We start from the raw sequence: 57,671 nt of genomic DNA, 5'->3' as shown, positions 1-57,671 counted from the left end.
AAAAGATGGGACAAAAGAGGATTTCAATGTACAGAAAGTGGTAGTGGCGGTGAATAAGTCCGCCTACCGTGCTTTGATAAAGTTTACGGATGAGGAGCTGGACTATATCTGCCAGTTCGTGGAAGATAAAGTGGGCTCTATGCATATCAATGATATCCCAATCGCTGAAATGCACAATGTCGTGGAGGGCGCCCTCGAGAAGGTGAACCCGATCGTCGCAAAAAGTTATCGGGACTACCGGAACTATAAGCAGGACTTCGTCCAGATGCTCGATGAAGTATATAAGAAGAGCCAGTCCATCATGTACATCGGGGACAAGGAAAACAGCAATACCGACAGTGCTCTTGTGTCCACGAAGCGAAGTCTGATTTTTAATGAACTCAACAAAGAATTATATAAGAAATTTTTCCTGACAGTGGAGGAGATTCAGGCAATCCGCGAAGGCTACATCTATATTCATGACATGTCAGCAAGAAGGGATACGATGAACTGCTGTCTGTTCGATGTAAAGAGCGTTCTGAACGGCGGCTTCGAGATGGGGAACCTCTGGTATAACGAACCGAAGACGCTGGATACTGCGTTTGATGTAATTGGTGATATAGTGCTGAGTGCGGCAAGCCAGCAGTATGGCGGGTTCACGGTTCCGAGTGTGGATGAGATTCTGGAACCTTATGCAGAAAAGTCCCACAAGAATCTGATAGAAAAATACAGGGGCTTAGGACTTCCTGAGGAAACGGTACAAAAGGTTGCATGGTCGGATCTGGAAAAAGAGATGGAGCAGGGCTTCCAGGGATGGGAGTATAAGTTCAACTCCGTATCTTCCAGCCGTGGCGACTATCCGTTTATCACAGTTTCTGCCGGAACACGTACAAGCATTTACGGCAAGCTTGCTACAATCAAGATGCTGGAAGTACGCAGGAAAGGACAGGGCAGGGAAGGCCATAAGAAGCCGGTCCTGTTCCCGAAGATTGTTTTCTTATATGATGAAAACCTGCACGGACCGGGCAAGCCGCTCGAGGACGTATTTGAAGCAGGAGTAGAATGCTCCAGAAAAACAATGTATCCTGACTGGCTCAGCCTGACAGGGGAGGGGTATGTACCAAGTATTTACAAGAAATATGGCAAAATCATAAGCCCGATGGGATGCCGTGCATTCCTTTCACCGTGGTATGAGAGGGGCGGTATGGAGCCGGCAGACGAAAAGGACACACCTGTCTTCGTGGGACGATTTAATATCGGTGCAATCAGCCTGCACCTTCCAATGATCTATGCGAAGGCACAGCAGGAGAGCAGGCCGTTCCATGATGTGCTGGACTACTACATGAATCTGATCAGGAGGCTTCACCAGAGAACCTATGACTATCTCGGGGAGATGAAGGCATCCACAAATCCGCTTGCATACTGTGAAGGCGGGTTCTACGGCGGCCATCTCGGCTTATATGATAAGATTAAGCCACTGCTGAAGTCTGCAACCGCTTCTTTCGGGATCACGGCACTGAATGAACTGCAGCAGCTTCATAACAAGAAGTCTCTGGCAGAAGACGGGGCTTTCGCAGTGGAGACTTTGAATTATATTAATGAAAAAGTGAATGAGTTTAAGAACGAGGACGGGCACCTGTATGCAATCTACGGAACGCCGGCAGAGAATCTGTGCGGCGTCCAGGTACAGCAGTTCCGGAAAAAGTACGGAATCATAGAGAATGTATCTGACAGAGAGTATGTCAGCAACAGTTTCCACTGCCATGTCAGCGAGGATATTACCCCGATCGAGAAACAGGATCTGGAAGGACGTTTCTGGAATCTGAGCAACGGTGGAAAGATCCAGTATGTAAAGTATCCGATCAGCTACAATACAGATGCCATAAAGTCTCTGGTCAGAAGGGCGATGGCAAAAGGATATTATGAGGGCGTGAACCTGTCACTGTCCTACTGTGACGACTGCGGACACGAGGAACTGGATATGGATGTCTGCCCGGTATGCAATAGCACGAACCTGACGAAGATAGACCGGATGAACGGCTATCTGTCTTATTCCAGAGTAAAAGGCGATACAAGACTCAACGATGCTAAAATGGCGGAAATTGCAGAAAGGAAAAGTATGTAACATGCAGTACCATAATATAACAAAAGACGATATGCTCAACGGGGATGGACTGCGCGTAGTCCTCTGGGTGGCAGGATGCTCCCACGGATGTACAAAATGCCATAACCCTGTGACATGGGACCCTGAAGGGGGAATCCCATTTGACGGGGAGGCTAAAAAGGAATTATTTGAACAGCTTGAAAAGGATTATATCAGCGGAATCACATACAGCGGCGGAGACCCTTTATTTATTAATAACAGAGAGAGCATTACTGCGCTTGCAAGAGAAGTCCGGGAGAGATTCCCACAGAAAACACAGTGGCTTTATACGGGTTATGAGTGGGATGAAATCAAAGATCTTCCAGTCATCCCATATCTGGATGTACTTGTTGACGGAAAGTTTGATGTCACGAAGAAGAACACCCAGCTTCATTGGAAAGGAAGCGAGAACCAGAAAGTAATTGACGTACAGAACAGTCTGAAGAAAGGGCTGATCGTCCTGCACGAATCATGATAGAGGAGAAAGACACATGCAGAGAATAGCAAAATTTCATAAAGTAAGCTTAGAACAGTTTACAAAAGACTGGATTGATACCTTCGGACTTGAGGACGAGGCAGATCTGGAGGAAATATACGAGGGAATAAAGCTTCCGAAGAGGGCGACCGCAGGTTCTGCAGGCTATGATTTTTATGCCCCGGTACGGCTCGTTGTGGAGCCGGGACAGACTGTGAAGGTGCCTACCGGTATCCGTGCAGAGATGGAACCTGACTGGGTCCTCAAATGTTATCCGAGGAGCGGGCTTGGATTTAAGTACAGATTACAGCTGAATAATACAGTCGGAATCATCGACAGCGACTATTTTTATTCGGACAATGAAGGGCATATATTTTCAAAAATCACGAATGACACGAACGAAGAGAAGACCGTAGATATCGGCAGGGGCGAAGGCTTCATGCAGGGAATCTTTTCAGAATACGGCATCACAGTAGACGATGATGCCACAGAAACCAGAAACGGCGGTTTTGGCAGCACGACCGTAAAAGGACAGGCTTAGCAGCCATATTGCTATTTGGTTAAAGGTATAAAAACAGGGTTTCGGGAGCGGACCCCTGTTTTTTTGTCCCCTGTTTTTTGTATAATTCAGGAACAACTGGGGATTCTACCCATAGATGTTTTGCTTAGCAGGGTACAAAACCTGTAAAGGGCAGAGATTAGACAAGAAGGGGTAGACATACTATGATAGAAAAAGATACGAAAAAGGTCAGCAGTTCTTTTCAGGAAAACATTGATTACATGAATCAGGTACTGCCGGTACAGGAGAGTTTCGATATCCTTCAGAGGGACATGCTCATCGGCGGGAAGAGGGCTTCTTTCTATTTTATAGACGGATTCACAAAGGATGAGACAATGCTTAAGATCATGACTTCTTTCTTCGGGGTGACGGCCGAGGCAATGCCGGAAGATGCGACAGCCTTTGCCCGGCAGTGCATACCTTATGTGGAAGTGGATATCATAGCAGATTTTGACCAGGTCATCCGGAACATCCTGTCAGGCGTTACCTGTCTGTTTATCGAAGGGTATAAGGTCTGTATTGCGATAGACTGCCGCACTTATCCTGCAAGAGGCGTGGAGGAACCGGACAAGGATAAATCGCTGCGCGGTTCCAGAGATGGATTCGTCGAAACGATTGTATTCAACACGGCCCTGATGCGCAGGCGTATCCGTGACCCACACCTGATCATGGAAATGATGGAGGCAGGACAGACAAGCAGAACCGATATCGCCCTCTGCTACATGTCCGACCGTGTAGACAAGGAACTCCTTAAAAATGTGCAGAACCGGATCAGTCAGCTTCAGATCGATGATCTCAGGATGAATCAGCAAAGTCTTGCAGAAGCCATGTTTAAGAGAAAATGGTTCAATCCGTTTCCAAAATTCAAATTTACGGAACGCCCGGATACAGCCGCTGCGTGCCTGCTGGAGGGGAAGATCGTAATCATGGTGGACAATTCCCCATCGGCAATGATTCTTCCAACCTCCATTCTGGATATGATCGAGGAGGCGAATGATTATTATTTCCCGACACTGACAGGTATATACCTGAAGGTATCGAGGGCACTGATTACAATACTGACCGTATTCTTAACACCGGTATTCCTGCTTTTTATGCAGAATACAAAATGGATTCCTGATGTTTTTGCATTTGTAGCAGTAAAGGATACCGTGAATATCCCCCTGATCTTCCAGCTGCTGATTCTGGAGCTTGCAATTGACGGACTCAGGCTTGCCGCCCTCAACACACCGAGTATGCTCAGTACACCACTCAGTGTAATTGCCGGCCTTGTCATGGGAGAATTCTCGGTGAAGTCGGGCTGGTTTAACTCAGAGGTCATGCTGTATATGGCATTTGTCGCGGTTGCCAACTATACTCAGCCTAATTTTGAGCTTGGATATGCACTAAAATTTATGAGGCTGATGCTTCTTGTCCTGACGGCATGCTTTAACCTCGTTGGTTTCATAGCAGGATGCATATTCATTGTATGTTTTCTTGTATTTAATAAAACATTGTCAGGACGGAATTATCTGAATGTAAAACTGCAGTAGGAAGTTATAAGTATAAAAAAGGATGCTCAGGCATCCTTTTTTGCTATAGTGTAAGTTTTGCATCTGCAGTACAAGATAACTTGTTCCTTGCCGCGGCACTTCTCTTATAGAGCAGTAATCCACCTGCGGTCAGTAAAATGGTGACAGCAAATATCACCATATTGCCGAAGGAACTGCTGCTGCCTACAATGAGGAAAACTAAGAACGTTCCCCAGAAATTGAACAGCATATGGAATCCAATCGAGAGATAAATGCTCTTCCCGTAATGGAAGATCAGGCCGCAGAAAATGCCTACGAGGAATGCATAAATCCCCTGCACGATGTTCATATGATACACACCGAACAGAAGCGCCTGAAAAAGATTGGCAGCCCAGAACGGCAAAGCTTTTTGTGCATAATGCAGCATAACACCGCGGAAGATGAGTTCCTCACAAACCGGCCCGATAATGACCGAATAAAGGACGAGCAGCAGTGTGATATCATTCATTCCGGCTGTCTCAAGCAGGTCGGTATAGGCTTTAAGCCAGTCCGGCTTTAGATACGCAGTAAAATTAATCAAAAAAGAGGACAAGTATTGAAGCGATGCAGCCAGGATAACGAGGGCCGCCAGCATACCCGGCCGTACAACCTGTGAAATCCTGCGTCTCGGAACGCGGCGTGGTGTGGATGCAACCTTATACCATGTTCCAAGCAAAAGGACAGTAATCATCGAGTAAATTACCATGACGGCTGAATTAAACTGCGTACCAAGCAGCGCATTATAAAAAAGCTCTGAATTGAAGCTGAGCGGCGACTTCAGATACACAGAAAGGAACAGAAAGAACATCCCTATAAGCGAGGCGGCGACCTGAATTACTAAGGCGGCAATAAAGGGAAGAAATGCGATGAGTATGAATCCTATTTTTTTAAGTGTTTCCCGTGTTTTCATGGGACCTCCTGATTCCGGAAAAGAAAATATCCTGTTATTCATAATACCCAGTATACCACAAGTTAAAAATACGTTCTATATAGAATCCTTATTTAAGTTGTGATATACTGTTACTGTTGCTGCGCTATATTTTACAGCTGAATAAAAAGGGGAGAAGTATGACAGAAAGACTAGGACATGGAATAAAGACTTTTACCGGTACACAATTAAAATGGATTGCAATGATTTTGATGCTGATTGACCATACGGCCGCGGTCGTATTGGCCAGCTGTATGGCATCATCAGCTTCGCCGGGAACGGCAGCTATCGTGATTTATTATATCATGCGGATACTGGGGCGCCCGGCATTTCCTATTTTCTGTTTCTTACTTGTTGAAGGATTTCATTATTCGCATGACAGGCGGAGATATTTGTTAAATCTCACAATATTTGCACTGGTTTCAGAAATTCCTTTTGATCTGGCAATGGAAGGTACAATACTTGAATTTGGGGGACAGAATGTATTTTTTACGCTTTCCATCGGTCTGGCGGCAATCTGGCTGATCGAGCATTTCGAAGGAAAGAAAATTCTGCAGTTCCTAAGCGTTTTTGTATGTGCTGTGCTGGCGGAACTCTTATCTACGGATTATGCTTCGCTTGGAGTTCTTTTGATAGTCATTTTTTATGAATTCCGGAATCAAAGGTGGAAACTATTTGCAGTGGGTACGGCATGGCTGTGGCTGGGGGCCTGCCTGAATAATCTGATAAATATCCATATTGGACTGTATCCGGAAGAAATGTGGGGGACTGTACTGACTGCAGTGATGAAAAATGGTGTTCTGGAGTTGTTCGGGGCACTGGCATTTTTATTTATCAGCCAGTATAATGGCAAAAGGGGAAAGTCACTCCCCAAATATTTCTTTTACGCATTCTATCCCGGGCACCTTCTGATCCTGTATGGTATAGCAAGGCTGGTTACGGGTACGGGGATGTGAGTGCAGGCTTGGACCGGCATTGTTAAAAATGAACAGAAAAGAGGTAATTTTACTTGGAAGAGAATCAGAAAAATGGAAATGAAAAAGATGTGAAAAACATGAAGCAGGATGAAAAGCTTGGAACTGCACATCTGGGAAAATTGATTGCAGAGATGGCCCTTCCGGCCGTTGCCGCCCAGATCATCAATGTTTTGTATAATATTGTAGACAGAATCTATATCGGGCATATTCACGGATACGGGGATATGGCGCTGACGGGGGTGGGCGTGACATTCCCTATTCTGATGGTAATCTCGGCGTTCAGTGCATTCGCAGGTATGGGAGGGGCCCCTCTGGCATCGATCCAGCTCGGAAAGAAAAACTATAAAGAGGCGGAGAAGATTCTGGGGAACAGTGTCGGCCTGCTGCTGATCTTCTCGGTACTATTAACTGTCCTGTTTTCCGTCTTTAAAACACCTGTTTTATATGCATTCGGAGCCAGTGACCAGACAATCATCTATGCCAGAGAATACATAAGCATCTATCTGCTGGGAACCGTATTTGTACAATTTGCCGTGGGCCTGAATACTTATATCAGCGGGCAGGGAAACGCAAGGACGGCGATGATGTCTGTCCTGATCGGGGCAGTGACCAACATTATACTCGATCCGGTCCTGATCTTTGTATTTGGAATGGGTGTGCGCGGGGCCGCTCTGGCTACAATCATTTCGCAGGCAATCAGTGCGGCATGGGTGATCCGGTTCCTGACCTCTAAAAAGAGTGTGATCAGGATCCGCAGAAAATACATCCGGCTGAATGCAAAGACGGTGGGCAGCATAGCGGCTCTCGGGGTTTCGCCGTTTATCATGCAGAGTACGGAGAGCCTTGTCATGATCACACTAAATTCAGGTCTGCAGAAATACGGCGGGGACCTCTATGTGGGAACCATGTCCATCATGAGCAGTATCATGCAGCTGATTGTTGTTCCCGTACAGGGAGTGTCACAGGGAGTGCAGCCGATCATGAGTTATAACTATGGCGCCGGAAAACTGGACCGTGTAAAGGGGGCCTTTATCAGGATGGTGTCCGTCTGTCTGGCAGCGACAGTTATACTTGCCGGAATTGCAATTGCCAGACCAGAGATTTATGCCAGAGTATTTACGGGAAATAAAGAACTGATTTCTCTGACCTGCTCCGTCATGCCGGTTTATTTTCTGGGAATTACGATTTTCGGTATCCAGATGGCGTGCCAGTCCACGTTTCTTGCACTTGGTCAGGCGAAGGTATCTCTTGTCATTGCACTGCTGCGTAAAGTGATCCTGCTGATCCCGCTCGCAATTACATTACCGAAATTTATGGGAGTCATGGGAATTTACAGGGCGGAACCGATTGCAGACTTCACTTCTGTGGCCGTCACAGTGATACTCTTTATCATTACTGCAAAAAAAATTTTGCGTAAGGATGAAAAAGATGATATGATAGGAGAAGCTTAAAACACAGGAGGGAAGATATGAGAGAATTTGTAGTAACAGTGAACAGTACCGTAGATTTGCCGAGAGAGTGGGTGGAGGAAAGAAATGTTCCGGTCATCCCTTTAAAATATACAATTGACGGTGAGACATATACGGATATGTATGGTCTTACGGGCAAGGAATTTTTTGCAAAATTGCGGGAGGGCAAGATGTCAGTGACGTCACAAGTGAACCCGGATGAGGCAAAAGAGGCCCTTGAACCAATCCTCAGGGAAGGAAAAGATATTCTCCACCTTGGGTTTTCTTCGGGGCTTAGCGGCACATATAACAGTATGAGGATCGCAGGCGAAGAACTGGCAGAGGAATATCCGGATGCGAAGATTATCATCATTGATACACTCTGTGCGTGTATGGGAGAAGGGCTGCTGCTTTACAAGGTCCTTCAGATGAAGGATGCAGGAAAAGGAATTGATGAGATCGCACAGTGGGTGGAAGAGAATAAACTCCATGTCTGCCACAATGTTACGGTAGATGACCTGAACCACCTGCACCGTGGCGGCCGTGTTTCAAAGGCATCGGCGATCGTGGGCACTATGGTACAGATCAAGCCGATCATCCACGTGGATAATGAAGGAAAGCTGCAGGTTATCGCAAAAGAGCGCGGAAGAAAGAAATCACTGAACAAGATTGTAGATATGGCTGCGGAACAGTCTAAGGGCTGGGATAACGATATCGTTATGATTACACACGGAGACTGTATTGAGGAAGCAGAATATGTTGCAGGGCTCGTAAGAGAGAAGATGGGTGTGAAAGAGGTTATGATCAATAACATCGGAACCGTAATCGGAAGCCATACAGGCCCCGGCGTTCTCGCAGTATTCTGCATGGGAAATAAAAGATAATCATGCTGCATGGCCCGCTGTCTGCGGGAATTAAAAATGGATGGACATACCTTAGGGGTGTGCCATCCATTTTTTTGCCGTCTGTATTATGATTAAAGCTTGAAAAATTCAAATCCCATTGTGCCTGCCACAGACGTAATCAGAATCGCAATCAGGAAGATAGGGGCGATCCAGCGGATCATAATGGTGAAAAGCCTTTTGCTTTTGAACTTTGCGCCGCCTATAGATGCCTCCTCAATTATTGTCTTCGGCTTGATGACAAATCCCACGAAGATACAGGTAAATAACGCAACGATCGGCATGAGCACACTATTGCTGATAAAGTCCATAAAATCAAGAACGGACATTCCGAGCGGCTGGATGAAGTCCCAGATACCGAATCCAAGTGAAGACGGGATTCCCATCAGCAGTACATAGGCTGTCACAAGAATACAGGTAAACTTTCTGGTCCATTTGAACTTATCCATAAAAATTGATACGATTGTCTCCATCAAAGAGATCGCAGATGTCAGGGCCGCAAAGAATACGAGAACGAAGAATACCGTACCGATAAACCCACCCATCGGCATGCTCGCAAATACTTTCGGGAGTGTGATAAACATAAGTCCCGGACCGGCGCTGAGCGCTGTCTGGTCCCCGCCTGAGAATGTAAATACAGCCGGTACGATCATAAGCCCTGCAAAAAATGCAATACCCGTGTCAAAAATCTCAATCTGTCTGACAGAACTTTCCAGATTGGTTGTTTTTTTCATATAGGAACCGTAGGTGATCATGATTCCCATCGCCAGTGACATAGAGTAGAAGAGCTGTCCCATCGCGGCGAGCAGCGTCTTGACAGAGAAATTGGACATGTCAGGCATGATATAGTACTTCAGGCCTTCCATAGCTCCGTCCATTGTCATGACATAGATAGAAATTCCAACCGTCAGGACAACGAGGACCGGCATCAGGAATTTGCTGACATTCTCGATTCCTTTTTCAACACCAAAAATAACAACTACAGCCGTTAAGATAACAAACAGTACAAACCAGATGATCGGACTCTTTACACCGCTGATAAAATCGGTGAAATAAGTATCGCCTGCGGCTGCTTTCGTACCTCCCGTGATGAATGTGCCGAAATACTTGATTACCCATCCGCCGATAACGGAGTAATAAGGAAGAATAATGATTGGCACAATAGATGCCAGAATTCCCAGAAAGCCAAAACGCTTATCCAGTTTCTTGAATGCGCCTATGGCGCTCAGGCCCGTCTTGCGGCCAAGTGCAATCTCGGCTGTCATAAGGGTAAATCCAAAGGTGACGGCAAGAATAATATAACATAGTAAGAATGTTCCCCCGCCATATTTGGCAACAAGGTATGGAAAACGCCATATATTCCCCAAACCTACGGCAGAGCCGGCAGCAGCCAGTATGAAGCCGATTTTGCCAGTAAAATTACTTCTGCTTTCGTTCATGTAGTAAAACCTCCTCAATTTCTGTTCCTTAATAATAGACATTAATAGCTACATTATGACATGAAGAAGCATGAAATACAAGCAAAATCGTTTTTGCGGGGCTCAAATTTCCGACACTTAAAACATAAACCTATCATTCTATCCTTGACACACTTTTATAAGTGGTATAAAATGACAGAAGTGCAAAAAGTCAAGAAAAAAGGTGATAAGAAATATCTTGACAAAATGCAGATGGTATGTTAATCTAATATCTGCGTGAGGCAAAAAACAAAGCAGAGTATCCACTCTCACCGTAGCACAATTGGGTGACTACCGGTTTGATATTGAAGCTATCACATGCCTTTAAGAGAAGTATGTGTGTGCAGAGAGTCGGGTGGATGATGTTCACTCGTTTTTTTGTGCTCAATCGCGGAAGAAACCTAAAGGAAATTCAATCAACGGAGGTATACGACAATTAGCGATTTAATGATTAACGAGCAGATCAGAGACAAAGAAGTTCGTCTGGTTAGTGAGGATGGGGAACAATTAGGAATCATGTCATCCCGGGACGCCTTGAAGATGGCGATGGATGCAGAACTTGACTTGGTGAAGATTGCACCAATGGCAAAACCACCGGTCTGCAAAATTATTGATTATGGCAAATTCAAATACGAGCAGACACGCAAAGACAAAGAAGCCAAGAAAAAGCAAAAAACTGTCGAATTGAAGGAAGTACGTCTTTCGCCGAATATTGATACCAATGACTTGAACACTAAGGTTAATAACGCGAAGAAGTTCATTACAAAGGGCAACAAGGTAAAAGTGACATTGCGTTTCCGCGGGAGAGAGATGGCGCACGTACAGCAGAGCAGACATATCTTAGATGATTTTGCGGCTTTACTGGAAGATATTGCAGTCATCGAAAAACCGGCTAAAATGGAAGGCAGAAACATGAGCATGGTTTTAACTGAAAAACGTTAAAAATAAATAATTACGGGTGTTATCACTTACGTAAGCACACAATGAAGGAGGAAATCATCATGCCAAAAATCAAAACTAATAGAGCGGCAGCAAAACGCTTCAAAGTAACAGGTACAGGAAAATTAAAAAGAAACAAAGCATATAAGAGCCATATCTTAACAAAGAAGTCTACAAAGAGAAAAAGAAATCTTAGACACCCGGCTATCACAGATGCTACAAATGTAAAAAACATGAAGAAAGTATTACCATATCTGTAAGATTTGGAAGTTGATGAAGGAGGAATAAGAAATGGCAAGAATTAAAGGCGGAATGAACGCTAAGAAGAGACATAACAGAACATTAAAGTTAGCTAAAGGATACAGAGGAGCACGCTCCAAACAGTACAGAGTTGCAAAACAGTCTGTCATGAGAGCACTTACATCATCTTACGCAGGAAGAAAACAGCGTAAACGTCAGATGAGACAGTTATGGATTGCACGTATCAACGCTGCAGCAAGAATGAACGGACTGTCTTACAGCAAGTTCATGCATGGCCTGAAACTGGCTAATGTTGATATGAACAGAAAGATGCTGGCTGAACTGGCAGTAAGCGATAAAGAAGGATTCGCTACACTGGCAGAGGTTGCAAAAGCTCAGACCGCGTAGTAAAATATAAGTATGAAGCCCAGTCCCCCCGGGGATTCGGGCTTTTTTCCATTATGAAGGAAATACAGTGAGGAGATGTTTATATGAGGAATCATGAGGTTACTTCTAAACAGCCCCTGTTGAAGGCAGACGGAAGCCTTCGCGAACCGGGATGGTCCAGATCACTTTTGCAGGAGTATGACAGAAACAGAATCAGTGCGTCGAAATTCCGCATAAAAGAGTGGGATTACTATCTGGTCCTGAACGAAGACTATGCGGGTGCGTTTACACTATCAGATGACGGTTATATCGGCCTGCAGTCGGTTTCACTTCTGAACTTTAAAGAAGGGTGGGAACACACAGAAACCATTTTAAACCCGTTTCCAATGGGAAGGATGAAGATGCCTGCCACATCGGAGACGGGAGATATCAAGTACAAAGACAAGCGCCTTAGTATGGAGTTTAAAGTGACTGCTGGAAAAAGGACGATCGTCTGTGACTTTAAAAATTTCTGGGAGGGAAAACCATTTCACTGTGAAATCACTTTGTCCCAGCCCCCAATGGATACGATGGTGATCGCCACTCCGTGGAAAGGGAAGAAGTCAGCGTTCTACTATAATCAGAAAATTAACTGCATGCGTGCAGAGGGGTATATGACCTTTGACAATGTGACCTACTGGTTCCGGCCTGAGACAGATTACGGGACACTGGACTGGGGCCGTGGTGTCTGGACCTATGATAACAGATGGTTCTGGGGATCAGGCAACGGGACTATAGGAGGAAAACCTTTTGGTTTTAACATAGGATACGGGTTCGGGGATACCTCGGCAGCTACTGAGAATATACTGTTTTACGACGGGAAATGTCATAAATTGGATGATGTCACATTTCATATTCCGAAGGATGATTATATGAAGCCGTGGAAGTTTACTTCCAGTGACGGCAGATTTGAAATGGATTTTGAGCCGGTACTGGACCGGGCTGCGAAAATATCCGCGCTGGTCATAGCCTCTGACCAGCATCAGGTATTTGGGAAGATGAGCGGCAGGGCAGTGCTGGACAATGGAATGTTCATCGAGTTGAAAGATTTCATGTGTTTTGCGGAAGATGTACACAACCGCTATTAAAAATTGACAAAGTAAAAAACTGTTGACATTTGAATTCCAAAGTGGTAAAGTTTTTGTAAACCGTTGAAGAAGAGCAAGTACTTTCTGTACTTACCACACAGAGAGCCGCAGATGGTGGGATTGCGGCAGGAAAAGACAGTCAGGAATGGGCTTCTGAGGGCGAACTGAAAGCATAGTAGGTAAGCCGGAGAGAATACTCCGTTAAAAAATTCGGCATATGTCAGTATGCAAGAGAGGATGCACTATTTGCATCAAGCTGGGTGGCACCGCAGGAGTTTGAACTTATATACTCTTGTCCCTGCAATAATTTTATTGTGAGGGATAAGAGTTTTTTTGTATTTAAATATCAAAGCTTATCCCGGAAAAAAGAAAGGAGATTAAACGATGAGTGAGAAAAAGATTCCCTACAAAATTTATCTGGAAGAAAGTGAGATGCCGAAGGAATGGTATAATGTGCGCGCCGATATGAAGAATAAACCGGCACCGCTTTTAAATCCCGGAACACTGAAACCAATGACAGAAGAGGAACTTGGAGTTGTATTTTGTGAAGAACTGGTAAAACAGGAGCTGGACAATGACAACAGATTTATTGAGATTCCTGAGAAAATCAGGGATTTCTATAAGATGTACCGTCCGGCACCGCTTGTAAGGGCATATTGTCTGGAGGAGAAGCTGCAGACGCCTGCGAAAATCTACTATAAATTCGAAGGAAATAACACAAGCGGAAGCCACAAACTAAATTCAGCAATTGCACAGGCATATTACGCAAAGGATCAGGGACTGAAAGGTGTAACAACTGAGACAGGGGCCGGACAGTGGGGAACTGCTTTATCTATGGCATGTTCTTATCTGGATCTGGATTGTCAGGTTTATATGGTAAAATGCTCCTATGAGCAGAAACCTTTCAGAAGAGAAGTGATGAGAACTTATGGGGCAAGTGTGACTCCTTCACCGTCCGAGACAACCGAGATCGGAAAGAAGATACTGGCAGAACATCCGGGAACATCAGGAAGCCTTGGCTGTGCTATTTCAGAAGCTGTTGAAGTGGCTACCCATACAGAGGGCTACAGATATGTTCTTGGAAGTGTATTGAACCAGGTTCTTCTCCACCAGTCAGTGATTGGTGTGGAGACAAAGATCGCGATGGATAAGTACGGGATCAAACCGGATATTATTATCGGCTGTGCGGGCGGCGGTTCCAATCTGGGCGGACTAATTTCTCCGTTTATGGGAGAACAGTTAAGGGGAGAGGCAGAGTATCAGTTTATTGCCGTAGAACCTGCATCCTGCCCGAGCCTGACACGCGGTGTGTTTGCATATGACTTCTGTGATACCGGGATGGTATGCCCTCTGGCGAAGATGTATACGCTTGGAAGCGGATTTATTCCGTCAGCCAACCATGCAGGCGGCTTAAGATATCACGGAATGAGTTCGACATTATCACAGCTCTACCATGATGGTTACATGGAGGCACGTTCCGTAGAACAGACATCCGTATTTGAAGCAGCAGAACAGTTTGCAAGAGTGGAAGGTATCCTTCCGGCACCTGAGAGCAGCCATGCAATCAAGGTTGCAATCGACGAGGCTATGAAATGCAAGGAGACAGGAGAAGAGAAAACAATTCTTTTCGGCCTGACAGGAACCGGATATTTTGATATGTATGCGTATGAGAAGTTCCACGACGGCAAGATGACAGACTACATCCCGACAGATGAGGACCTGAAAGCCGGATTTGACGGAATCCCGAGATTCCCAGGAAATATGGAATAAAAGGGCAGTGTAACATTTAACAGAATACGTTTGATAGTACGGGCAGGAAACCCGGGGTACAAAAATCTTTCTTCGGAAAGTGTACTCCGGGTTCCTTTTTAAATCTCTGATAAGGGGAGCATTGATAATTTACATCAAAGACAATGTCTTCAGAGGCCTGAAAAGACGCCGAAAAGAAGAATTTTTCAAATTAAATAAAAAATATACAAAATTCTGTTGACATTTGAGGAAAAAGATAGTATTATACTTCTTGTAGCGCGGGAACAACAAGCGATACAAAATGCGGAAGTGTCGGAACTGGCAGACGAGCAAGACTAAGGATCTTGTGAGCAATGCGCTCGTGTGGGTTCAAGTCCCATCTTCCGCAGTAAATGGAAAGCCTTGCAGATGCAGGGCTTTTTTGTTATTTCTACTTTTGATCCAGTGCTATTGAAGTGTCGAAAATATAAGGTATTATTTGGACAGGATATCTGATATAATTATGAAGAGATCCTGTCCATAGTTTTAGCAGGATCAGAGGAACCCGCTTTTTCTATTATTATGAGATACAAGGCGGCAAAGGAAAAGGGTGGTGAATAAGATGGGATTTTATTTTCCATCAAGATTTTGTAACAAACGAGGATAGAAAAAAATACTTGTCATTTTTACGGGATTTGCTAAAGGATATGCCTTATGTTATGTTTGTTTATATGACAGGCATCCTTCCGATCGCAAAATATTCAAGCGGCTCGGAATTGAATATGTTCGTAGAGTTTACTATGGCAAAATCCCCCGCGTTTTCCGATTATTTTGGTTTTACGGAAGATGAGGTGACAGAGTTATATAACCGGTATCTGACAAGATGTACAAAACCACATATTACTCGGGATGGTCTGAGGCTCTGGTATAATGGTTATCATACAGCAGCGGGAGAACGGGTCTATAATCCCCGCTCTGTAGTGTTTGCATTGCTTTATGATAATCTGGCTAATTATTGGACCAGTGCGGGTCCGTATGATGAAATATACTATTATATTGAGCATAACATTAATGACGTCAAAGATGATTTGGCACTCATGGTATCGGGGGCATCCGTACCCGCGAAAATTCAGGAATATGCGGCAACATCCATGAATCTTCAGACAAAAGATGAAATTTTTTCCGCTATGGTGGTTTATGGCTTTTTGAGCTATGAAGACGGCAGAATTAGTATACCGAATCAGGAATTGATGGAGCAGTTTGTAAATATGCTCCAGAAGGAACCTTCTTTAGGCTATATATATCGTCTGGCAAAAGAATCAGACCGTATGCTTCAGGCAACTTTGGCAGAAGATACGGATACAATGGCAGAAATTCTGGAATTGGCCCATGATACAGAGGTCCCGCTTCTAAGCTATAATAATGACAAACAAATTAAAGATAAAAAATATGCCCTGAAGTTTCTGGGAAAGATAGGAGAGAATCAAAGATATACAGGCAGGGTGCTTGCAGTAGGTATCAGTTATAACAGGATAGAAAAAAAGCATCACTGTAAAATAGAGGTTTTGACAGATGCGAAGAAGGTGTAAGATTATTTCTTAATATATACAGATAGAATCAGGAGGTACAAAATGCCGGGGTTCAATAAAAACATTCTAAAACACAGCCGTATTTATTTTTTTTCAGTAATGCTGCTCTTTTTGCTGTTTACCAATTCTAAGAACGTATTGGCCGAAGAGGATGCTGATGAGAAGGTGCTGCGTGTGCCTTATCCGAAAACGGCTGGTTTTACTGAGACTGATGAGTATGGAAGACGGCACGGCCTTATAGTTGATTATCTGAATGAAATTGCGAAATATACCGGATGGAAATATGAGTACATTGACGTGACTGATGCGGTTGAAATGCTGGAGAGATTTAATGCCGGAGAATTTGACCTGATAAGCGGCCAGTATTATGTGGAGGGTATGGAAGAGTATTATGCTTACCCGGATTATAATATTGGTTTTAGTAAATCTGTTCTTCAGGCTCGCAGAGATGATGAAAGTATCAGGAACTTTGACTGGAACAGCATCAATGGGAAAACGATCGGGGTATATAAAAATGCAAAAGAGAACATCCGGCGTCTTGAAATTATGCTGGAAAGCAATCAGGTGGAGTATACGTTGAAGTATTATGATTACAGTGAACTGAGGGATGGCAGCCTGTTTCCCTATCTGGAAGAAGGAGATATAGATCTGGTGTTGGCAAATAATACAGAGTATGTAGAAGGGTTCCGTGTTGTTCAGGAGTTTGACTCCCAGCCGATTTATATCGTGACATCCCCGGATAAACAGGAGATACTGGACGGGTTGAATATGGCGCTGGGAAAAATTGCGGAATCTAACCCTAATTTTGCCTCGGAGCGGTATAAGGTAAACTTTGAAAATAGCAGAATATCAAGTATTTATCTGACAAAAGAAGAGAAGCAGTATGTAGAAGAAAAAGGAGTGGTTTCCGTAGCCGTGGTCAGGAACTGGCATCCACTATTTTGCATGGAATCTAAGTCTGGTACACATGACGGTGTGATTCCTGATATTTTGAAAAAAGTGGAAGAGTTCTCAGGACTTCAGTTTGAATATATATATGCAGGCAGTTATGCAGAGGCTTTAGACCTTGTGAACCAGGGAAAAGCAGATATGCTTGGCGCATTTCTTGGACAAGACGAGGAAGGGGCCGGGCAGAATCTGGCATTGTCAACACCGTATACGGCACTGAACGACATCATAGCCAGAAATAAAAAAACCAGTTTCCCCTCGAAAGGATTAACAGGTGCCGTCATCAAAGGACGGTCCCTTCCGGCAGAAATAGAGGCCGATGAAGTGAAGTATTTTGATAACGCACTGGACGCACTAAAAGCCGTGAACAGCGGGGATGTAGATTTCTTTTACGGGGTTTCCTATTATATAGAGCAGGCGATACAGAGGCAGTATCTGGCAAATGTGATCCCTAATACCCTTATTAATGACCAGAACAATATCTGCTTTGCGGTAAAAAGCCCGGCCAGGACAGATCTGCTTCTTATTATGAATAAGGCTATCAGCAGTCTCAGTACAGAGGAAAAAGACATTCTCCTGAGCCAGAATCTGATTACATCGGGGGAGACTTCCTTCTCACTCAAAGCGATGATCTATGCGGATCCGTTTACATTTGTAATTATTATCGGGGGAATCGCGGTTCTATTTATCGTTCTGGCCGGTATGATTGCGATGTCACGTGTGCGGGCCGCACGGATGCAGAGCAGTCTGGAACGCGCAGAAGCGGAAAATCATGCGAAAGGGGAATTTCTCTCTCGCATGAGCCACGAGATCCGTACTCCGATGAATGCGATTGTGGGATTAAGCGATTTGACGTATATGATGGACGGAGTGCCCGTGAAGGCAAGGGAGAATCTCCAGAAGATCCGCTCCTCGTGCCACTATCTGCTCAGACTGATCAGCGATATTCTGGATATGAGCAGGATAGAAAGCGGGATGATGACAATCACAAAGGATCCATTTTCCATTGGACGTGTTTTGAATGAGATTGAAAGTATGATGACGGCAGATGCCGGAAGACGGCAGATTCACTTCAGCATGGAAATGCAGCTGGAGGAGGAATATCTGATCGGGGATGCGGTCCGGCTGAAACAGGTTCTGACCAATCTGATTTCGAATGCTTTCAAGTTTACACCTGAGGGGGGCACTGTCCGGGTATGTGTGAATAAGACAGGGGGCGACGCATCACATGTGTCGTACTGTTTCCGCGTGATCGACAGCGGAGTAGGGATTTCCAGGGAAAACCAGCAGCGTATTTTTGAGGCATTCGAACAGGTGGGGACGAATTATTCCAAGAGTCAGGGGACGGGACTGGGACTTGCTATCAGTAAGACAATTGTAGAACTGATGGGTGGTGAACTGAAGCTGTCAAGTGAAAAGGGAAAAGGCAGTGAATTCTATTTTACAGCGGAATTTCCTGTCAGTGCAGGCAGGGGGGAAACAGAGGAGACTGCTGAAGTATATGATTTTTCAGGCAGCAAGATCCTTCTGGCAGAGGATAACGACCTGAATGCAGAGATTTCCAAAGAGCTGCTGAAGATGCAGGGCGCAAAAGTGCAGCGTGCGGTAAATGGTGAAGAAGCCGCTGAGATGTTTCAAAACAGCGGGGCGGGAGAATTCCAGATGATTCTGATGGATATCCAGATGCCTGTCATGGATGGACTGGAAGCATGCCGGCGGATCAGGAACATGGAACATGCCGATGCCAAAACAATACCGGTCATTGCAATGACTGCCAATTCCTTTAAGGAGGATGAGGATGCAGCACTTGAGGCGGGGATGAATGATTTTCTTACCAAGCCTGTCGATGTTGCCCGGCTTTATCAGGTTATGAATAAAGCTATAAAGAAATCATAGAAAGATAATAAATTGACAGAAGGCGGTGAAGCTGGTCGTATGGCTTCCCGCCTATTTTATTTCATAGGAAAGTACGTCCTATGAAATAAAAGGCCCTCTGGGGGATGCGCACTGCGGTGTATAAGGAAGATGTCGCGATGCGACCGCCGCAGGCGCGAGTTTCGCAAGCGAAACTCTATTTTGTACTCCGCAATTCTATTTTAAGTATTTAAGGATTTTTTCATAATTGAAGCATTATACTCTCCTTAACACACAGGAAAGGAAAATTTATCATGATACAACGGATACTAAAAAAAGATATGAAGCGGAGAAAGAGTGTAAATATCATTCTGTTCCTGTTCATAACAATCGCATCCATCTTTCTGTCAAGCAGCATTAATAATATCCTCGTGGTTACTTCGGCAGTGGAATATTACATGGACTATGCGAAGGTTCCTGACATTAATTTTATTGTTTCAGGGACACAGGAAAAAGAGGTGATTGATGACTGGATTGAACACGAATCACCGAACCTGAAATCATGGGGATATAATACGGTAATGTCTGTGAATGAAAAGGATATTAAGATTCACAGGGAGAAGAAAGATTCCGCATTCAAATCAAACGGTGTAACCACATATATTGGAACGATGAATGCCGAATATTGTAAGGTGTATGACATGGATGGCAGGGACTTTACACTCAAACAGGGAGAGGCAGCCATCGGCTACGGCATTGCAGAAGACAATAAACTGTCAGAGGGAGACCAAATCAGGATCAGTGCAGCCGGCGGTGTAAATAAGATTTTTACAATCAAATATCTGGTCAAGGATGCAGCATTTGGAAGTGAAATGGCCGGTATGAGCCGTATTATGTTATCAGAGGAAGATTATAAAGACTATTCTGAGAAAAATGAATCAAATCTGCAGGGACTATATTATGTCAATACGGGCGATCAGAATACTTTTATAAGAGAATACAACGATCAGGAGTTTACCTCAGCATTGAATATGATTACGAGGCAGACTTATACGATGGCTTATTCGTTTGATATGATCATGGCGGCACTCCTGATACTGATCGGCATCTGCCTGATACTGATTGCCCTGCTTGTACTAAGGTTTACACTGGTATTTACGCTTGAGGAGGAATACCGGGAGATTGGTATTATGAAAGCAGTCGGGCTCAAAGAATTTGCGATAAAGAAAATCTATCTGGTGAAGTATTTCTTTATTGTTACTGCAGGTTCAGCCGTCGGTCTTGCGGCAAGTATCCCTGTCAGTCAGATGATGGTAAAGGGTGTCAGCAGAAATATGATTATGGAGGATACCAGCGCTAATTTCTGGGTTAACATTATCTGTACGTTTCTGATCATCGCTCTGGTTATGCTTTTCTGCTACGGGTGTACGAGAAAACTGAATAAAATCTCTGCAATCAGCGCGATCCGAGGGGGACAGAGCGGGGAACGGTTCCACAGACGATCGGTTCTTAAGATGCACAAGTGCAAGAGAATGCCGGTAGCTGTGTTTCTGGGGCTGAATGACATGGCAAGCCATTTGAAGCGCTATCTTGTTCTGATGGTCACCTTCTGCCTGAGTTTTATACTGATTACGATTCCCCTGAATACCCTGAATACCATGCAGAGCGAGGAAATGGCAGAGAAATTCTGCATGAACCCTGACAGCTCGGTTTATATAGAAACAATCGAAAAGCCCGGCGAGGAGCCCTATAAGACAATCAAAGACCTAAAGGCCGGAATGAACAGAGTGGAAAAGGAACTTAAAGAGAAGGGATATGATGCAAAGCTTACGGCAGTCCCGATATATTTTCTGCGCTTTTATGAAGAAGAACAGGGCGGAAAAAATCATATCATGACAGTACAGATTTTAGGAGAAAATAACGACTTTCTAACATATCTGGAGGGGGAGGCTCCCACGTTGGAAAATGAGATTGCAATTTCCAGAGCGATTCTGGAACAGAATGACTGGCAGATCGGGGATACCGTAGAAGTCGGTCTGACAAACGGGACAAAGAAGATGCTGATTACGGGAACTTATTCGGACTATATGCAGCTTGGAAAGAGTGCCAGAATGAACCCCGAAATAGACTTAAGCAGTGAGATAATGTTCCAGTACTGGAATATTATGGCGGACGTGAAGACAGACCTGACACAGCAGGAGCTGGCAGACAAAATGGAAAAATTATTCCCGGATTATAAATGGACGACGGCACAGGAAGTGGTCGACAGAAATGTAGGCGGCATTCAGGAAAATCTGAAGTCTATGCTGGTCCCAATGACAGGGATGCTCTGTGCCGTGATCATGCTGATTACGCTTCTGATGGAACGCCTTTTCATTGCAAGGGAAAAAGGTGAGATTGCGATGATGAAGAGCATGGGGTATAAAAACAGGACGATCTGCCTGTGGCAGGTCCTGAGAATGGTATGGGTGGCACTTGTATCTATGATTGCGGCGGTTCCGCTGTCTTTCGTGTCAAACCAGTTTATCCTGAAGCCGATCTTTGCGATCATGGGGGCAGAGGTGGAGATCCAGGTTGTTCCCTGGCAGGTCTACGGGCTGTACCCGGGCGTGCTGCTTGTGGGGATCATACTGGCAACGGTAATTGCGGCTGTAAAAGTGAAACAGATTAATATCCGGGAACTCAATAACCTGGAATAGGAGGATAGAAGATGGGGACTTTAAAAGTATCGAATTTATGTAAGACTTACATTATCAATAAACGCCAGAATAATGTGCTGCGCAATGTAAACCTGACAATCAAAGAAGGCGAAATGGTCGGCGTCATGGGGCCGTCCGGATCCGGCAAGACAACACTGCTTTATACTGTCAGCGGCATGGACAGTGCCACTGCAGGCAGGGTGGAGTTTTATGGAAAGGACCTGACCGGTATGAAGGCAAACGAGATGAGTGATATCCGTCTCAATGAGATGGGATTTGTATTTCAGCAGATGTATATGCTGAAAAATCTGACCGTTTATGATAACATTATCCTGCCGGGATACCAGACACCGGAGGGAAAGACGAAAGAAGGCAGAAGGAAGATCAATGACAGGGCCAAAGTGCTGATGCAGACGCTCGGAATCAGCGAGATCGCAGAAAATGATATCAATGAGGTATCCGGCGGACAGCTACAGAGGGCATGTATCTGCCGCAGCATGATTAACAATCCGAAGATCATCTTTGCCGATGAACCTACGGGAGCGCTGAATAAACAGAACTCAATAGAAGTCATGGAAGAACTGAACCGCATCAATCAGGCAGGAACGGCAGTGCTTCTCGTAACCCATGACATGAAAGTCGCTTCGAAATGTGAAAGAGTGCTCTATATTGAAGACGGTGATATCCGTGATGAGATAACACTTGGACGGCGTTTGGGCAGGGCAGAGGACAGAACAAGGGAAAGAACACTGAATGACTGGCTGATCGGACTGGGCTGGTAGATTCTCAAAAATGAGGTAGTAAAGCATGAAGGATATTTTACTTGTGGAAGACCAGGAAGAACTGGCAGAACTGATACAGATTTTCCTTGAAAAAGAGGGATTTACGGTACTCCTTGCAGGCACAGGGGAACAGGCGGTGGAATATCTGAAGGAGCAGCAGGTGAAACTGCTTCTTCTGGATATTATGCTTCCTGAGATGGACGGCTTTGCCGTGTGCAGGGCCGTGCGGGAAAAAGGAAATATGCCGGTCCTGATCATGAGTGCCAGAGCGGGCAGGGATGACAAGTTAACCGGTTATGAACTGGGCGCGGATGATTACATGGAGAAACCCGTTGACCCCGAAATCCTGACCGCCAAAGTAAGGGCACTGATGCAGCGTGCTTATGGAACGTTTGCAGAGTCCGATATCCTCTCCTCCGGGGGGATTACTATTGATACTGTCTCCAGAAAGGGATATTTAAATGGCAAAGAACTGGATTTGAACGGCAAGGAGTATGAACTTCTGCTTTTGTTCCTAAAGAATCCGGGGAAGACACTTTTAAAGGACTATATTTTTGCACAGATATGGGGAATGGACAGCTTAAGTGAGAATCAGACACTCACAGTGCATATAAAAATGCTGCGTAAAAAGATAGAAGAAAACCCAAGGGAGCCGAAGCGGATTGTGACGGTATGGGGAGTGGGGTACAGATATGAAGAAGTATGACAGGCTGATTCTCTTTTCCCTGGTCCTCTATATACTGACAGCCATAGGGACCGGTTACGGAGTTTATGGTGTGACGGCAGAGAGTGGAAAAGAATATAAAATAGAAATTAACCGCCTGTATAACAGCTTATCCGGGGATGAAGACCCGGATAGGCTGAATCTGCGTTCATGCAAATACGTGAAGAACGTGGCCTGGCTGCCGGCCGGGGTGCTGTCGGAGGCATCACGGTCTGCCAGAGAAAAGATTGATGAATTTTATGAGCAGGGCAACCTCCTGAAAACAGAAATACGCCCCTGGTATGAAGAAGGTGATTTCAAAGGGTTTGTGCGGTTCGATTATGTGGAACCGGATGTTAATTACCGGCGGATCATCTGGATTACACAGATCTGCCTTGCCCTGATGGAAGGATTTCTGCTTGCTGTATTGTTCTATCTGAGAAGCCAGCTGGTCCGCCCGTTCCAGCGAATGTCGGGCCTGCCCCATGAACTGGCGATGGGGCATTTGAAGGGGACGGTAACAGAAGAAAAAAGCAGATTCTTTGGTAACTTTCTATGGGGGATCGGCCAGCTGAAAGACACGCTCGACACTTCGAAAAAGAGAGAACTGAAGCTGCAGAAAGAAAAGAAGCTGCTCCTTCTGTCTCTGTCACATGATATTAAGACCCCTCTGAATACAATCAAGCTTTATGGAAGGGCGCTTGAGGAGGAGCTGTATCCGACTGGGGAACAAAAGAAGCATGCTGCCCGCCAGATTGAAAAGAAGGCAGATGAAATCGAACGGTATGTGGAAGAAATCATGAAAAATGCAAGAGAGGATATTCTGGATATTCAGGTGAGGAAGGAAGAATTCTATCTTACAGACCTGATGGATAAAGTGCTGGATACTTATCGGGAAAAATGCAGCATACGCATGACTGACCTGACAGTGGGGAAATTTGAAAACCGGCTGATTATCGGGGATCCTGAGCGTACGATGGAAGTCTTCGAAAACCTTTTTGAAAATGCCTTTAAGTATGGTGACGGACGGCGGATTGAGATCACCTTCTATGAGGAAGATTACCGGCAGCTCATCCGTATCTTTAATACCGGTTCCCCTGTGACGGATACGGAGTTCAACCATGTTTTTGAGAGCTTTTTCCGTGCAGGCAACAGCGAAGGAAAGCAGGGGAACGGGCTGGGGCTTTACATCTGCCGGGAAATCATGCGTAAAATGGACGGCGAAATTTTCGCGGAAAAGTCAGTGGACGGGATGGCGTTTGTGCTTGTATTCCGCTGATATTTCTGTTATGTCCCGGCAAATGGAGTCCTGTTCTTATGTATCCTGATGGTTTTTACGGTATGCCGCGGGGGTAAGTCCCGTGTAGCGCTTAAACGACTGTGAAAAGTAATTGGCAGATGAGAATCCGGTCGTATGTGCGATCTGCGTAATACTGAAATCCGCTGACTTTAATAGTTCCTTGCTGTGCAGGATACGGCGCTCCAGCAGATAGGTAATAGGTGAAATTCCAAATGCGCGGTTAAAAATGTGTGACAGGTAGAATTTATTCAGGTGGGATACTTCAGCCAGCTTATCCAGCGTTATATTTTCCTGATAATGTGTGTCAATATAGTACTTGATTGTCTCACATTCCCCCGGAATATTCTTGGAGGAATAAGGCGTGAACTGGTCACCGCTTATGCGCAGAATCTTTAAGAGCAGGATACTCAGAAAATGATGGCAGATGAGCTCTGAGGATGCGCGCCGCCCTCTGGCCTCGTCCAGCATCATCTGCATAATCGGAAGACAGGCATCCCTGTGCTTGTAAAAATCATGGACACGGTATGCACTGTATTCATCGCCTGAAAATTGAAAATGGAGATTATCTATACCCAGCACGATATAAGTAAGCGGATGCGTGACAGAGGACTTTTCCGTGTGCCGGATATTCGGGTTAATCAGAATCAGGGAGTCCCTTTCAATGGGGACTTCTTCTGATTCTGTGCAAAAATGCCCCTGTCCGTCCAGAACATAGAAAAGTTCTGCAAAACTATGGGAATGAAACATGCTGATCCAGTCATTCCCATAAGTAGCCGAAGAGATATACAGAAGCCTTTCAATCGGCTCCTGGCTGTAAAGGTCTGTGATCGAATATTGAATATGTGCCATAATGAATGCTCCTTTCTGATATCATCATACCATCCCACATAAATAAAGACAAGATATATAACTTTTAGAGCAATAAATAAGTTGATTAAGGCTGTTTTAATCCGTATACTTGAATCAAAGAATTGTGCAAATGCTATAAAAATCAACAAGATAATAAATATAATTTGTATAAAGTGAAACTCTTTAGAGCACACATGCACAGTCTCGAATAGCAAAAGGAGACAAATTATGGAAAGCAATTTATCTTTTGGACGGGTGACAATCCCGACAGATGTTGACGTAGTGAATGAGACAAAAGAGATCCTGAAGCGATGGGGCGCAGATGCAATAAGGGACTGTGACGGTACGGATTTCCCAGAAGAATTACGCAATGTAAATGCGAAGGTATATTCTACATATTATACAACGAGAAAAGACAACGAATGGGCAAAGGCAAACATGGATGAAGTGCAACAGATGTACATTATGACGGATTTCCATAATGCTTCTGAAGAGACTCTGCGTATTCACCTGATGGACCATCTCTATCCGGACATGCTGGCGGTAAATACGCGTGACGATATCAGCCGCTGGTGGGAAGTGATTGATCGCACGACGGGGGAAGTCATCCCATACGGCACCTGGAGTTATGATGAAGAATCCGGTGACGTGGTGATCAGTCCCGCGCGGCTGTATCATGATTACACCGTGAGCTTTCTGACTTATATCATGTGGGACCCGGTGCATATGTACAATGCAGTGACAAACGGGTGGAAGGATGTAGAAAAACAGATTACCTTTGATGTCAGGCAGCCAAAGACAAGGGCATATTCAATGCAGCGCCTGCGCCGCTATCTGGAGAGCAGCCCGCATGTCGATGTTATCCGGTACACGACCTTTTTCCATCAGTTCACATTGATTTTCGACGAACTGGCAAGAGAAAAATACGTGGACTGGTACGGGTATTCCGCCTCGGTCAGTCCATATATTCTGGAACAGTTTGAACGGGAGGCGGGATACAGGTTCCGTCCAGAGTTTATTATCGACCAGGGATACATGAACAATACATACAGGATACCTTCCAAAGAATTTCAGGATTTTCAGAAGTTCCAGAGAAGAGAAGTTGCAAAGCTTGCAAAGGAAATGGTAGATATTACCCACGAGTATGGCAAAGAGGCCATGATGTTCTTAGGGGACCACTGGATTGGCATGGAACCGTTTATGGATGAGTTCCGGACAATCGGTCTGGATGCAGTTGTAGGAAGTGTGGGGAATGGTTCCACACTGCGGCTGATCAGTGATATCAAAGGTGTTGATTATACAGAAGGGCGTTTCCTGCCTTACTTTTTCCCGGATGTGTTCCACGAGGGCGGCGATCCGGTAAAAGAGGCAAAATATAACTGGGTGACTGCAAGGCGTGCAATCTTGAGAAGCCCGATCGACAGGATCGGTTATGGCGGTTACCTGAAACTTGCACTGGAGTTCCCGGAATTTATTGATTATGTGGAAACAGTCTGTAATGAATTCCGGATCTTATATGAAAACATCAGAGGCACCACACCTTACTGTGTGAAACGTGTGGCCGTACTGAACTGCTGGGGAAAGATGCGGGCATGGGGAAACCATATGGTGCACCATGCGATCTACCATAAACAGAATTACTCTTATGCGGGGATCATCGAGTCACTGAGCGGTGCGCCGTTTGATGTGAAGTTCATCAGTTTTGATGACATCAGGGAGAATCCCGATATTTTAAAAGACATCGATGTAATCCTCAATATCGGGGATGCCGATACCGCTTATACCGGCGGGGAAAACTGGATTGACGAGCAGATTGTGACAGCAGTGAAGCGTTTCATATATGAAGGCGGCGGATTCATCGGCGTCGGTGAACCGACGGCACACCAGTGGCAGGGCAGGTTCTTTCAGTTAGCAGGTGTGATGGGAGTAGAGAAGGAAAATGGCATGACGCTGAACAGGGATAAGTATAACTGGGAAGAATATGCACACTTCATAACTGCGGACTGTAAGGATGAGATCGATTTCGGTGAGGGCAAGAAAAGCATTTATGCCCTGGACAAAGCAACCATTCTCTGCCAGAGAGAAAAAGAGGTTCAGCTGGCCGTCAATACATTCGGCATGGGCAGAAGCGTCTATATCAGCGGGCTCCCATACAGCTTCGAGAACAGCAGGCTTCTTTACAGGGCCGTAATCTGGTCTGCATCAGACGAAGAGAATCTGGAAAGATGGTTCAGCAGTAATTATAATGTAGAAGTTCATGCATATGTGGCTAATGGCAAGTACTGTGTCGTTAATAATACATATGAGGAACAGGACACCATCGTCTATAAAGGTGACGGAAGCAGTTTCCCGCTCCATCTGGAGGCGAATGAGATTATCTGGTATGAAATTTAAGAACAGCTATACCGTTCTTAAAATATATCTGCCGGTGGATTCCCGGCAGAAAAACTTTATTAATAACAGGGAGGAAAGAAGTATGAAAAGAAAACTGGTGAGTATTTTATTGTGCGTAACAATGATCGGTACACTGGCAGTTGGATGCGGAAGCAAAGACAAAGGCTCTGATTCCGGTGACGCCAAGGATTCCGGCTCAGGAGATGGGCAGGTATTGAAAGTGGCTGCATTTGAGGGCGGTTACGGCGCTGAGATGTGGGATGAGGTTGCTAAAGCATTCGAAGAGACACACGAAGGCGTAACGGTGGAACTGACAGTTGACAAGAAAATCGAGGATGTGATCAGCCCAAGCATGAAGGCAGGCGACTATCCGGATGTTGTACACTGCGCAACAGGACGTGAAGCAGCACTTACAGAGACTCTGACGAAGGAAAAAGGTCTTCTTGAACTGACAGATGTTCTGGACATGACAGTTCCGGGCGAGGATGTGACTGTAAAGGATAAGATCCTTCCGGGATTCCTTGATACATTGGGAACGATGCCTTACGCTGACGGCGTGACATACTATGCACCAATGTTCTACAGCCCGTGCGGCCTGTTCTACAATGCAGGACTGCTCAAGGAAAAAGGCTGGGAAGTTCCGACAACATGGGATGAGATGTGGGAATTAGGCGATAAGGCGAAAGCTGAGGGCATCTCCTTATTTACATATCCGACACCTGGATATTTTGATGCATTTACATATGCACTTCTGGAATCATCAGGCGGGGCTGACTTCTACAATGAAGCAATGACATACAAAGACGGCATCTGGGAGTCTCCTGAAGCAACAGCAGTATTTGAACTGGTTGGAAAGCTTGCTGATTATACAGAGCCGACAACAGTTGCCAATGCAAATGATGATAACTTTACAAAGAACCAGCAGCTGATTCTTGACAACAAAGCAATCTTCTGCCCGAACGGAACATGGCTTCCGGGAGAAATGGCAGACGCTCCGAAGGCAGACGGATTCGAATGGGGCTTCACAGCAGTTCCGGCAGTAGCAAAAGATGCGAAACCATCATCCTTTACATTCTTCGAGCAGATGTGGATTCCGGCAGAAGCTGAGAACCAGGACCTTGCAAAAGAATTTGTGGCATTTATGTATTCTGACAAAGCCGCTGATATCTTTGCAAAATCAGGCGCTGTACAGCCGATCGACGGCATGGCAGACAAACTGGATGCAGACAGCCAGTTATACTACCACATTTATGACAATGACGCTGCAGTTGCAGTTATGGGCGGATTCGCAGCAACGGAACCTGTAGAGGGAGTTTCAATGGCAGATTCTCTGTTCAAGGCAGTAAACAGCGTTATGAGCGGCGACAAGACTGTCAAAGACTGGCAGGCAGATGTCGAGGCTACAAGCGACAAATTAAGAGATGCTATGGACTAAATAATTAGGAAACAATGTAAGATATAAGCGGCAGGGGACAAAGAAGGAAGTATTCCGGGCGTGTTCCCTGTGCTTTATCATCAGGTGGCGAAACAGTCACACACGGGGACAGGAGGTATATATATGCGGCACAAAAAGGGCAGAAGCGGATTTATCGCGGCCTGCGTATTACCATCCGTGATTTTATTCGTTATTTTCATGGTGATACCGACTATCAATGTATTTAAGATGTCACTCTATAAATGGGGCGGCTTCTCAAACAACAAAAAGTTTGTCGGTTTCAATAATTTTAAAATTTTATTCGAGGACCAGAAGTTTTTCAGGTCTTTCCAGAACTCGATCCTTCTGATTGTACTTGTTACAATCATTACTCTTTTCTTTGCACTTGTATTTGCGGCGATCCTATCACGCGAGAATTTGAAGGGTCAGAATTTTTTCAGAGTTATTTTCTACATTCCGAATATTTTGTCAGTAGTAGTAATTTCTGCGATATTCTCTGCTATTTACGATCCGACCAATGGCCTTTTAAACAGCATCCTGGGGATCTTCCGGGGGAAAGACGCCACGCCGGTCCTCTGGCTCGGCGACCAGAGCATCGTCATCTACAGTCTGGTGATTGCAATGGTGTGGCAGGCAATTGGTTATTACATGGTTATGTATATGGCAAGTATGACCAGCGTTCCTGAGAGTCTTTATGAATCGGCGGACCTGGAAGGGGCGGGAAAGGTGAGACAGTTTTTCAGTATCACACTTCCTCTGATCTGGACGAATATCCGTACAACGCTTACATTCTTTATCATCAGTTCCATCAACTTAAGCTTCCTGTTTGTAAAGGCTCTTACAAACGGCGGGCCTGATGGTTCAACGGAAGTATTCTTAAGCTATATGTACGGTCAGGCATACACCAACTCCTCTTATGGATATGGTATGGCAATCGGCGTTGTAGTATTCTTATTCTCATTCGGTCTGTCCGCAGTAGTCAACTTTGCTACGAAGCGGGAACCGCTTGAATTTTAGGAGGTGCGGATCATGAAAAAAAGTAAATTTAAAGCCTCCAGAGTTGTTGTCTACATCCTGCTGATTGTTCTGGCAATCAGTATTATCGTTCCGGTAGGCTGGGTATTTCTGGCATCCATCAAGGAAAACTCAGAGTTCTACGGCAACCCGTGGACACTGCCGAAGGGATTTTATTTCCAGAACTTCGTAGATGCTTTTTCAAAAGCGAAGATGGGGGACTACTTCCTGAATTCGATCATTGTAACAGTTCTTGCACTGCTTCTTCTGCTGGTTGTGGCGCTGCCTTCTGCATATGTGCTGGCACGCTATAAATTCAGGGGCAGTAAGTTCCTGAATGTGATGTTCATGGGCGGTCTGTTTATCAATGTGAACTACATTGTTGTTCCGATCTTCCTGATGCTGGTAGACGGGGATAAGATGCTAAAACAGTTGTTTGGCTCCGGATTCCTGATCAACAACCGGTTTATGGTAGCGCTGATCTATGCGGCAACGGCACTGCCTTTTACAATCTACCTTCTGTCCGGTTTCTTTGTTTCCATTCCGAAGGACTATGAGGAGGCGGCTTTTGTAGACGGGAGCGGGTATTTTCACACAATGGTGAAGATTATGATGCCGATGGCAAGACCGAGTATCATCACAATCATACTGTTTAACTTCCTGTCATTCTGGAATGAATATATCATTTCCATGACACTGCTGACAGAAAAGGAACTGAAGACACTGCCGGTCGGACTGATGCAGCTGATGCAGGCGCAGAAGTCAGCAGCTAACTACGGGCGGCTCTATGCCGGGCTGATTATTGTCATGCTGCCGACGCTGATTTTGTATATCCTTGTACAGAAGAAGCTGACACAGGGCATGAGCCTTGGCGGATTGAAAGGATAGGGGGCGTTGTTTATGAATAAATGGGTTGAAATGATACTGTGCATCCTGGTATTTTGTATCTGCATCGCTTTGGTTATCATAGGGCAGAAGACAGTCGGGATCAAACACCTCCTGCTCCAGCTTGTCGGACTTGCAGGAATCCTGGCACTGCTGTACGGCTATAACAAGAAATATCAGTAACGGGTTAAGGAGACACTATGACAAATATTACAGAAACAGAACTGGAAGAGGTGCTGGATGCATACCGGCATATAGGAACGCTGAAATCAAAGATACCTTACGGAAACGGACATATCAACAATACATTCCTTCTGACATATGAAATTCCGGACGGGCAGGAGAAAAGGATCATCCTGCAGGAAATGAACCGTGAAGTATTTAAACAGCCGAAGGAACTGATGGAAAATATCATCGGGGTTACATCCTATCTTCGCGGGAAAATTATCGAAAACGGCGGGGATCCGGAACGAGAGACGCTGAATGTTGTCCCTGCGGATGACGGGGAAAATTATTATGTGGATTCCAGAGGGGAATATTGGAGGGCCTACCTGTTTATAGAGGATGCGACCTGCTACGAACAGGTAGAGACAAAAGAAGATTTCTATCAGAGTGCCCTTGCATTTGGTAACTTCCAGCATCTTCTTGCGGGGTATCCGGCAGAAACACTTCATGAGACGATTCCGCAGTTCCATGATACAAGAAAGCGTTTCAACGATTTTTTAAGGGCTGTGGATGAAGATAAGCTGGGAAGGGTGGTTCATGTCCGGGATGAAATTGATTTCGTGATGAAAAGAGAAGGAGATGCAGATGTTTTCGGCGATATGCTTAAGAGAAAGGAACTGCCTCTTCGCGTGACCCACAATGATACGAAATTAAATAACATTATGATCGATAATGCGACAAGAAAGGGAATCTGTGTGATTGATCTGGATACGGTAATGCCGGGACTTGCCATGAACGATTTCGGTGATTCTATACGGTTCGGGGCCAATACGGCTGCCGAGGATGAAACAGATCTGTCAAAAGTCTCCTCTAATCTGGAACTGTTTGAGGTCTACGTGGAAGGATTCCTGAAAGGGTGTCAGGGAAGCCTGACCCAGACAGAAATACGCCTGCTTCCAATGGGGGCAAAGGTCATGACATATGAATGCGGAATAAGATTCCTGACGGATTACCTCGAGGGTGACCATTACTTCAGAATACACCGTGAAAACCATAATCTCGACAGGGCGAGAACACAGTTTAAGCTCATAGAGGATATGGAGGCAAAATGGGGTGAGATGGAAGCCATCGTGAGAAAAGCCGCAAACAAGTAAAAAAATGCTCCTGTGCAGTTTTATCCAGCTGCACAGGAGCATTTCGTTTGCCTGAATTATCAGATCATATGTGTTTCCCGATACGACAACGGCGTCATGCCGGTATATCTTTTAAAAGATTGGGAAAAGTAATTGGCAGAGGAGAACCCGACAATACGGGAAATCTGGGTAATGCTGAAGTCCGTTGTCTTAAGCAGGACCTCACTGTGCAGGATCCGGCATTCCAACAGGTAATTGATTGGCGCAATCCCGTAGGCTCTGGAGAACATGCGGGACAGATAATACTTATTAAAACCGGAATACGCGGCAAGCGTATCCAGTGTGATATCATCTGCAAAATGCTCCTTTATGTATTCCCTGACTGACGTACATTCATCAGGGCAGCTGTCTGCAGAGCAGAGGCCGAGGCGGTTACCAAGAATCCGGTGGACCTTAAGGAAAAAGACGGACATGTAGTAATGGCAGATCCGGTAAGAATCCTGATGCCTGCCCTGAACCTCATCCAGCATCAGATCCAGGTCCGGGAGAATCTCATCCTTGTGTTCTTTCAGGTCATAAGTATGGAAACAGTACTCCTCATGATCACGGAAATAGAAATACAGATCCTCAATTCCGAGTATCATATAGGTCAGGGGAGTATCTCCTAAGGAGCGTTCCGTGTGTGGTGTATTAGGATTAATCAGTACAAGCGTGTTTGTCTGTATCGGTACTTCAGCGTCACCTGTACAGAAATATCCTTCCCCGGATGTCACAAAAAATACTTCTGCAAAACTATGGGAATGGAGTGTGTATTCCCAGTCCTCGCCAAACGTTGCGGACGTGATATAGACCAGCCGTTCACAAGGGGGATCACACGGAGATAAAAAATTTGCGTCAGTGTGCTTAACTTTTGTCATAACCACACCTCCTTTAGCGTTATATATATGTTACTGTTCACGCCCTGCGGACGTGCACAGTAACATATATTTCTTAACTGTAATACGGTTATTTCTGTTTTCCTTGACAAAGTATAGCATTTTCCGGCAAAGATGACAAGCCGGATGTTTTTCATGGTATATTCGTGATATAATAATATAATAATGTTGGGGTCAAAAGGCATTTTGCCCCCTGATGCCTACGGATTTCTCCGCACTTCGTGCTCCCGAAATCCTAAAAACATTCGAAATCCGCCCTGATCGGGCTACTTTCTCATGTTTTACGGGTCCCAAAGTCATCCAATTGCATGCGAGCATGCATTGTATGACCTTTTGACCCTGGCATCATATAATCAAACAAAGCCGGGAGGAAAAATTATGTTAGAAAAAGTTGATCTTACCAAATCCATGACAAAAGAAGAATACAAGGCAAAGATGCCCCTGCTGGAAGCAAGGCTGGGCGAGCTGCAGAGACAGTGCAAGACTTTGGATATCCCCGTGATGATTGTGTTTGAAGGCTTTGGGGCATCCGGGAAGGGGCTGCAGATAGGAGAACTGATCCAGAGTCTGGACCCGCGTGGTTTCAAAGTATTTGCGATTAAGGAAGAGAGTGAGGAAGAACGGATGCATCCGTTTTTATGGCGCTTCTGGACGAAAACACCGGAAAAAGGAAGAATCGCCATTTTCGATGGAAGCTGGTACCGCAAGGTATTGATTGAACGTTTTGACAAAAGCACGAAGAAGAAGGACATCCCGGATATTTACCAGTCGATCTGCTCATTTGAAAAGCAGCTGACGGACGACGGCTATGTCATGATTAAACTTCTGCTTGATATTGATAAAAAGGAACAGAAAAAGCGTTTCCAGAAGTTAAGGGCATCGAAAGAAACTGCCTGGCGGGTAAGCCAGGGAGATCTGGAACGCAATGTGAAGTATCAGGAATATGTACAGATGATGGAAGAAATGCTGCATATTACAGATACCGATTATGCCCCCTGGACGATCATTGAGGCGATGGACAGAAGATTTGCCACGGTTAAGATCTACACAGTTGTAATTAAGGCTTTGGAAGAGCAGATTGAGAATGTGAAGAAGGCGAAAGCAAAAGAAAAGGCTGCCGAGGCGATCGCGGAGATGGACGAGGAAGGGAAGACCACTGCTGAAACTGCCGTACCAGGGATTGACCAGAAGGAGCTTACCGAATCCGTTCTTGCAAAAGCGGATTTGAGCCTGAGCCTTACAAAGAAGGAATACAAGGAAAAACTGAAAAAACTGGAGAAGAAGATGAGCCTTCTGCATGGGGAACTCTACCGCAGGAGGATTCCGGTCGTGCTTGGATTCGAGGGATGGGATGCAGGAGGTAAAGGCGGCGCCATCAAGCGCCTGACCGCGAAGATGGACCCGAGGGGATTTGTCGTGAACCCGACCGCATCCCCGAACGATATTGAAAAGGCACATCATTATCTATGGCGTTTCTGGAGGGCGATGCCAAAAGCCGGGCATATTTCAATCTTTGACAGAACATGGTATGGACGCGTCATGGTAGAGCGCATCGAAGGATTCTGTACGAAGCAGGAGTGGCAGAGGGCCTATAAGGAAATGAATGACATGGAGAAAGACCTTGTGGATGCAGGGGCAATCGTCCTGAAATTCTGGATGCAGATTGATAAAGACGAGCAGGAGCGCAGGTTCAGGGCACGTCAGGAGAATCCGGAAAAGCAGTGGAAGATTACGGATGAGGACTGGCGCAACAGGGAAAAGTGGGACCTGTATGAGGAAGCAGTCAACGAAATGCTGATCAGGACATCAACAGAGTATGCACCGTGGATTGTGGTCGAGGGCAATGACAAGTATTATGCACGCATCAAGGTGCTTGAAACCGTGGTAAAGGCGATTGAAAAACGACTGAAAGAGGATTAGGTATTAAGGAAAAAGGAAATAAACCCGAAACGCAGAATATATTATATATAGAGGAAGTGGCCTATGACAATCAGAGAGCAGCTAGAAGAACGTGAAATGGAGTATTTAAGTCCCTATGCGGCATTCAGCAGGAATTCGAAAGGGAGGGTGCGCCCGGAGACAGAGTGTGATATCCGCCCTGTATTCCAGCGGGACCGGGACAGGATCCTGCACTGCAAGTCGTTTCGGCGTCTGAAGCAGAAGACACAGGTGTTTCTGCTGCCCAAAGGTGATCATTACAGGACGAGGCTGACGCATACGCTCGAGGTGTCACAGAATGCCAGAACGATTGCAAAGGCACTCAGACTGAATGAAGACCTTGTAGAAGCGATCGCACTCGGCCACGACCTCGGCCACACACCGTTCGGCCATGCGGGTGAACGGGCACTGAACCATGTCTATCATTTTTCCCACAATGAACAGAGTGTCAGGGTAGTGGAATGTGTAGAAAAGCAGGGAAGGGGACTGAACCTTACGTGGGAAGTGCGTGACGGGATTCTGAACCATCCGACATCGGGGCATCCGCATACACTGGAAGGTCAGGTACTCAGACTGTCGGATAAAATCGCCTATATCAACCATGATATTGACGATGCGATCCGGGGAGGTATTCTCGTAGAGGAAGATATACCATCCAGATACCGGAAAGTACTGGGGGCTACCAGCAAGGAACGCCTCAATGCAATGGTGCATGACGTGATCATCAACAGCATGGATAAACCGGCCATTATCATGTCGGAAGAAGTAGAAGAGGCTATGATCGGCCTGCGCAGATTCATGTTCGAGAACGTCTATATGAATCCAAAGGCGAAGGGCGAGGAAGACAAGGCGGTCCGTCTGATTGAACAGCTGTATGATTATTATATCCGCCACCTTGAACAAATGCCAGAGCAGTATCTGGAGGCGATCGGGAGGCCGGGCAATTGTAAGGAACAGGTAGTCTGCGATTACATAGCAGGGATGACCGATAATTATGCGGTAAAAAAATACGAAGAATTTTTTGTGCCGGAAGCCTGGAAAAATTAAAAAAAATAAAGGAAATCATAAAGTTTTGTCGAATATATATAAAGTAGGGGATAAATGGAAACATCCATGTCACTAAGGTTCGAGAGAACCGAACCTAAGTCGACAGGATGTACTTTACAACTAAGGCCCGAAAGGACCGGACCTAAGTTGTATAAGCAGGAGGGGAATGCATGTATTATCCGGAGGAATTGGTTGAAGAAGTGAGGATGAAGAATGACATCGTGGATGTGATATCCGGGTATGTAAGGCTGCAGAAAAAAGGCAGCTCTTATTTTGGACTCTGCCCGTTCCACAATGAAAAGTCGCCCTCCTTTTCTGTCAGCAGGGGGAAACAGATGTATTACTGCTTCGGCTGCGGAGCCGGAGGCAATGTTTTTACATTTTTGATGGAATATGAGAACTTCTCTTTTGTGGAGGCTCTGAAGGTCCTTGCCGACAGGGCGGGAGTCGAACTCCCCGAGATGGAGTACTCGAAAGAAGCGAAGGAAAAAGCCGACCTGCGTGCGACACTTCTGGAAATCAATAAGATTGCCGCCCAGTATTTCTATGTGCAGCTGAAATCAGAACAGGGGAAGATTGGATATACATATTTGAAAAACAGAGAGCTGTCAGATGAAACAATCAAAGCTTTCGGGCTTGGTTATTCCAACAAATATAGCAATGACCTGTTCAAATACCTTCAGGGGAAGGGCTACAGTGAGGATCTGATCCGGCAGGCAGGCCTGATCAACACGGATGAAAGGAACGGCGTATATGATAAGTTCTGGAACCGTGTTATGTTTCCGATCATGGATGTGAATAACCGGGTGATCGGATTCGGCGGCCGGGTGATGGGTGATGGAAAACCAAAGTACCTGAATTCACCGGAGACAGTTATCTTCGATAAGAGCCGCAATCTTTACGGACTGAACCGTGCAAGAACCTCGCGCAAACCGTATTTCCTCATGTGCGAAGGGTATATGGATGTAATTTCCCTTCATCAGGCAGGATTTACGAATGCAGTCGCATCGCTGGGAACCGCTCTGACGACGGGACATGCTTCACTGATTAAGAGGTATGTGCAGGAAGTCTATCTGACATATGACAGCGATGAAGCGGGAACGAAGGCCGCACTCCGCGCAGTACCGATCCTGAAACAGGCGGGCATTTCTGCCAAAGTCATCAGGATGGACCCTTATAAGGACCCCGACGAATTCATTAAGAATTTGGGAGCCGAAGAATTTGAGAAGAGAATCGGCGGGGCAAGGAATGGATTCCTGTTCAGTCTGGAGATTCTTTCCAAAGATTATGATATGGAATCCCCGGAAGGGAAGACAGCCTTTTTTAAAGAAACGGTGAAGCGCCTGATCGGATTTGAAGATGAACTCGAGCGCAACAATTATGTGGAGGCTGTAGCAAAGGCATACAAGGTAAGCCCGGAAAGCCTTCAAAAACTTGTGACGAAGACCGCTGTTACAGAAGGCATGGCCAAACCAGCCGTGCGTCCAAAGTCAGCTCCGTCCGGACAGAAGCCGAAGGAAAGTGGAATCCTTGTATCCCAGAAGCTACTTCTGACATGGATGATCGAGGATGCCGGGATTTTCAGCCTGATAAAAAAATACATAAGCCCGGAAGACTTCACGGAACCATTGTATCGGACTGTAGCAGAACTGCTTTATCAGCAGTTTGATACAGGGGAACTGAATCCGGCAAAGATACTGAATCACTTTACCGAGGAGGAAGATCATCGGGAAGCGGCTTCCTTGTTCCATACAAAGATCAGAGAGCTTTCCACGAAGGAAGAACAGGAACAGGCGTTAAAGGAGACAATCCTCCGTGTCAAGGCGAACAGCATAGATTACCGCACGATGCATCTGGAACCGACAGATATGGCGGGCCTGCAGAGGCTGATGGAAGAGAAGAGAAAACTCGATGATATAAAGAAACTGCATATTTCTATTGAATAAGGATAAAATAAAACAAGATAGCCCTATACCGTGTGTATAGGGGAAGGAAGGATGGACACATGGAAGAAAACACACAGAAATTTGACGAGAGGCTAAAAGAACTTGTTGCGTTAGGTAAGAAAAAGAAAAGCATTCTCGAGCTTCAGGAGATCAATGACTTTTTCAATGATATGGAATTAGACGCAGAGCAGATGGAAAAGGTATTTGAACATCTTGAGTCAAATAATATTGATGTGCTGCGTATCAGCGGAGATGATGACGATGTAGATGATGAGCTCATCATTGTTGAAGAAGATGAAGTTGATATGGAGAGCATTGATTTATCTGTGCCGGACGGGGTCAGCATTGAAGATCCTGTGCGCATGTATCTGAAGGAGATCGGTAAAGTACCGCTGCTGAGTGCGGAGAGGGAAATCGAACTGGCACAGCGAATGGAAGACGGTGATGAGGATGCCAAAAAGGAACTGGCAGAGGCGAACCTTCGTCTTGTAGTCAGCATCGCAAAACGCTATGTTGGTAGAGGAATGTTATTTCTGGACCTGATTCAGGAGGGTAACTTGGGTCTGATCAAAGCTGTTGAAAAGTTTGATTATCATAAAGGATATAAGTTCAGTACTTATGCAACATGGTGGATTCGTCAGGCAATCACAAGGGCAATTGCAGACCAGGCAAGGACGATCCGTATCCCGGTGCATATGGTAGAGACAATTAACAAACTAATCCGTGTGTCCAGACAGTTACTCCAGGAGTTAGGACGTGAACCCACGCCGGAAGAGATTGCAAAGGAACTGGACATGCCTGTGGACCGTGTACGTGAGATCCTGAAGATTTCTCAGGAGCCGGTATCTTTAGAAACCCCGATCGGTGAGGAGGAAGACAGCCATCTGGGAGACTTTATCCAGGATGACAATGTACCTGTCCCGGCAGAGGCAGCCGCACAGACACTGCTCAAAGAGCAGCTGGATGAAGTTCTGGATACTCTGACAGACAGAGAGCAGAAGGTCCTGCGCCTCCGTTTTGGAATGAATGACGGAAGGGCAAGAACACTGGAGGAAGTCGGCAAAGAGTTTGATGTCACCCGTGAACGTATCCGCCAGATTGAGGCGAAAGCACTCAGAAAGCTGCGCCATCCAAGCCGCAGCCGTAAGCTGAGAGACTATTTGGATTAAGCATATGGAATTATCAAAGAGATTACAGGCAGTTGCCGGTCTGGTGACTGCCGGATATGAAATGGCGGATATAGGCACGGACCATGCTTATATCCCCATTTATCTTATAGAGAATGGTATGGTTCCTTCGGCTGTTGCAATGGACATTAACGAGGGGCCGCTGGAGCGGGCAAAGGAGCATGTGACGGAATGTGGTCTTTCCGGCAGAATCGAGCTGAGGCTCTCAGACGGACTGGCCGGACTCGCACCCGGAGAAGCAAAGACGGCTGTCATTGCCGGGATGGGGGGAGGACTGGTCATGAAGATCCTAAAGGCGCATCCTGACATAACAGGGAGCCTGAAAGAGTGCATCCTGCAGCCTCAGTCGGAAATCGCAAAAGTCAGAGCCTTTCTTTTAGAGGAAGGTTTTTTGTTTATCAAAGAAGATATGGTGTTTGAGGACGGTAAATACTATCCGATGATGAAGGTACAGCCATCTGCGGGCAGCACCCTCCGCCAAAAGAGGGAAACGCCTCCCGTCTGGACGGAGACCGAGATCCGCTACGGGAAGCTTCTGCTTCAGGACAGGCATCCTGTGCTGAAACAGTTTCTGGAAAGGGAGATTACATTAAAAAGCAGGATTATCAGGGATCTGGAAAATCTGGACAGTCCACATTCAAAAGAGCGCAGAAGAGAACTGGAAAAGGATCTGGAGTATGCGCGGAAAGGGATGGAATTTTATGCAATGTAAAGAAATCATACAGGTAATTGAGGCCGCGTACCCAAAGAGTGCGGCATTGGATTTTGACAACGTAGGCCTGCAGGCAGGAAGGAGCACAAAGGAAGTAAACAGAGTGTATCTGGCACTGGATGCCACGGACCGGGTAATAGAGGCGGCGAAAGAAGCCGGGGCAGATATGCTGGTTACACACCACCCGCTGATCTTTTCACCCTTAAAAAGCATAACGGATGAAGACTTTATCAGCAGGAGAATCCTGAAGCTGATCCAGTATGATATTCCCTATTATGCAATGCACACGAATTATGATGTCCTTGGCATGGCAGAGCTTGCGAAAGACATCTTAAAGCTGGAAGATACAGAAGTACTGGATATCACTTCCGGAACAGAGGATAAACCGGAGGGGATCGGGAGGCTTGGAAAGCTTCAGAAGCCGATGACACTAAAGGAGTGCTGCCTGTACGTAAAGCATCATCTTAACCTTGGGTCTGTCAAGGTCTTTGGAGATATGGAGAAAGAGGTCTCACGGCTGGCCGTTTCCCCCGGCTCAGGGAAGAGTGCTGTCAGACCGGCTGTTGAAAAGGGGGCCGATGTACTTGTAACAGGGGATATTGGACACCACGATGGATTGGATGCAGTGGAGCAGGGACTTGCAGTAATCGATGCCGGACATTACGGGACGGAATATATTTTCCTCGATGATATGAAGCATTTCCTTGAGAGAAAGCTGCCGTGTCTGGACGTAATAGCGGCACCTGTTATTCATCCGTTTCAGGTTATCTGAAACTGCATATACTATATAGATGTTAAGTAAATGTACGGTACCTCGCTGTACATTTACTGCAAATTCCGTGCGGGAAACTTATAAGGGCAGAAGATTCTGCGGAAAGGAATGATTATGGGCAAAAAGCTGTGTACAGTACGGGTAGGGAATGAGACAAAAGAATATGAGGCAGGGGTTACTTACCAGCAGATCGCTGAGGATTTTCAGGAGAGATATGCACATCAGATCGTGCTTGTCTTTGTGAACCAGTTCCGGCTTCAGGAACTGGATAAGACACTAAAGAAAGACTGTGAGATTCAATTTCTGACAACAGGGGATCCAATCGGGCACGAGACATATAAGAGGAGTCTCTGCTTTATGCTTGTGAAAGCTGTACATGATGTTGGCGGCCACGACAAGGTGAAGAGTGTCAGGATTCACTTTTCTGTCAGCAAAGGATATTACTGTACCCTGGAAGGCGATGTTAATCTGACGCAGGAGTTTTTAGAAAAGGTTGACAAGAGGATGAAAGAGCTCGTAAAAGGGCGTATCCCAATAGAAAAGCGGACCATCCATACAACCGAGGCTATTGATCTTTTCAGGAAACATGGCATGTATGATAAAGAGCGGCTGTTCGAGTACAGACGTGTTTCCAAGGTAAATATTTACAGCATGAACGAATTTGAAGACTATTATTACGGGTATATGGTGCCTGATGCCGGTTATCTGAAGTATTATTCGTTACATCTTTATGACGATGGCTTTATCATCCAGATGCCGACAAGGGAGGAACCGGAGAAAGTTGAACCGTTTGTGCCAAGGCCAAAACTTTTTGAAGTGCTGAAAAAATCAATCCAATGGGGAGACCTCCAGAGTATCGATACGGTTGGTGCCCTGAATGATATGGTGACCAAGCATGATATGAGAGAAGTGGTTCTCGTACAGGAGGCCTATCAGGAACGCCAGATCGGGGAGATCGCAAAGCAGATTGCCGATAAGCCGGATGTGAAGTTCGTGCTGATTGCAGGCCCCTCGTCATCCGGTAAGACGACATTTTCACACCGCCTGTCCATTCAGCTGATGGTGAACGGGATGAGGCCCCACCCCATAGCCGTGGACAATTATTTCGTGGACCGTGAAATGACCCCGAAAGACGAGAACGGTAATTATAATTTCGAATGTATCGAAGCAATAGATGTGAAGCAGTTTAACGAAGACATGCAGGCCCTGCTTAAGGGTGAGGAGGTCTATCTTCCCATCTTTGACTTCAAGGCAGGAAAGCGCACATATGATATAAAGCCGAAAAAGCTGGATGAACAGGATATTCTGGTCATTGAAGGAATTCACTGCCTGAATCCAAAGCTGACAGAGAAACTGAACAATGATAACAAATTCAGGATCTATATAAGCGCACTGACCCAGCTTAATATTGACGAACACAACCGGATCCCATCAACAGACGGACGGCTGATTCGCCGCATCGTAAGAGATGCCAGGACGCGCGGCACATCCGCGCGCAATACCATTGCCATGTGGCCGTCTGTCAGGAGAGGAGAGGAGGAAAATATCTTCCCGTATCAGGAAGAGGCGGATGTTATGTTTAATTCGTCCCTTCTGTATGAGCTGGCCGTACTAAAGCAGTATGTGGAACCGCTGCTGTTCGGGATGGGAAAAGACTGTCCCGAATATGTGGAGGCCAAGAGGCTTCTGAAATTCTTCGATTATTTCGTCGGAATCGGCAGCGAACCAGTGCCGACCAACTCCCTTCTGAGGGAATTCATAGGCGGTGGCTGCTTTAATGTGTAACGGTCAATAAGAGGAGGCTGTAAATCAGGTTTTCACTTGATTTACAGCCTCCTCCTGTTTTATCCGAAGAAACTATTTAGACTTTACTTCACGCCAGAGCTGATTATAGACGGCGTCATTATCATCCCCAAGGAACTTGAAAGTCTCGCAGTTTGCCAGATCCTCCGGATCGGGGAAGGCAACCTTGCTTTCCCTCATCCAGTCTTCCTCGATCAGTTTGCGTCCCTCTGAATTCGGGATAGAATAGGTGATGTAATCAAAGTTCATCTTAGCAATCTCGGGACGGCAGAGGTAATCAATAAATTTCTCTGCATTTTCCTTATGCTTGGCATTCTTTGGAATAACCCAGGAGTCAATCCAGAGGTTTGACCCTTCCTTTGGAATTACATATTCCAGATTCGGGTTTTCCTGCTTCGTATAAAGCGCTTCTCCGGAATAGATTACACCGATGGCGGCCTCGTTTCCGATCATTTTGTCACGCACCTGGTCGACAACATAGGCCTGCACGAGCGGCTTCTGTTTAATCAGCAGATTTTTCGCCTCATTAAGCTCATCCAAATCTGTGGAGTTCAGTGAGTAGCCCAGGTATTTCAAGGTCACTCCGAATGCGTCGCGGACGCTGTCCTGCATCAGGATGCTGTCTTTATATTTTGGATCCCAGAGTACACTCCAGCTGTCGATCGGCTCATCAACCATCGTCTTATTATACAGGATCCCAACGGTGCCAAACAGATATGGGACAGAGTACTTATTTTCCGGATCAAACTGGCGCGATTGTTCCATATAAGTACTGTCGATGTACTTCAGGTTCGGTATATTATTAAAATCGATCTCTGCGAGCAGGTCATTTTCTATCATACGCTGCACCATATAATCTGACGGGCAGACAACATCATAAGCGATCGCTCCCGACTGGATCTTCGGGTACATAATCTCGTTTGTCTCAAACTCTTCATAGACAACATCGATTCCGGTTTCTTCCTCGAACATAGTCAGAACTTCCGGATCAATATATTCACCCCAGTTATATACGATCACCTGGTTATTGCCTGCGTCACTGTTCTGTGAACCGTAGAAGAAGCCGCCAGCTATGATTACAATGACGATTGCTGTCGGAACCACCTTCCGGAAAATAAACCGGGAGATGCGGTGTTTCTTTTTGATTTCCTGTTTCTGACCGGAGGAAGATGCTTTTTTTTCTGGTGTGACATTTACCAGAATCAAAAGAATCAGGACAGTCACAAACATGATCGTGGAGAGGGCATACATCTCCGGTTTGATTCCTTTTCTTACCTCACTGTAAATTTTCGTTGACAGCGTGTCCACCCCGGGCCCCTTTGTGAAATGGGTGATAACAAAATCGTCCAGTGACATCGTGAATGCAAGCAGAAATCCGGAAAATACACCTGGCATGATGTCCGGAAATACAACCTTGAAAAAGGCATATACCGGTGAGGCCCCCAGATCCATTGCAGCCTCATAAGTATGCTTGCTTGTCTGCTTGAGCTTTGGCATGACACTCAGTATGACATAAGGGATATTAAAGGTAATATGTGCCAGTAAAATCGTCATGAATCCCAGTGAAAACCTGAATGCAATAAACAGCAGCATCAGAGAGATACCTGTTACGATATCCGCATTCAGCATGGGAATATTAGTTACACCCATCATAAATGTACGGAATTTAGGCTTCATCGCCTGAATCCCGATGGCCGCCGCCGTCCCGATGATCGTTGCAACCAGCGCGGATACAAGGGCAATGATCAATGTCGTGTACAGGGCATTCATAATATCCTGATTCTGGAACAGAGCAACATACCACTTTCCTGTAAAACCGCCCCATTTGGAACGGGACTTTGAGCTGTTAAAGGACAGTACCATCAAAGTGACGATGGGAGCGTAAAGCAGGATGAAAATCAAGATTAAGTAAAAGCGTTTCAGTCCGTTTTTAATCAAAATGCAGTTCCCTCCCCGTCTTTATCATATTTAGCAATGAGCGCCATACTTGCGATGATAAATATCATCAATACAAGGGAGAGGCCGGAACCTACATTCCAGTTGCTCCCCTGCTTGAATTCCTGTTCGATGACATTACCGATCAGGAGTATCTTGCTTCCACCGAGCAGGTCGGAGATGACGAACGTCGTCAGGGAAGGTACGAATACCATTGTGATTCCGCTGATGATCCCCGGTATGCTTAATGGGAAGATGATCTTGGAAAAAGTCTGGAAATTATTAGCCCCCAGGTCACGTGCAGCAGAAATAACATCCTTGTCTATCTTTGCGAGGACGTTGTATATGGGAAGTACCATAAACGGCAGGAAGTTATATACCATGCCGAGCACGATTGCATAAGGCGTGTTGATCAGCGTCTGGTCCGGCAGGTGGAAAAATTCCAGAATCATATTGATGATTCCGTTCTTTTCCAGCAGATTCTGCCAGGCAAGTGTCCTTAAAAGGAAATTCATCCACATAGGCAGGATGAAGATCAGCACAATAAAGCTTGTCTGATTTACATTCTTCTCGGAAAGGATCATAGCCAGAGGGTAAGCCAGCACAAGGCAGATCAGGGTGCTGATAAAGGACAGAAGAAGAGCGAGTCCAAGTGCTTTTAAGTTCTCAGGTGTTGTGATCCTGGCAAGGTTCATCAGTGTAAATGAGCCCTCTTTATTTGTCAGTCCGTAATAAACGATCATCAGAAGAGGGATGATGATAAATGATGCAGCCCAGAAAAGATAAGGGCCGGTCAGTAATTTTCTATTCTTCAATTCCAACAGCCTCCGCGTCTTCAGATTCTGGTTTTTTCATAATCTGAATATCAAATGGGTCTACTTTGATACCAACTTCTGTCCCGACAGGGAACATGTCCGTGCTGTGAACAAGAAGTTCATAATTGTTGGCAAGGACCTCCATCTCATAGTGGACACCTTTAAAGATCAGGTGGGTGACTACACCCTCGATGATGCCTTCTTCCGGCTTCACGAGATCGATATCTTCCGGGCGGATCACCGCATCAACCGGTTTGTTGCGTCCAAAGCCCACGTCCACACACTGCCAGACGGCTCCCAGCATCTTCACAACTTTATCCTCCACCATGGTGGCAGGGAGAATGTTGCTGTCCCCAATAAAATCTGCAACAAAGGCATTCTGAGGTTCATTGTAAATATCTTCGGGAGTTCCGATCTGCTGGATATACCCCTGATTCATGACAACAATCGTATCGGACATGGTAAGAGCCTCTTCCTGATCGTGGGTAACATAGACGAAAGTAATCCCCAGCTCGTTCTTCAGGCGGATCAGTTCGTACTGCATATCCTGACGCAGCTTTAAATCCAGAGCACCGAGCGGTTCATCAAGCAGGAGTACTTTTGGCTCATTCACGATGGCCCTCGCAATGGCGATACGCTGCTGCTGGCCGCCGCTTAAGGAGTCCGGTGTCCTGTCTTCATAGCCTTCCAGATTGACGAGCTTTAAGGCATACCGGATCTTATCCTGAATATATCCCTTTGACTTTCCTTTGATCTTCAGGCCGAAAGCGATGTTTTCTGCAATGGACATATGGGAGAACAGGGCGTATTTTTGGAACACAGTGTTTAGCTGCCTTTTGTTCGGCGGCAGATTATTGATGTTCTTGCCGTCGAAAATAATATCTCCGGAATCCGGTGTCTCAAAACCGCCGAGAATCCGCAGAAGAGTGGTCTTTCCGCAGCCGCTTGGCCCCAGAAGTGTAAGAAATTCGTTCTCACGAATATACAGATTCAGCTGGTCCAGAACCACATTCTCATCGAATGATTTTGTAATATTTACAATATCAATTAATTTGTTAGACATTCTAATCCTCCGTATAATAGGCTTTTACTTTATCCAGGCGGCTGCTCATGTTTTCCAGAAGCAGGTCCGCGATTGTAAGGGCTGTCATAGCTTCCACTACCACGACCGCGCGCGGTACGATGATCGGGTCATGCCGTCCGTGGATGGAAAGCTCTGTTTCTTCTTTTTCCTCTGTTACTGTATGCTGAATCTGTGAAATGGACGGTGTCGGCTTAAAGGACGCCCGTACCAGGAGTGTGGAACCGTCGCTCATGCCGCCCAGAGTACCGCCGGAATGGTTCGTTTCCTTTATTATCCTGTCATCCCTGACAGCAAACGCATCGTTATTCCTGCTTCCGGATGAAGCCGCGGCAGAAATACCGTCACCGATCTCCACCGCTTTCACCGCACCGATGGACATAAGCGCTTTTGCAAGAGACGCATCCAGTTTGTCGAATACCGGTTCGCCAAGTCCCACCGGAAGTCCGTCCACCATACATTCAACCGTGCCTCCGCATGAATCCTGATTCTTCATCAGGAGGTCCAGATGTCCGGCGGCTTCTTTGGCAGCCTGATTGTTCGGCATATAAAGAGTATTCTCTGTAATCTCATCGAAATGATACGCATCAGATGGAACTGTAACAGGACCGACTGATTTCGTATAGGCAGTCAGGCTGATCCCCATCTCTTTTAATAATAAGGAAGCAACAGCGCCTGCGGCAACCCGTCCGATTGTCTCCCTGCCGGAAGACCGGCCGCCGCCCCGGTAATCACGGAATCCGTACTTTTGGGTAAAAGTATAGTCCGCATGCCCAGGACGATAGGTATACGCGATATTCCCGTAATCACGGGATCGCTGGTCCTGGTTGCGGACTATAATAGAGATGGGAGTGCCTGTTGTCTTTCCTTCAAAAACCCCGGAAAGTATCTCTGCCTGGTCCGTTTCCTGTCTTTTTGTTGTATATCTACTCTGTCCCGGCTTTCGTCGGTTTAAATATTCCTGTATATCAGCTTCACATAAGGAGAGCCCTGCAGGACATCCATCCACAACCGCACCTATAGCGGCACCGTGTGATTCACCCCAGGTTGTTACGCGAAACAATTTGCCAAATGTTGATCCACTCATGGTAGTACTCCTTTCTTTTTGCACATAGACTTATTATATAAGAAGTTATATAAACGTGCAATCCTTAATTTATCTTTAAGTTCATACTTTTTTACTGTACATTTACCAGGATTCGTAATATAATGTGGACTAGATATTGATAAAAAAGAGGGAGTAATACTAGATGAGCGAACGCGACATGAAAAAATCAGATGGTTACAACTCAGAAGATAAAGATTTTGACGAAGATTACTACTTTGATGAAATAGACGAGTCAGATGATGATTATTATCTGGATGATGAACCCGGCGAAGATGATGAAGATTACTTCTTTGACGAGGAAGAGGATGCCGCGGATGAACTTAAAGAACAGGACGGTTCATCAGATGATATGGCAAAGACCCAGGTTATACCGGATGTTGTCCCCGTAAAAGCAAAGAAGAAACCAGTTCCGGTGGAAGTAGACATTTTCGACGAAGAGGAAGATCTGGATGATATTTTTCCAGATGAGGAGGAACCAAAGAAAAAGAATAAGAAGCCCGGGAGAAAGAAAGGCGGAAATAAAAAAAGTATGAAGAAGCTCTGGATCATCCTTGGATGCATAGCCGCTGTATTGATTGCAGCGTATGTTGGTACTTCTGTTTTCTTTATGAGTCACTTCTATATTAATACGGAAATCAATGGTCATGATTTTTCGGGTAAAAAAGTATCTGATGTAGAAGAGTATCTGAAAAAGCAGGTGAAGGATTACAGTCTGACGGTTCATGAGAAAGACAATAAGTCGGATACAATAGATGGAACGGATATTTCCCTTACATACAAGGAGAATAACGATATCCAGAAGGCATTGAAAAAGCAGAATGGTTTTGCATGGCCGGCGGCACTGTTTTCTAAAAATTCGGCGAAGGTTACGATTGAAGTGTCTTATGATGAGGAAGCGCTCAATCAGGCGGTCGGCAGTCTGCAGGCAGTAACAGCGGAGCAGACAGCCCCGAAGTCAGCCTACCCGAAGTTCAACGGTGAGAAGTACGTCATCGAGCCTGAGGTCATCGGCACTGCAGTAAATATGGACGTGCTGAAGGAAAAGGTGCATACCTATATTTCTGAATTTAAGACAGATCTGGATATGGAAAAAGAAGAGTGCTACGCTGAGCCGAAGTTTACATCTGATTCAGAAGAAGTCAAGAAAGCATGCGATGCCATGAACAAGTATGTACAGGCAAGCATTACCTATACGATGACAGAGACGGAAGTGGTAGATAAGGCCCTGATCTCAACCTGGCTGACTGTGGACGATAACATGCAGGTGACATTTAATGAGGATGAAGTCAGAAACTGGCTGACAGGCTTCGGTGATAAATATGATACTGTAGGGACTGCCAGAACGATCACGACTCCGACAGGAAAGACTGCCGAGGTGTCCGGCGGGACATACGGCTGGTCAATTGATGAAGACACAGAATTCGAGGCACTGGTTAACAGCATTAAGAACGGGGAGACCGTATCTAAAGAGCCTGCCTACTACCAGACCGCAGCTGCCCATGCCGCACAGGACTGGGGCAATACCTATGCCGAGGTCGATCTGTCCACACAGCATATGTGGTATATTGTAGACGGGAACATTGCACTGGAAACGGATGTCGTCACCGGGCTTCCTACCCCGGAAAAGGAGACTCCTTCAGGTGTTTACAATATTCTGGAGATGCAGCTGGATAAGACACTGGTCGGAGAGATTCAGCCGGATACAGGAAAACCAGAATATGAAACCCCTGTCAGCTACTGGATGCGCGTTACATGGACCGGAATCGGCTTCCATGATGCAAACTGGCAGCCGGGATTCGGCGGTTCCCTGTATACGTCAATCGGTTCCCACGGATGCATTAACATGCCGCCCGATCAGGCAGCAAGCCTGTACAGTATGCTTTCAGTAGGAACACCGGTTATTATTCATTACTAATCAGGAAAAAAATACAACGAGGTAACTATGTACGAATTAATCAAAAGAGACGGTCTTGCTAAGCGGGGCCGTTTTCATACGGTCCACGGGGTCATTGAGACGCCGGTATTTATGAATGTGGGAACAGCGGCAGCGATCAAAGGTGCGGTTTCCACAGATGATTTGAGAGGAATCAAGACACAGGTAGAATTATCGAACACCTATCACCTTCACGTGCGCCCGGGAGATGAGGTTGTGAAAAAAATGGGCGGCCTTCATAAGTTTATGAACTGGGACAAGCCAATTCTCACGGATTCCGGCGGATTTCAGGTGTTTTCACTTTCAGACCTCCGCAAGATCAGGGAGGAGGGTGTTCATTTCCATTCCCACGTTGATGGCCGCAAGATATTCATGGGCCCGGAGGAAAGTATGCAGATTCAGTCCAACCTTGCGTCCACCATTGCGATGGCATTCGATGAATGTCCGTCCAGTATCGCAGACAGAGAATATATGAGAGATTCCGTGGCCAGAACAACACGCTGGCTTGCACGCTGCAGGACCGAGATGGACCGTTTAAATTCCCTGCCCGATACGATCAACCAGAAACAGATGCTTTTCGGAATTAACCAGGGTGGCATTTACGAGGATATCCGCGTCGAACATGCAAAGCAGATTACGGAAATGGAACTGGATGGATATGCCATCGGCGGTCTTGCCGTAGGAGAGAGCCATGAGGAGATGTACCGCATTCTGGAGGCAGTCGTTCCTTACCTTCCGGTTGAGAAGCCTACTTATCTGATGGGCGTCGGGACCCCGGCTAACATCCTGGAGGGAGTAGAAAGAGGCGTGGATTTCTTTGACTGTGTGTATCCAACCAGAAACGGAAGGCATGGCCACGTCTATACCAACCACGGAAAACTGAACCTGTTTAATGCAAAGTTCGAACTGGATGACAGTCCGATTGAAGAAGGCTGCCAGTGTCCGGCCTGCAGAAGCTACAGCAGGGGATACATCCGACACCTCCTGAAGGCTAAAGAGATGCTTGGTATGCGCCTCTGCGTCCTGCACAACCTGTATTTTTATAATACCATGATGGAAGAAATCCGTGCAGCGATCGAAGCAGGAGAATACAAGTCATATAAGGAAAAGAAACTCGAAGGTATGAAAAACGGAAAAGACATATAAAAAATTCATAAAAATATGCGGAAATTCTAAAAGATACTTGAAGAATCATCCATTTTTGTGTATAGTAGACTTATTGTTTGAAGATAGTAATTAGGAGGAAATAAGATGAATGGTTTATTAGCTGCAGGCGGAGCAACAGGAATGGGTGGTATCATCCTGATTTATGTAGTAATCATCGGTGGTATGTGGTTCCTGCTCATGCGCCCTCAGAAAAAAGAGCAGAAGAGAGTGCAGGCAATGCTCTCAACAATGGAAGTAGGCGATACCGCATTAACAACAAGCGGTTTTTACGGTGTAATAATCGATATCACAGATGATGACGTAATCGTAGAATTCGGAAATAACAAAAACTGCCGTATACCAATGCAGAAAGCTGCAATCGCACAGATCGAGAAGCCGTCTGCGGAGTAAGTACGGAGAGAGAGTTTGTTATTTGATTGGTGAGTAGTCCGCCCGTCAGGTCCTGCGGGATGCTTCCGGGGGACAGGCCGTTTGCGAAGAGGCACTAACAGAAAAAGAGCGGGATTTCATGGAACCGACAGCCATTCACCGGGTAATCTTGATGATTACCCGGCTCAGGCCGTCTTGAAAATTGTTTTGGTAAACAATTTTCATCCATGAAATCCCGCTCTTTTTCTGCAAGTGCCTCTATTCGCGCACTTAAATGCCCTCCCGAAAGCATCCCGCAGGCCCTGACGGGCTGCGTTATTCAAACCAGAAAACTTCATCCCCCTGCTGACCGCGGGGGGATGTGGGGCAGGGGCGCTGTTGGACTTAATTTGAAAGCATTGTAAATTTTAGGAATGAAATATCTGGCCTCGTTTTTCCGCCGAAATCCTTTCGGGTGGGGTGTTTTATTGCGGTTGGATGAGCGCAGCTTTCGAGGGAGGGCGGGGGTGTTTACGGGGGCGTTGTTGGGGGATTAGCGGGCCTTGTGAAACAGGCACAGGAAATGCAGGATGAAATCAGGCTCACCAAGCCTGATTTCAAGCCGGCTACAGAGCAAACGCATCAGGCGTTTGGTCGCATGCGGGCGGTGCCTGCATTTCCTGCGCCTGTTTCATTAGACCCGTTTAACCCCCAATACCGTCCCCGTAAACACCCCGTCCTCCCTCGAAAGCGTACACCAGTCTACAAAATTCTCACCCCCCATTTCCACTTTTACGAATTAAAGGGTTGAAACGTGCCGAAAAATACGGTATTATTAAAAATAGTATTTTTAATTCTTGTAGAAGGGTGTTGTTTGATATGAGACTGAATATTGGAGTCATTAAAGGAGACGGTATCGGGCCGGAGATTGTGACGGAGGCTATGAAGGTACTGGATAAAACGGGAGAAGTATACGGACATGAATGTATTTATACGCAGCTTTTAATGGGCGGGGCTTCTATTGATGTACATGGGGTGCCTCTGACGGATGAAACGATTGAGGCGGCGAAAGCGAGTGATGCGGTACTGATGGGGTCTATCGGCGGAGATGCCAAGACTTCTCCCTGGTATCAGCTGGAGCCTTCCAAAAGGCCGGAAGCAGGACTTCTGAAGATCCGCAAGGAGCTGAACCTGTTCGCCAACCTGCGTCCTGCAGTGCTCTATGATGAACTGAAAGGGGCCTGTCCCCTGAAGGAAGAGATTACAGACGGCGGATTTGACATGATGATTATGCGCGAGCTGACCGGAGGTCTGTATTTTGGAGAAAGAAAGACTGTTGAAGTAGACGGCGTCATGACCGCCACGGATGAGCTTACATATAATGAGAACGAAATACGCAGAATTGCAAAACGCGGTTTCGATATTGCCATGAAACGGCGCAAAAAGGTGACGAGTGTTGATAAGGCAAATGTACTGGATTCCTCCAGACTCTGGAGAAAAGTTGTGGAGGAGGTTGCAGCGGACTATCCTGAAGTGACGCTGGAGAATATGCTCGTCGACAACTGTGCGATGCAGCTCGTAAAGGACCCGAGGCAGTTCGATGTAATTCTGACTGAGAATATGTTCGGAGACATTCTTTCGGATGAGGCCAGCATGGTGACAGGATCCATCGGAATGCTCGCATCGGCAAGCCTGAATGAGACGAAGTTTGGCCTATATGAGCCGAGCGGCGGGTCTGCACCGGATATTGCAGGAAAAGGGATTGCAAATCCAATTGCTACGATATTGTCTGCAGCGATGATGCTTCGCTTTTCTTTTGATCTGGATCAGGAGGCAGAAGCGATAGAGAATGCGGTTTCACAGGTATTAAAAGACGGATACCGCACAATAGACATTATGTCTGAAGGAAAGACGCAGATTTCGACTTCTGAGATGGGGGACAGAATCTGTTCTTATATTCACTTATAAAGGTGAATGCGTATAAGTCAGATATCAGGAAACATAGTATGAACTGTAACGAAACATAACATATATGAAGCTTTTGCGGCATAAGTAGAAAGTGAGGTTTTTAAGATGAGAAGTGATACAGTAACAAAAGGAGCACAGCAGGCTCCCCACCGTTCCCTGTTCAATGCACTGGGAATGACACAGGAGGAGCTTGACAGACCACTGGTAGGTGTTGTCAGTTCTTATAACGAGATTGTCCCGGGGCATATGAATCTGGATAAAATTGCAGAAGCGGTTAAGATGGGCGTGGCTATGGCAGGGGGAACTCCGATCATGGTTCCTGCAATCGCTGTATGTGACGGAATCGCCATGGGGCATGTGGGAATGAAGTATTCCCTTGTTACAAGAGATCTGATCGCGGATTCTACGGAGGCTCTGGCGATGGCCCACCAGTTTGATGCGCTCGTCATGATTCCAAACTGTGATAAGAATGTGCCCGGACTTCTGATGGCAGCCGCAAGAATCAATGTACCGACTATTTTTGTCAGCGGCGGTCCGATGCTTGCAGGCCATGTAAAGGGCAGCAAGACCAGTCTCTCCAGTATGTTTGAGGCAGTTGGCTCCTATGCTGCAGGAACAATGTCTGAAGAAGACTTATGCGAATTTGAAAACAAAGCATGTCCGACATGCGGTTCCTGCTCGGGAATGTATACAGCCAACAGCATGAACTGCCTGACAGAGGCACTTGGAATGGGTCTTAAAGGAAACGGAACGATTCCGGCCGTATATTCCGCAAGGCTCCAGCTGGCAAAACATGCAGGTATGCAGGTCATGGAGCTTGTAAGAAAGAATATCCGTCCGAGAGATATTATGACAGAGGAAGCAATCCTCAATGCACTGACCGTGGACATGGCACTCGGATGTTCTACGAACAGTATGCTGCACCTCCCGGCTATTGCCCATGAGATTGGTATGGATTTTGAGATTGAGTTTGCGAATACGATCAGTGAAAAGACTCCGAACCTCTGCCATCTGGCACCGGCGGGGCCTACATATATTGAAGACTTAAATGAGGCAGGCGGTGTATATGCCGTCATGAACGAACTGAATAAAAAAGGACTGCTGCATACAGATTGTCTGACCGTAACAGGAAAAACCGTTGGTGAGAATATTGAGGGATGCATCAACCATAATCCTGAGGTTATCCGCCCGATTGAAAATCCATACAGTGAGACTGGTGGAATTGCTGTCTTAAAAGGAAATCTTGCTCCTGACGGAAGCGTTGTAAAACGTTCCGCAGTCGTTCCGGAAATGCTTGTGCACGAAGGGCCGGCAAGGATCTTCGAGAGTGACGAAGCAGCAACGGAAGCAATCAAGACCGGGAAGATCAATGCAGGTGACGTCATTGTAATCCGCTATGAAGGACCAAAAGGCGGACCGGGAATGCGGGAAATGCTGAACCCGACTTCTGCCATTGCAGGCTACGGCCTCGGTTCCTCTGTTGCCCTGATCACGGATGGCCGTTTCAGTGGCGCATCCAGAGGTGCATCCATTGGCCATGTATCACCGGAGGCGGCTGTAGGCGGCCCGATCGCGCTTGTGGAAGAAGGGGATATCATAAAGATCAACATTCCGGAGCTGACACTGGATCTGGATGTTTCTGCTGAAGAGCTGGAGGCAAGGAGAGCAAAATGGCAGCCGAAAGAACCTGAGATCACGACCGGATATCTTGCGAGGTATGCGTCCATGGTCAGCTCAGGAAACAGAGGAGCGATTCTGGAAGTACCAAAGAAAAATTAGGAGGTTCTGACCATGCATTTAAATGGAGCAGAGATTGTAATCGAATGTTTAAAAGAGCAGGGCGTGGATACTGTTTTTGGGTATCCGGGCGGAGCAATTTTGAATGTATATGATGCATTATATAAACATAGTGATGAAATCAGGCATATCCTGACATCCCATGAGCAGGGAGCTGCACATGCGGCAGATGGATACGCAAGAGCCACGGGAAAAGTTGGTGTGTGCTTTGCCACCAGTGGACCGGGGGCTACGAATCTGGTCACAGGGATTGCGACTGCTTATATGGATTCCATACCTGTAGTGGCAATTACCTGTAACGTAGGGGTATCACTTCTTGGTAAAGACAGTTTTCAGGAAATCGATATTGCCGGGATCACCATGCCTATTACAAAGCATAACTATATTGTAAAAGATGTAAGCAAACTGGCAGAGACCATACGCAAGGCGTTTAAGATAGCCCAGACCGGAAGGCCGGGACCTGTCCTGATCGATATACCAAAGGATGTAACCAGTAATAAGGCAGATTACAAACCGGTAGAAATTAAGCCTGTACAGCCTATGGATGCAGAAGATATCTGTGAGAAGGACGTTGATACGGCTGTCTCCCTGATCAGCAAGGCAAAGAGGCCGTTCATCTTTGTCGGCGGCGGTGCCGTACTTTCCGGCGCCAGCGAAGAACTGAAAGAGTTTGTAGACAAAGCAGATGCACCTGTTACAGATTCCCTTATGGGAAAAGGCGCATTTCCGGGAACCGATGAGCGGTACACAGGCATGCTTGGCATGCACGGTACGAAGACGTCCAATTACGGGGTCAGTGAATGTGACCTGCTGATCGTAATCGGGGCCAGGTTCAGTGACCGTGTCACGGGAAATACAAAGAAGTTTGCTAAAAACGCGAAGATTCTCCAGTTTGATATCGACGCGGCCGAGATGAATAAGAATGTCATTATCACTGACGGCGTTGTCGGAGACTTAAAGGAAGTCTTAAGCAGGGTAAATGCGAAACTGACACAGCAGTCCCACCCGGACTGGATGAAGAAGATTCAGGAATATAAAGAGAAATATCCGCTCAGTTATCATACAGATATGCTGACAGGACCTTTTGTCGTAGAAGAAATTTACAGGCAGACAAAGGGTGACGCCCTCATTGTTACAGAGGTAGGCCAGCACCAGATGTGGGCCGCACAATTTTATAAATATACAAAACCGCGCACCTTCCTGACATCAGGGGGCCTTGGCACGATGGGTTATGGACTCGGCGCTTCACTCGGCGCTAAGATGGGGTGCCCGGATAAGCTCGTTGTAAATATTGCAGGGGACGGTTGTTTCCGCATGAATATGAATGAGATTGCTACGGCAGCCAGATACCAGATTCCTGTTATCCAGGTCGTGATTAATAACCATGTCCTCGGAATGGTGCGCCAGTGGCAGAATCTGTTCTACGAACAGCGTTACTCCGCAACTGTGCTGAACGACGCCGTAGATTTCGTGAAGCTTGCAGAGGCTATGGGTGCAGAGGGCATCCGTGTGACAACACAGGATGAGTTTAAAGAAGCTTTTGCAAAAGCAATGGAATTGAAAAAACCAATCGTGATCGACTGCCAGATTGATTCAGACGATAAAGTATGGCCTATGGTAGCACCAGGAGCCGCAATCAGTGAGGCTTTTGACGAGAACGATATGAACCACCGTTAAACATATCCCGCCGTGCATGTACATGCCGGGATGTTGGATTTGATAAATATGTTCAGGAGGAAATTAGAAATGGGTAGAGTGTACAATTTTTCAGCAGGACCGGCAGTATTACCGGAGGAAGTATTAAAGTCAGCAGCAGAAGAAATGTTAGATTACAACGGGACCGGAATGTCGGTAATGGAAATGAGTCATCGCTCAAAGGCTTTCGAGGAAATTATAGGTACAGCCGAGGCTGATCTCAGGGAGCTTATGAATATTCCTGACAACTATAAGGTGCTGTTCCTTCAGGGGGGGGCTTCCCAGCAGTTTGCCATGATCCCGATGAACCTGATGAAGAACAGGGTTGCAGATTATATTGTGACGGGCCAGTGGGCAAAGAAGGCTGCCAGTGAGGCCGCAAAATACGGGAAAGTCAATAAAATCGCTTCTTCAGAAGACAAGACATTTTCTTATATCCCGGACTGCTCAGATCTTCCTGTTTCAGAAGATGCAGATTATGTTTACATCTGTGAGAATAATACGATCTATGGAACAAAATTCAAAGAGCTTCCGAATACAAAGGGTAAGATTCTTGTTGCAGATGTATCTTCCTGCTTTTTATCAGAGCCTGTTGATGTCACAAAATATGGAATTATCTATGGCGGAGTCCAGAAAAATATCGGGCCGGCCGGTATGGTTATTGTCATTATCCGTGAAGACCTGATTACAGAGGATGTACTGCCGGGCACACCGACAATGCTTACATATAAGACACACGCAGATGCGAAGTCCCTCTATAACACTCCACCGGCATATGGAATCTATATCTGTGGAAAAGTATTTAAATGGCTGAAGGCTATGGGCGGCCTGGAAGCTATGAAGGAACGCAATGAAAAGAAAGCAGCCCTTCTGTATGATTTCCTCGACCAGAGCA

Annotated in this window: 46 protein-coding genes and 1 tRNA gene (2 of these 47 running past the window's edge); 39 read left to right on the top strand and 8 right to left on the bottom strand. The window is 46.0% G+C overall.

The window, feature by feature from the left end; translation table 11 throughout:
* The 4 genes from nrdD to A8806_RS07050 all read left to right on the top strand — a co-directional run.
* A protein-coding gene (gene nrdD / locus A8806_RS07065; protein ID WP_109730479.1) for an anaerobic ribonucleoside-triphosphate reductase crosses the window boundary here: on the top strand, positions 1-2,104 show its 3' portion. The gene continues 17 nt to the left of window position 1, outside the view; only the last 2,104 of its 2,121 coding nucleotides appear in the window; its start codon lies off the left edge, out of view; the stop codon is at positions 2,102-2,104.
* Position 2,105: 1 nt separating this feature from the next.
* Entirely contained in the window at positions 2,106-2,597 is a 492-nt protein-coding gene (gene nrdG / locus A8806_RS07060) for an anaerobic ribonucleoside-triphosphate reductase activating protein (RefSeq protein ID WP_109730478.1), read from the top strand.
* Between the two features lie 16 nt (positions 2,598-2,613).
* Positions 2,614-3,138, top strand: a complete 525-nt coding sequence (locus A8806_RS07055) for a dCTP deaminase/dUTPase family protein (RefSeq protein WP_109730477.1) — start codon at positions 2,614-2,616, stop codon at positions 3,136-3,138.
* A 182-nt stretch (positions 3,139-3,320) separates the two neighbouring features.
* Positions 3,321-4,688 carry a spore germination protein gene (locus tag A8806_RS07050; protein WP_109730476.1) on the top strand — a complete coding sequence of 456 codons (1,368 nt, stop codon included), beginning with the start codon at positions 3,321-3,323 and terminating at the stop codon, positions 4,686-4,688.
* A gap of 43 nt (positions 4,689-4,731) precedes the next feature.
* On the opposite strand, the gene A8806_RS07045 is transcribed toward A8806_RS07050, so the two are convergent.
* The gene (locus tag A8806_RS07045; RefSeq protein WP_181368614.1) at positions 4,732-5,616 is read right to left on the bottom strand and encodes a type II CAAX endopeptidase family protein; all 885 of its coding nucleotides are present in this window, start codon (positions 5,614-5,616) and stop codon (positions 4,732-4,734) included.
* A 158-nt stretch (positions 5,617-5,774) separates the two neighbouring features.
* Here A8806_RS07045 and A8806_RS07040 point away from each other — a divergent pair, with 158 nt between their 5' ends.
* From A8806_RS07040 to A8806_RS07030, 3 genes are all read left to right on the top strand, one after another.
* Positions 5,775-6,590, top strand: a complete 816-nt coding sequence (locus tag A8806_RS07040) for a TraX family protein (RefSeq protein ID WP_109730474.1) — start codon at positions 5,775-5,777, stop codon at positions 6,588-6,590.
* 98 nt (positions 6,591-6,688) lie between these two features.
* Positions 6,689-8,062, top strand: a complete 1,374-nt coding sequence (locus tag A8806_RS07035) for an MATE family efflux transporter (RefSeq protein ID WP_109730578.1) — start codon at positions 6,689-6,691, stop codon at positions 8,060-8,062.
* Between the two features lie 17 nt (positions 8,063-8,079).
* Positions 8,080-8,943, top strand: coding sequence for a DegV family protein (locus tag A8806_RS07030; protein ID WP_109730473.1), 864 nt, complete (start codon positions 8,080-8,082; stop codon positions 8,941-8,943).
* A gap of 92 nt (positions 8,944-9,035) precedes the next feature.
* Here A8806_RS07030 and A8806_RS07025 read toward each other — a convergent pair whose 3' ends face one another.
* Positions 9,036-10,400: a sodium-dependent transporter gene (locus A8806_RS07025; protein WP_109730472.1), complete on the bottom strand. Its 1,365-nt coding sequence runs from the start codon at positions 10,398-10,400 to the stop codon at positions 9,036-9,038.
* A gap of 465 nt (positions 10,401-10,865) precedes the next feature.
* Between A8806_RS07025 and infC the strand changes: the two genes are divergently transcribed.
* The 12 genes from infC to A8806_RS06965 all read left to right on the top strand — a co-directional run bounded on the left by infC (position 10,866) and on the right by A8806_RS06965 (position 24,693).
* Complete coding sequence (gene infC / locus A8806_RS07020; RefSeq protein ID WP_109730471.1) at positions 10,866-11,360, top strand: translation initiation factor IF-3; 495 nt, start codon at positions 10,866-10,868, stop codon at positions 11,358-11,360.
* A gap of 59 nt (positions 11,361-11,419) precedes the next feature.
* Positions 11,420-11,617: a 50S ribosomal protein L35 gene (rpmI, locus tag A8806_RS07015; RefSeq protein ID WP_009004123.1), complete on the top strand. Its 198-nt coding sequence runs from the start codon at positions 11,420-11,422 to the stop codon at positions 11,615-11,617.
* A 31-nt stretch (positions 11,618-11,648) separates the two neighbouring features.
* On the top strand, positions 11,649-12,005 hold the full coding sequence (gene rplT, locus A8806_RS07010) for a 50S ribosomal protein L20 (RefSeq protein WP_109730470.1): 357 nt from the start codon (positions 11,649-11,651) through the stop codon (positions 12,003-12,005).
* Positions 12,006-12,088: 83 nt separating this feature from the next.
* Positions 12,089-13,111 carry a DUF2804 domain-containing protein gene (locus A8806_RS07005; RefSeq protein ID WP_109730469.1) on the top strand — a complete coding sequence of 341 codons (1,023 nt, stop codon included), beginning with the start codon at positions 12,089-12,091 and terminating at the stop codon, positions 13,109-13,111.
* 384 nt (positions 13,112-13,495) lie between these two features.
* Complete coding sequence (locus A8806_RS07000) at positions 13,496-14,881, top strand: TrpB-like pyridoxal phosphate-dependent enzyme (RefSeq protein ID WP_109730468.1); 1,386 nt, start codon at positions 13,496-13,498, stop codon at positions 14,879-14,881.
* A 282-nt stretch (positions 14,882-15,163) separates the two neighbouring features.
* A tRNA-Leu gene (locus A8806_RS06995) sits at positions 15,164-15,248 on the top strand.
* Between the two features lie 310 nt (positions 15,249-15,558).
* On the top strand, positions 15,559-16,428 hold the full coding sequence (locus A8806_RS06990) for a hypothetical protein (RefSeq protein WP_465220387.1): 870 nt from the start codon (positions 15,559-15,561) through the stop codon (positions 16,426-16,428).
* Between the two features lie 42 nt (positions 16,429-16,470).
* The gene (locus tag A8806_RS06985; RefSeq protein WP_109730466.1) at positions 16,471-19,272 is read left to right on the top strand and encodes an ATP-binding protein; all 2,802 of its coding nucleotides are present in this window, start codon (positions 16,471-16,473) and stop codon (positions 19,270-19,272) included.
* Positions 19,273-19,544: 272 nt separating this feature from the next.
* Positions 19,545-21,929 (top strand): ABC transporter permease, encoded by a 2,385-nt coding sequence (locus A8806_RS06980; protein WP_109730465.1) that lies wholly within the window; start codon positions 19,545-19,547, stop codon positions 21,927-21,929.
* 11 nt (positions 21,930-21,940) lie between these two features.
* Entirely contained in the window at positions 21,941-22,711 is a 771-nt protein-coding gene (locus A8806_RS06975; protein ID WP_109730464.1) for an ABC transporter ATP-binding protein, read from the top strand.
* 25 nt (positions 22,712-22,736) lie between these two features.
* The gene (locus A8806_RS06970) at positions 22,737-23,417 is read left to right on the top strand and encodes a response regulator transcription factor (RefSeq protein WP_109730463.1); all 681 of its coding nucleotides are present in this window, start codon (positions 22,737-22,739) and stop codon (positions 23,415-23,417) included.
* Positions 23,404-24,693 carry an ATP-binding protein gene (locus A8806_RS06965; protein ID WP_109730462.1) on the top strand — a complete coding sequence of 430 codons (1,290 nt, stop codon included), beginning with the start codon at positions 23,404-23,406 and terminating at the stop codon, positions 24,691-24,693. The genes A8806_RS06970 and A8806_RS06965 overlap by 14 nt, the downstream gene beginning before the upstream one ends.
* Positions 24,694-24,729: 36 nt before the next feature.
* Here A8806_RS06965 and A8806_RS06960 read toward each other — a convergent pair whose 3' ends face one another.
* Positions 24,730-25,563 (bottom strand): helix-turn-helix transcriptional regulator, encoded by an 834-nt coding sequence (locus A8806_RS06960; RefSeq protein WP_109730461.1) that lies wholly within the window; start codon positions 25,561-25,563, stop codon positions 24,730-24,732.
* A 228-nt stretch (positions 25,564-25,791) separates the two neighbouring features.
* On the opposite strand from A8806_RS06960, the gene gnpA reads away from it, so the two are divergent.
* From gnpA to A8806_RS06935, 6 genes are all read left to right on the top strand, one after another.
* The gene (gene gnpA, locus A8806_RS06955) at positions 25,792-27,957 is read left to right on the top strand and encodes a 1,3-beta-galactosyl-N-acetylhexosamine phosphorylase (RefSeq protein ID WP_109730460.1); all 2,166 of its coding nucleotides are present in this window, start codon (positions 25,792-25,794) and stop codon (positions 27,955-27,957) included.
* An 82-nt stretch (positions 27,958-28,039) separates the two neighbouring features.
* Positions 28,040-29,392, top strand: coding sequence for a carbohydrate ABC transporter substrate-binding protein (locus A8806_RS06950; protein ID WP_109730577.1), 1,353 nt, complete (start codon positions 28,040-28,042; stop codon positions 29,390-29,392).
* A gap of 123 nt (positions 29,393-29,515) precedes the next feature.
* Positions 29,516-30,409, top strand: a complete 894-nt coding sequence (locus A8806_RS06945) for a carbohydrate ABC transporter permease (protein WP_109730459.1) — start codon at positions 29,516-29,518, stop codon at positions 30,407-30,409.
* A 12-nt stretch (positions 30,410-30,421) separates the two neighbouring features.
* On the top strand, positions 30,422-31,294 hold the full coding sequence (locus A8806_RS06940) for a carbohydrate ABC transporter permease (RefSeq protein WP_109730458.1): 873 nt from the start codon (positions 30,422-30,424) through the stop codon (positions 31,292-31,294).
* 12 nt (positions 31,295-31,306) lie between these two features.
* Positions 31,307-31,474, top strand: coding sequence for a DUF6903 family protein (locus A8806_RS26105; protein ID WP_181368613.1), 168 nt, complete (start codon positions 31,307-31,309; stop codon positions 31,472-31,474).
* Between the two features lie 17 nt (positions 31,475-31,491).
* Positions 31,492-32,610, top strand: a complete 1,119-nt coding sequence (locus tag A8806_RS06935) for a phosphotransferase enzyme family protein (RefSeq protein WP_109730457.1) — start codon at positions 31,492-31,494, stop codon at positions 32,608-32,610.
* A 59-nt stretch (positions 32,611-32,669) separates the two neighbouring features.
* Here the strand turns inward: A8806_RS06935 and A8806_RS06930 are convergent, their stop codons facing one another.
* Positions 32,670-33,506 carry a helix-turn-helix transcriptional regulator gene (locus A8806_RS06930; RefSeq protein WP_109730456.1) on the bottom strand — a complete coding sequence of 279 codons (837 nt, stop codon included), beginning with the start codon at positions 33,504-33,506 and terminating at the stop codon, positions 32,670-32,672.
* 396 nt (positions 33,507-33,902) lie between these two features.
* Here A8806_RS06930 and pap point away from each other — a divergent pair, with 396 nt between their 5' ends.
* The 7 genes from pap to A8806_RS06890 all read left to right on the top strand — a co-directional run bounded on the left by pap (position 33,903) and on the right by A8806_RS06890 (position 42,911).
* Entirely contained in the window at positions 33,903-35,444 is a 1,542-nt protein-coding gene (gene pap / locus A8806_RS06920; protein ID WP_109730454.1) for a polyphosphate:AMP phosphotransferase, read from the top strand.
* 63 nt (positions 35,445-35,507) lie between these two features.
* Positions 35,508-36,509: a deoxyguanosinetriphosphate triphosphohydrolase gene (locus A8806_RS06915; RefSeq protein ID WP_109730453.1), complete on the top strand. Its 1,002-nt coding sequence runs from the start codon at positions 35,508-35,510 to the stop codon at positions 36,507-36,509.
* Between the two features lie 170 nt (positions 36,510-36,679).
* Positions 36,680-38,455, top strand: a complete 1,776-nt coding sequence (dnaG, locus tag A8806_RS06910) for a DNA primase (RefSeq protein ID WP_109730452.1) — start codon at positions 36,680-36,682, stop codon at positions 38,453-38,455.
* Between the two features lie 59 nt (positions 38,456-38,514).
* The gene (gene rpoD / locus A8806_RS06905; protein WP_109730451.1) at positions 38,515-39,624 is read left to right on the top strand and encodes an RNA polymerase sigma factor RpoD; all 1,110 of its coding nucleotides are present in this window, start codon (positions 38,515-38,517) and stop codon (positions 39,622-39,624) included.
* Between the two features lie 4 nt (positions 39,625-39,628).
* Positions 39,629-40,354: a tRNA (adenine(22)-N(1))-methyltransferase gene (locus A8806_RS06900; protein WP_109730450.1), complete on the top strand. Its 726-nt coding sequence runs from the start codon at positions 39,629-39,631 to the stop codon at positions 40,352-40,354.
* Entirely contained in the window at positions 40,344-41,126 is a 783-nt protein-coding gene (locus A8806_RS06895; RefSeq protein WP_109730449.1) for a Nif3-like dinuclear metal center hexameric protein, read from the top strand. Before A8806_RS06900 ends, A8806_RS06895 begins: the two co-directional genes overlap by 11 nt.
* A gap of 114 nt (positions 41,127-41,240) precedes the next feature.
* Positions 41,241-42,911: a nucleoside kinase gene (locus tag A8806_RS06890; RefSeq protein WP_109730448.1), complete on the top strand. Its 1,671-nt coding sequence runs from the start codon at positions 41,241-41,243 to the stop codon at positions 42,909-42,911.
* Between the two features lie 72 nt (positions 42,912-42,983).
* On the opposite strand, the gene A8806_RS06885 is transcribed toward A8806_RS06890, so the two are convergent.
* Genes A8806_RS06885 through aroC form a run of 4 tightly spaced genes read right to left on the bottom strand, consistent with a single transcriptional unit; the run spans position 42,984 to position 47,847 of the window.
* Positions 42,984-44,867: an extracellular solute-binding protein gene (locus A8806_RS06885; RefSeq protein ID WP_109730447.1), complete on the bottom strand. Its 1,884-nt coding sequence runs from the start codon at positions 44,865-44,867 to the stop codon at positions 42,984-42,986.
* Positions 44,864-45,679, bottom strand: coding sequence for an ABC transporter permease (locus A8806_RS06880; protein ID WP_109730446.1), 816 nt, complete (start codon positions 45,677-45,679; stop codon positions 44,864-44,866). Before A8806_RS06880 ends, A8806_RS06885 begins: the two co-directional genes overlap by 4 nt.
* Positions 45,669-46,742, bottom strand: coding sequence for an ABC transporter ATP-binding protein (locus tag A8806_RS06875; protein WP_109730445.1), 1,074 nt, complete (start codon positions 46,740-46,742; stop codon positions 45,669-45,671). The genes A8806_RS06880 and A8806_RS06875 overlap by 11 nt, the downstream gene beginning before the upstream one ends.
* Before the next feature lies 1 nt (position 46,743).
* Positions 46,744-47,847: a chorismate synthase gene (aroC, locus tag A8806_RS06870; RefSeq protein ID WP_109730444.1), complete on the bottom strand. Its 1,104-nt coding sequence runs from the start codon at positions 47,845-47,847 to the stop codon at positions 46,744-46,746.
* Positions 47,848-48,010: 163 nt separating this feature from the next.
* On the opposite strand from aroC, the gene A8806_RS06865 reads away from it, so the two are divergent.
* The 7 genes from A8806_RS06865 to serC form a co-directional block, all read left to right on the top strand.
* The gene (locus A8806_RS06865) at positions 48,011-49,783 is read left to right on the top strand and encodes a L,D-transpeptidase family protein (protein ID WP_242995973.1); all 1,773 of its coding nucleotides are present in this window, start codon (positions 48,011-48,013) and stop codon (positions 49,781-49,783) included.
* Positions 49,784-49,810: 27 nt separating this feature from the next.
* Positions 49,811-50,947, top strand: a complete 1,137-nt coding sequence (tgt, locus tag A8806_RS06860) for a tRNA guanosine(34) transglycosylase Tgt (RefSeq protein ID WP_109730443.1) — start codon at positions 49,811-49,813, stop codon at positions 50,945-50,947.
* Positions 50,948-51,052: 105 nt separating this feature from the next.
* Entirely contained in the window at positions 51,053-51,358 is a 306-nt protein-coding gene (gene yajC, locus A8806_RS06855) for a preprotein translocase subunit YajC (protein WP_025657375.1), read from the top strand.
* Between the two features lie 837 nt (positions 51,359-52,195).
* Positions 52,196-53,284, top strand: a complete 1,089-nt coding sequence (gene leuB / locus A8806_RS06850) for a 3-isopropylmalate dehydrogenase (RefSeq protein WP_109730442.1) — start codon at positions 52,196-52,198, stop codon at positions 53,282-53,284.
* A gap of 105 nt (positions 53,285-53,389) precedes the next feature.
* Positions 53,390-55,063, top strand: a complete 1,674-nt coding sequence (gene ilvD / locus A8806_RS06845) for a dihydroxy-acid dehydratase (protein ID WP_109730441.1) — start codon at positions 53,390-53,392, stop codon at positions 55,061-55,063.
* A gap of 12 nt (positions 55,064-55,075) precedes the next feature.
* Positions 55,076-56,758 carry a biosynthetic-type acetolactate synthase large subunit gene (ilvB, locus tag A8806_RS06840; protein WP_109730440.1) on the top strand — a complete coding sequence of 561 codons (1,683 nt, stop codon included), beginning with the start codon at positions 55,076-55,078 and terminating at the stop codon, positions 56,756-56,758.
* A gap of 69 nt (positions 56,759-56,827) precedes the next feature.
* Positions 56,828-57,671, top strand: partial view of a 3-phosphoserine/phosphohydroxythreonine transaminase gene (serC, locus tag A8806_RS06835; protein ID WP_109730439.1) — the 5' portion only. It continues 239 nt past the right edge of the window; 844 of the gene's 1,083 nt are visible here — the first part of the coding sequence; its start codon is at positions 56,828-56,830; the stop codon falls past the right edge of the window.

Origin of the sequence: Faecalicatena orotica (genome assembly GCF_003149245.1) — a bacterium.
Lineage (GTDB): Bacteria > Bacillota > Clostridia > Lachnospirales > Lachnospiraceae > Faecalicatena_A > Faecalicatena_A orotica.
The sequence above is the reverse complement of the archived record's forward strand: the minus strand, read 5'-3'. Positions and strand labels throughout refer to the sequence as shown.

Excerpts from the sequence above, each read along its gene's own strand:
- nrdG (WP_109730478.1), top strand. The coding sequence starts at position 2,106 with ATGCAGTACCATAATATAACAAAAGACGATATGCTCAACGGGGATGGA.
- A8806_RS07055 (WP_109730477.1), top strand. The coding sequence starts at position 2,614 with ATGCAGAGAATAGCAAAATTTCATAAAGTAAGCTTAGAACAGTTTACA.
- A8806_RS07050 (WP_109730476.1), top strand. The coding sequence starts at position 3,321 with ATGATAGAAAAAGATACGAAAAAGGTCAGCAGTTCTTTTCAGGAAAAC.
- A8806_RS07045 (WP_181368614.1), bottom strand. The coding sequence starts at position 5,616 with ATGAAAACACGGGAAACACTTAAAAAAATAGGATTCATACTCATCGCA.
- A8806_RS07040 (WP_109730474.1), top strand. The coding sequence starts at position 5,775 with ATGACAGAAAGACTAGGACATGGAATAAAGACTTTTACCGGTACACAA.
- A8806_RS07035 (WP_109730578.1), top strand. The coding sequence starts at position 6,689 with ATGAAGCAGGATGAAAAGCTTGGAACTGCACATCTGGGAAAATTGATT.
- A8806_RS07030 (WP_109730473.1), top strand. The coding sequence starts at position 8,080 with ATGAGAGAATTTGTAGTAACAGTGAACAGTACCGTAGATTTGCCGAGA.
- A8806_RS07025 (WP_109730472.1), bottom strand. The coding sequence starts at position 10,400 with ATGAACGAAAGCAGAAGTAATTTTACTGGCAAAATCGGCTTCATACTG.
- infC (WP_109730471.1), top strand. The coding sequence starts at position 10,866 with ATGATTAACGAGCAGATCAGAGACAAAGAAGTTCGTCTGGTTAGTGAG.
- rpmI (WP_009004123.1), top strand. The coding sequence starts at position 11,420 with ATGCCAAAAATCAAAACTAATAGAGCGGCAGCAAAACGCTTCAAAGTA.
- rplT (WP_109730470.1), top strand. The coding sequence starts at position 11,649 with ATGGCAAGAATTAAAGGCGGAATGAACGCTAAGAAGAGACATAACAGA.
- A8806_RS07005 (WP_109730469.1), top strand. The coding sequence starts at position 12,089 with ATGAGGAATCATGAGGTTACTTCTAAACAGCCCCTGTTGAAGGCAGAC.
- A8806_RS07000 (WP_109730468.1), top strand. The coding sequence starts at position 13,496 with ATGAGTGAGAAAAAGATTCCCTACAAAATTTATCTGGAAGAAAGTGAG.
- A8806_RS06990 (WP_465220387.1), top strand. The coding sequence starts at position 15,559 with ATGTTTGTTTATATGACAGGCATCCTTCCGATCGCAAAATATTCAAGC.
- A8806_RS06985 (WP_109730466.1), top strand. The coding sequence starts at position 16,471 with ATGCCGGGGTTCAATAAAAACATTCTAAAACACAGCCGTATTTATTTT.
- A8806_RS06980 (WP_109730465.1), top strand. The coding sequence starts at position 19,545 with ATGATACAACGGATACTAAAAAAAGATATGAAGCGGAGAAAGAGTGTA.
- A8806_RS06975 (WP_109730464.1), top strand. The coding sequence starts at position 21,941 with ATGGGGACTTTAAAAGTATCGAATTTATGTAAGACTTACATTATCAAT.
- A8806_RS06970 (WP_109730463.1), top strand. The coding sequence starts at position 22,737 with ATGAAGGATATTTTACTTGTGGAAGACCAGGAAGAACTGGCAGAACTG.
- A8806_RS06965 (WP_109730462.1), top strand. The coding sequence starts at position 23,404 with ATGAAGAAGTATGACAGGCTGATTCTCTTTTCCCTGGTCCTCTATATA.
- A8806_RS06960 (WP_109730461.1), bottom strand. The coding sequence starts at position 25,563 with ATGGCACATATTCAATATTCGATCACAGACCTTTACAGCCAGGAGCCG.
- gnpA (WP_109730460.1), top strand. The coding sequence starts at position 25,792 with ATGGAAAGCAATTTATCTTTTGGACGGGTGACAATCCCGACAGATGTT.
- A8806_RS06950 (WP_109730577.1), top strand. The coding sequence starts at position 28,040 with ATGAAAAGAAAACTGGTGAGTATTTTATTGTGCGTAACAATGATCGGT.
- A8806_RS06945 (WP_109730459.1), top strand. The coding sequence starts at position 29,516 with ATGCGGCACAAAAAGGGCAGAAGCGGATTTATCGCGGCCTGCGTATTA.
- A8806_RS06940 (WP_109730458.1), top strand. The coding sequence starts at position 30,422 with ATGAAAAAAAGTAAATTTAAAGCCTCCAGAGTTGTTGTCTACATCCTG.
- A8806_RS26105 (WP_181368613.1), top strand. The coding sequence starts at position 31,307 with ATGAATAAATGGGTTGAAATGATACTGTGCATCCTGGTATTTTGTATC.
- A8806_RS06935 (WP_109730457.1), top strand. The coding sequence starts at position 31,492 with ATGACAAATATTACAGAAACAGAACTGGAAGAGGTGCTGGATGCATAC.
- A8806_RS06930 (WP_109730456.1), bottom strand. The coding sequence starts at position 33,506 with ATGACAAAAGTTAAGCACACTGACGCAAATTTTTTATCTCCGTGTGAT.
- pap (WP_109730454.1), top strand. The coding sequence starts at position 33,903 with ATGTTAGAAAAAGTTGATCTTACCAAATCCATGACAAAAGAAGAATAC.
- A8806_RS06915 (WP_109730453.1), top strand. The coding sequence starts at position 35,508 with ATGACAATCAGAGAGCAGCTAGAAGAACGTGAAATGGAGTATTTAAGT.
- dnaG (WP_109730452.1), top strand. The coding sequence starts at position 36,680 with ATGTATTATCCGGAGGAATTGGTTGAAGAAGTGAGGATGAAGAATGAC.
- rpoD (WP_109730451.1), top strand. The coding sequence starts at position 38,515 with ATGGAAGAAAACACACAGAAATTTGACGAGAGGCTAAAAGAACTTGTT.
- A8806_RS06900 (WP_109730450.1), top strand. The coding sequence starts at position 39,629 with ATGGAATTATCAAAGAGATTACAGGCAGTTGCCGGTCTGGTGACTGCC.
- A8806_RS06895 (WP_109730449.1), top strand. The coding sequence starts at position 40,344 with ATGCAATGTAAAGAAATCATACAGGTAATTGAGGCCGCGTACCCAAAG.
- A8806_RS06890 (WP_109730448.1), top strand. The coding sequence starts at position 41,241 with ATGGGCAAAAAGCTGTGTACAGTACGGGTAGGGAATGAGACAAAAGAA.
- A8806_RS06875 (WP_109730445.1), bottom strand. The coding sequence starts at position 46,742 with ATGTCTAACAAATTAATTGATATTGTAAATATTACAAAATCATTCGAT.
- aroC (WP_109730444.1), bottom strand. The coding sequence starts at position 47,847 with ATGAGTGGATCAACATTTGGCAAATTGTTTCGCGTAACAACCTGGGGT.
- A8806_RS06865 (WP_242995973.1), top strand. The coding sequence starts at position 48,011 with ATGAGCGAACGCGACATGAAAAAATCAGATGGTTACAACTCAGAAGAT.
- tgt (WP_109730443.1), top strand. The coding sequence starts at position 49,811 with ATGTACGAATTAATCAAAAGAGACGGTCTTGCTAAGCGGGGCCGTTTT.
- yajC (WP_025657375.1), top strand. The coding sequence starts at position 51,053 with ATGAATGGTTTATTAGCTGCAGGCGGAGCAACAGGAATGGGTGGTATC.
- leuB (WP_109730442.1), top strand. The coding sequence starts at position 52,196 with ATGAGACTGAATATTGGAGTCATTAAAGGAGACGGTATCGGGCCGGAG.
- ilvD (WP_109730441.1), top strand. The coding sequence starts at position 53,390 with ATGAGAAGTGATACAGTAACAAAAGGAGCACAGCAGGCTCCCCACCGT.
- ilvB (WP_109730440.1), top strand. The coding sequence starts at position 55,076 with ATGCATTTAAATGGAGCAGAGATTGTAATCGAATGTTTAAAAGAGCAG.